Origin of the sequence: Pseudomonas sp. LAIL14HWK12:I7 (genome assembly GCF_000483465.1) — a bacterium.
Taxonomy (GTDB): domain Bacteria; phylum Pseudomonadota; class Gammaproteobacteria; order Pseudomonadales; family Pseudomonadaceae; genus Aquipseudomonas; species Aquipseudomonas kermanshahensis.
In genome coordinates, this window is the sequence record NZ_AXYZ01000012.1 from 115,007 (window position 1) to 172,677 (window position 57,671).

Sequence of the window (57,671 nt, forward strand, 5' to 3'; positions counted from 1 at the left end):
ACGCCCTGATCGATCCAGCGCACCACGTAACCGAGGATGCCTTGGGCGTTGTTGTCCAGCTCGTTGCGGATCTCTTCGTCCGACCAGTTGGTGTCGGCAGCCAGCGGGATGGCCAGGATGTCGTCGACCGACGCCGGGGTGCGCGTAGCCAGCTCGCGCTGACGTGCCTGCACATCGACCTTGTGGTAGTGCAGGGCATGCAGGGTCGCGGCAGTCGGCGAAGGTACCCAGGCGGTGTTGGCGCCGGCCAGCGGGTGAGCGATCTTCTGCTCGAGCATGGCGGCCATCAGGTCGGGCATGGCCCACATGCCTTTGCCGATCTGCGCACGGCCTTGCAGGCCGGTGGCCAGGCCGACGTCAACGTTGTTGTTCTCGTAAGCGCCGATCCACTTCTCGTTCTTCATGGCGCCTTTGCGCACGACAGCGCCGGCTTCCATGGAGGTGTGGATTTCGTCACCGGTGCGGTCGAGGAAGCCGGTGTTGATGAACGCCACGCGCTCGGCGGCTGCCTTGATGCAGGACTTGAGGTTGACCGTGGTGCGGCGCTCCTCGTCCATGATGCCGACCTTGACGGTGTTGCGCGGCATGCCCAGCAGGTCTTCGACCTGGCTGAAGATTTCGGCGGCAAAGGCCACTTCTTCAGGGCCGTGCATCTTCGGCTTGACGATATATACGCTGCCGGTGCGGGTGTTCTTGCGGCTGGTGTTGCCGTTGAGGTTGTGCAGGGCGATCAGGTTGGTGAACAGCCCGTCCTGGATACCTTCCGGGATTTCGTTGCCCTGGGCATCGAGGACCGCCGGGTTGGTCATCAGGTGACCCACGTTGCGCACGAACAACAGCGAACGACCGTGCAGGGTGACGCTGCCACCGTTAGGCGCGGCGTACTCGCGGTCTGGGTTCATGGTACGGGTGAAGGTCTTGCCACCCTTGTTCACGCTTTCGGCCAGGTCGCCTTTCATCAGGCCCAGCCAGTTGCGGTAGACGATGACCTTGTCATCGGCGTCTACAGCCGCAACCGAGTCTTCGCAGTCCATGATGGTGGTCAGTGCCGATTCCATCAGGATGTCTTTGACGCCGGCGGCATCGGTGCTGCCGACCGGGGTGCTGGCATCGACCTGGATTTCGAAGTGCAGGCCGTTGTGCTTGAGCAGCACGGCGGTCGGCGCGGCGGCGTCACCGACGAAGCCGATCAGTTGTGCGTCGTCACGCAGGCCGCTGTTGCTGCCACCCTTGAGGGCGACCACCAGCTTGCCGCCCTGGATGCTGTAGGCGGTGGAGTCGACATGCGAGCCCGCAGCCAGTGGCGCGGCTTCGTCGAGGAAGGCGCGGGCGAAGGCGATGACCTTGTCGCCACGCGCTTTGTTGTAACCCTGGCCTTTCTCGGCGCCGCCTTCATCGCTGATGGCATCGGTGCCATACAGGGCGTCGTAGAGCGAGCCCCAGCGGGCGTTGGCGGCGTTCAGGGCGAAACGGGCGTTCATCACCGGCACGACCAGCTGCGGGCCGGCCATGCGGGCGATTTCTTCGTCCACGTTTTGTGTGGTGGCCTGGAAATCGTCGGCTTGTGGCAGCAGATAGCCGATTTCCTGGAGGAAGCTTTTGTAGGCTACGGCGTCATGGGCCTGGCCTTTGCGTGCCTGGTGCCAGGCGTCGATCTTGGCTTGCAGCTCGTCGCGCTTGGCGAGCAGGGCTTTGTTCTTTGGAGCGAGGTCATTGATGATCTTCTCTGCACCTGCCCAGAACTGCTCGGCGACGATGCCGGTCCCTGGGATGGCTTCGTTGTTCACGAAGTCGTACAGGACCTTGGCGACCTGAAGGCCACCGACTTGAACGTATCCAGTCATTGCTTGCCTCACTCTGCTCAGCTATTTCGCTCTTCTGTATTAAGCCTGTAGCGCTTCTCTAAACACGGCACCAGTGCGTGCCCTGGGTGAATGAACCCTAGGGCGGCTGGGTGCGGCCTGCCAGACCGGCTGGCGGGCAGTGTGCGTATTTTCACAGGCGCCTTGGCAGACATCCAAACGACGTTTTGTAGTCCGCGCCACGGGATACTACATGAAGCAGTAGGCGGGGCAAAATCAGACTAAAAGCGTCGTTGTGCGACCCGTTGGTCGCGTATGGTCACGCTGGGAGTGGGTATGTTCGCAAAAAACAGGTGGATTGTTCCAGATAAATCTTGAAACAGTACACGATTCGTTATGTCGATTGCCCTGCGGCAGGTTGCCGCGCCTTGCCTATACTCAATCGATCCCCCGGTTTATCGCCGCCCAGCGCGGTTCGACGCAGAGGAAGGGCTTGTGGATCATCTTGTACTCACTGTGATTGCCCCTGACAAGGCCGGGCAGGTCGAACGCATTGCCCAATGCATCGCCGACCACAGCGGCAACTGGCTGGAAAGCCGCATGTCACGCATGGCCGGGCAGTTTGCCGGCATCTTGCGGGTGGCGGTGCCGGCAGAAAATTACACAGAGCTGGTGGCGTCGTTGCAGGGCTTGGCGCGGTACGACATTCGCGTGCTGATTGCCGAGAGCGGCATCGAGCCCTCGTGCACCTGGAAGCCGATCGCCATGGAGCTGGTGGGCAATGACCGGCCGGGGATCGTGCGTGATATCACCCGGCTGCTGGCCGAGCTTGGGGTGAACCTGGAGCGCTTTACCACCGAAGTGCGGCCTGCACCGATGAGCAGCGAGCCGCTGTTTCATGCCAATGCGTTGTTGGCGCTGCCGTTGACGTTGTCGCTGGATGAGCTGCGGCAGCGGTTGGAGAGTTTGGCGGATGATTTGATGGTGGAGTTGGAGTTGCGGGCGGAGGATTGATTTGGGATTGCCGGGGTCCGCTTTGCGGCCCATTCGCAGCACAAGGCTGCTCCTACAGGTACCACGCAACCTCTGTAGGAGCAGCCTTGTGCTGCGAATGGGCCGCGAAGCGGACCCCAGGGTTATCCCCCATTTCACAGGTACGGCCCTGTGGATAACCTGGGGGCGCACCTCTCCAGCCCAGGTAACATGCGCCTTGCAAGGTTTTGATCAAAAAACATCCAAATATCAGCGGCTTGTGCACAAAGCACGGGGACGAGGGTGTGGATAACCTCTGGAGATGTCTCTGCAAGCCACGGCTGGCGTACCTTGCAGAGTTTTGATCATTTTTTGATCAGGCGCGTTTGCGCAAATTCAACCAGGCATCGACGCTATAAATCGCCAAACCCGCCCAGATGAACATAAACGCCACCAACGTGCTCGACGACAAATGCTCGTCAAACAACAACACTGCCTGCAGCAATACCAGCGTCGGCGCCAGGTACTGCAGGAAGCCCAAGGTGGTATACGGCAGGTGGCGTGCGGCGGCGTTGAAGCACACCAGCGGTACCAGGGTCACTGGCCCTGCCGCCATCAACCACAACGCTTCGCTGCTGGTGTAGAACGCGCCCTGCGCGCTCAGGGCAGCGGGGTGCAGCAACATCCAGCCAAGGGCCAGCGGCACCAACATCCAGGTTTCCACCACCAGGCCCGGCAGCGCTGCCACCGGCGCCTGTTTGCGGATCAACCCATAAAAGCCGAAGCTCAGCGCCAGCACCAGCGACACCCAGGGCAGGCTGCCCACTTGCCACACCTGCTGGGCCACCCCCACGGTCGCCATGGCCACCGCCAGCCATTGCAGGCGGCGCAGGCGCTCGCCGAGGATGAGCATGCCCAGTAACACGTTGATCAGCGGGTTGATGTAATAGCCGAGGCTGGCTTCGAGCATGCGGCCGTTGTTCACCGACCACACATACGTGAGCCAGTTGCCGGCGATCAGCGCGCCGCTCAGAGCGAGGATAGCCAGCCTGCGCGGGTTGTCGCGCAGTTCACGCCACCAGCCAGGGTGCTTCCAGACCAGTAGCAGCAGCGAACCGAACAACGCCGACCAGAGCACCCGGTGGACGATGATCTCCACGGCGGGGACGCTCTGGATGGCCTTGAAGTAAAGGGGGAACAGGCCCCAGATGATATAGGCGCTGAGGCCCAGGATGTACCCGCGTTGCGGGTTTGCGGCGTGCATGCAGAATCCTTGCTTAGGTAGCTAAATAAAGCGACGCCTATTGTAGACAGAGGTCAGCACACATCTAGAACAATTTCAGCGGTTGTTCATCGAGGGCCGCCATCTGCTCGCGCAGTGCGAGAATCTGGTCGCCCCAGTAGCGCGGTTGGCCAAACCAAGGGAAGCTGCGCGGGAATGCCGGGTCGTCCCAGCGACGGGCCAGCCAGGCGCTGTGGTGCAGCTGGCGCAAGGCTCGCAAGGGCTCGATCAGGGGCAGTTCGCGTGGGTCGAAGTCGTGGAACTCGTTGTAGCCGTCGATCAACTCTGCCAGTTGGCCGAGGCGTTCCTCGCGGCTGCCGGCGAGCATCATCCACAGGTCTTGCACCGCTGGGCCCATGCGGCAGTCGTCGAGGTCGACGACGTGATACACCTCGTCGCGATGCATCAGGTTGCCGGGGTGCAGGTCGCCGTGCAGGCGCATCACCTTGTGCGGGGTGCGCGCGTAGATGTCCTCGACCCGTTTCAGCAGGTCGCGGGCGACGGACTCGAAAGCAGGTAGCAATTCCCGCGGTACGAAGTTGCCCTCGAGCAGGGTTTGCAGTGACGCGTGGCCAAAGTTGTCCACAGCCAATGCTTCGCGGTGCTCGAACGGGCGTGTCGCGGCCACGGCGTGCAGGCGGCCGAGCAACTGGCCGAGGCGATACAGCTGGTCGAGGTTGCCGGGCTCCGGGGCATGGCCGCCGCGGCGGGGGAACAGGGTGAAGCGAAAACCCTGGTGCTCGAACAGCGTGCGGCCGTCATGTTGCAGAGGCGCGACCACCGGCACTTCACAATCGGCAAGCTCAGCGGTGAAGCGGTGCTCTTCGAGGATGGCCTCATCGCTCCAGCGGCCTGGGCGGTAGAACTTGGCGATCAGCGGCTGCGAGTCTTCGATGCCCACCTGATAGACGCGGTTCTCGTAGCTGTTCAGGGCCAGGATCCGGGCGTCGCTGAGAAAGCCGATGCTTTCAACGGCGTCCAGGACCAGGTCGGGGGTGAGGGTGTCGAAGGGGTGGGACATGAAAGCTCCGCAGGGGGAATGGGGCATAGCGCCCGCATTGTAATGACGCTCTGAGCGTCCAGCCTCCCTCAATCGGTTCGCAGGCGCAAGCAATCAAGCGCCGCCCACTTGCCGAGTACCTAGCATTTCTGCCAGTACCCACAAAAAGGATGCTGGTTTACCGTCCTGCTCATCGCTCTCGCATATCGGCAGTTGCGCACGAACGGTTCAGAGATCCCGGATTCGGCTGGTCATATTGGCCACTGGAGCACCGGGGCGGTTGTCACCTGCGCATGTGCGCGGGGTGGCTTCGACAAGGAGACGATTCATGCGCCGTCTTGCTGCGTTCGGTCTTGCTGCACTGCTGATAAGCCTGGTGGGATACTTGATCCTTGTACCTTCGGGGGAGCGCTCGAAAACACGACAGGCAACGCCTGAACAGTGCCAAGCGCCTGCCTATGAAAAGCCCGCCGCTGGAGAAACCCCCTACAGCCAGGACAGTTTGGTGACCAATGTTGGCAGGGCCTTCCAATGCAAAAACGACAGAGAAGGCACTGTCGGTGCCTGGCAGTGGTGTAATCAGCCACCTTACTCCCCGGGTGAAGCATTCAACGGTAGCGAGCTCTGGCGCGATGCGTGGAACGACCTCGGTGCTTGTAATGCTCAGCCCCAGACCAACACACTGGAGCTGTCATTCAGCACAGTGACGGGCAAGGTACCGTTCACGGCATCGACGCAAGGGGTCGGGCCGGCAGGGCGGCGCAACCTTGAGGTCAGTGGCGTGCTGCGCTGCAAAGAAGAGACGATTCCGTTCTCCGGGCGTTCTGATGAAGTGCTGACTTTGCCTGACCTTCCTGCCTGCAAGTACGACCTGATCATGAACGAGGCTCAGGGTTACCTGCCGCTGACCACGCCTACCCAGGTCGAATTCAAACCTGACACGCCAGAGAAGATCAGCTTCGAGGTCAAGTTTCGCCAGCCACTGGACCTGAGCAGGCTAGTGACGCTGCCAGGTGTGAAGGTGGAGCTGTTTGCCAGCGGCCTGTATCAACCGCGGCAGATGGCGATGGGCAACCGGGTGCTTTACGTCGGCTCCAGTGCCATCCCCGTCTACACCTATGAAGCGCGCACGGCAGGGTTCGTCTATGCGATCCCGCTGGACGAGGCCGGTAAGCCAACAGGGGTGTATCTGCTGGCCTCAGGGCTGGAAGAGCCCCATGGCGTGGTGTACCGCGATGGCGACCTGTATTTCTCGACCTCCGGCAAGTTGTATCGGGTGCGCAATGTCGATGAGCACTATCGTGATGCTAAGCCTGAGGTGGTGATGAACTTCCCTGCCGACGAAGCCGATTTCCCGCTGGGGCGGCCTGGTCAGCGTATCTGGCACCAGAAGCATCCTTTGCACTTCAACCCGATCGACCCATCGGACAAGGGCCTCTATAGCGCCGTCGGTATCCCCTGCAATACCTGCATCATTCCGCCAGATGGGCGTTACGGCACAGTGCTGCGCTATGACATCGAAAACGGCACCTCCCGGGTGCTGGCCAAAGGCGTGCGCAATGCGGTCGGCTTTACCTGGCACCCGGACGGCAAAATCTGGTTCACCGATAACAACCGGCAAGGCTACCTGAACTCCGATGAAGTCAACTTGATCAGCCAGGAAGGGCAGCATTTCGGCGTGCCGTATTTCTACGGCCGCGATGTGCCTGGGTTTACCCAGGAGGAATACCAGGAGCCAGGCTCCATCGTGCCGCCATTGGCCGATGGGGCGATCGTTTCGGACAAGCCATTGCACCTGCTCAAACCTGAAGACTATCAGGCGCCCGCCTACGAACTGGGCAGCAACACCGCGCCGCTGGGCATCGAGTTCTGGGAAGGGTTCTACAACGATGGCGATAATCTGCAGCGCCTGCTGGTGGCCGTGCATGGGACGGGGACCAAAGCCAGCCCAGGCATGGAACTGCGGATGCTCACGGTCAAGGACGGACGTGAGGTTATCAACCAGATCCCGCTGGTAACGGGCTGGGGAGGCTCGACAGAGCACTTCAATGTGTATTGCCTGGACGACTCGTGCCTGGGCCGCCCAGCCGACATGTTGCCATTGAGCGACAACTCGCTGCTGGTGTCTGACGACTTGGCCGGGGTGATCTATCGCATCACCTTCGACATGGGACAAGTGGTGGGCAAGAGCCTGCTCAAACTGCAACCCACTGTGGCGCCAAGCCCCGAGGTTCGGCCACTGATGATCAGTGGCACGCTCACGGGCAGCGATGGGCGCAGCCGGCGTTTCGATGTCGCCTGGGGTGAGTCGCCACTGAGCATCAAGGGCCTGGCTGCCGGCACGTATACGGTCACACTGGACAACGTCGGTAAGCTGATACCCAGCCAGCGCCAGCAACAGGTGACGCTGAGTGACTCGCCGGACGCGCAGGTCGTGCAACTCGCCTACATCGAGCGGCCACCGTTCCAACCCGTCAAGGCCACTGTGGTTGCACCGGCCAAGCCTGCATTCAGTGGCGAGGCGCCGGCGCAGTGGGAAGTCACCCTGATCAGCGACGGCGAGGCGCAGGTTATCAAGGTGCCATGGGGCAGCTCCCAGGACGTGCTGCTGCCAGTCGGCGAGCACAAATTCAACTTCCCGTACTACCAGGGCGAACTGCCAGAGCCGACCCAACAGGTCGTGAACATCGATGAAGAAAGCCGGGATGCAGTAAAGGTTGAGATGCGCTACCAGCACGTCGCCGAACTCGGCAAACAGGTCGTGGCGACCGCCTGTGCGAAGTGCCACACCGTGCAGTACTTCCAGGATGCCAACAAGGCCATCAACTGGAGCCTGGCGGGCAAGGAAGCCCTGGTTCAGCAGATTCTTGGCATGAGCGTGAGCGGGCATTGCGATGCGTCTTGCTCGGGGCAGATTGCCGACTACTTCTACGACGAGTTGTGGGCCGGCTATCTGGACCCTGGGCAAGCATTCGGCAAGCGGCAACTGCGCTTGCTGACCCGTGACGAGTATGTGAACAGCGTGCACGACCTGTTTGCCGTGCAAGTGCAGGCCGATACGTTGCCGGCTGACAAGTTTGATAAAGAATTCAAGTACGTCGGGGAGGCAGATCTGGGGATGATCAACGCCGAAGACCTGAAGACGCTGTATGACGTGGCGTGGAATGTGGCAGGCAAGGTCGAACCGCAATGGCTGGCTCAACAGAGCGTCGAAAGCCTAGGCCATCGCGTCTTCCGACGGCCACTGAGCCCGGCTGAGTTGAGCCGGTATGAGGCCGTGAAGGCTGACCATGATGATGCCTCGCTGGTCGCAGCATTGCTGCTGTCACCTCACTTCCTGTATCGCTCTGAATTGGGCGTAACAGATGGCCGGACATCCGGTACCTATCAGTTGACCGCCAACGAACGAGCGACAGCGCTTTCGTACGCAATGCTGGGTACCACGCCGAGTGAAGAGCTCATGCGCATGGCCGAACAAGGTCAGCTCGAGACGCCCGAGCAGATGGGTGCGCTGGCTCAGCAGATGCTGATGAGTGAGCAGGGCATCGCACAGTTCAACCGCTTCATCAGCTACTACATCAAGACCAGCCGCGACATCCAGGAAAAGCCCGGGCTGAAGCCTGAGGTCATCCAGAGCATGCGGCAGGAGCAGGCACGTCTGGTGGGTGAGGTGCTCAAAAGCGGCGGGGCATTCAATGCACTGTTCAACCCTGGGTATACCTTCCTCAATCAAAGGCTGGCAGAACATTACGGCATTGCCGGGGTGACCGGAGGCGACATGCGTAAGGTCACGGTCGATGAGCGACGGGGTGGGCTGTTGCACCTGGGCGCTACCCAGGCGGCCACCTCTGACTACCAGGCTACCTCACTGGTCAAGCGGGGCATCATGATCCGCGAGCAGTTGCTGTGCCGCGAGTTCGGTGCGCCGGTCGATGCCGACCCGCAAGAGCCGCAGTATCCGCCAAGGGCGATCTCGACGCGCGAACGTTGGGACCTGGTCAACGGTGAGCAAGCCTCGGAGGGCCGTTGCTGGCAGTGCCACAAGTACATGAACGACACCGGTTCCAGCATGGAAAACTACGATGCTTCCGGGCGCTACCGCGAAACCGAGCCGGCTTACAACCATGCGCAATTCCCGGAGCAGTTGAAGATTGACGCCTCAGGGCCGTTCATCAGCAACACGGGCCTGGAGAACTGGGCAAGCGTCCACAACGTGCGCGATATCGCTCAGCTGCTGCCCACTAACCTGACGGCGCAAACCTGCATGGCCGACAGCTATTTCCGTTTCATGTTCGGCAACAAGGTTTCTGCAGGGTCGGTCGGCACGTTGAAGTCTGCCGCCGAATCGCTCAAGACCAACGGTTCGTTGATCCAGATGATTCGCGAGCTGGCTACCTCACCTGTGTTCCTCAAGCGCCAAGAGGAGAATTGACATGGACATCCTGAAGAGCCGCCGGCGTTTCCTGATGCAATTGGCTGCGGCGGGTACGCTGTTGCCGCTTAGCAGCAGTGGGTTTGCTCAATTTCTGCTGCAAGGGCAGCGGCAGGCGCCGCGTTTGAAGGTGGTGTTCTTTATCACGCCAGACGGGCTTGCGGTCGATTCGTACAAAGGCGTCTATAGCGACGGGCTGTGGTTTCCGCGTGCCGTAAGTGATGATACCGCAGACTTTGAACTCAACGTAGTCAGCCAGGAGTTGGCAGCCTATCGAGACCAGTCATTGTACTTGCAGGGTATGATCGTAGCCTCTGGTCAAGGCGGTCATGCAGGCTGGAACTACGTATTGCGTGACAGAGAGGGGAAAAGTAGTTCCATAGACAAGATTTTGGGAGATGCGATGCCTGGCACTCAGCCAATCCATCGCAGCCTGTTTGCTGGCCCGCATGCGGGCATCGACGACAATCCTTGGTATGTGTCTTGGGAGGGGGACAAGATCAGGGCGCCTCAGCAGAACCCCGTGCGTCTTTACGAGTCGGTGTTTGGTGCGACCTCCCGCGAGGTGCGCGATCGTCAAACTCGCAATGCCCATGTTTTCGACCCGATCCGCGCCGATATCGCAGAACTCAGAGGGCGCGTGGCAGGCGCCCAGCGAGAAAAGCTGGTGACTCATCTGGATGCGTTAGAGCAGGTCGCCAAGGATCTGGAAGGGGCGATACCCTCAGTTTGTGAACCGTTGTTGTTGGAAGATCACCCGATCAGTTCGGCGCAGTTCCGCAATGAAGTTCAGGCCGGCCATCACAAGGTGGTGGCCGCTGCCTTGGGGTGCGGTGTGACCCGTGTTGCGACGGTGCAGGTTGGGCGTTCTGCCGAGTCGCTGAATATTCTCGATGTCAGCGCCAGCACCAACCCCCATGACTGCGCTCACCGTTATGCTGGCGAGGAAGTTTGGAGAGGCTCCAGGCAGTGGTACACGCGGCAGGTGAAATTGTTCATGGATGAACTGGCCCGTTACAGCGACCCTGATGTACCTGGGGACCGCTTGCTCGATCATACCTTGGTGGTTTTCACCAGTGAGATGGCCGACGGCGCGCCAGAGCACATGATGAACATGCCCATGGTACTCATGGGTGGTGCCAGTGGCCTTCTGCGCAATGGCAGCGGAAATGGCCGCTATTTCAGTATCAAGAGCCAGTGGGATCGGGAATTGTACTCGGATGCAAAACTCAGGTTTGTCGACATGCAACGCATCTGGTCAACGATCGCGCTGGCCGCCGGGACCTCGGTTCCTTATGCCGGCAACGTGTCGCCGGTGACTGGCATCTTCACCAACGTAACCTGACCTAGACCGGTACCCCCAGCAGGACGAAGGACGGGTGAAACTGCACCCTGGCCTCGTCACCCGCCTTCAGGCCCTGCTGGGCCAGCCACGCTGTTTCGGCGAGTGCACACAGCGTCTGGCCATTGCCCAGTGCCATGCGCAATTCACTGCTGCCCCCTTCCTCAGCCAGGACTTCCTCGATACAAGCCGTCAGGCAGTTACTGCCTGGCTCCGGCTGATCATCAGCCCCCAGCAGTTGAACCCATCCGGCCTTGAGCAACGCCACTACCATGCGGCCCAAGCTCAGCTCCAAACGCTCGGTACTGCCGCGGGTGATCAAGGCTTCTATCACCAGCCCACCGCCCAGTGCCAGGCTGACGCGGTCATGGCGCCCCTCCCTGCGCAATGCGCTGACCTGGCCTTGCAGCTGGTTGCGGGCACTGGTGCGCAACATCAAACGCCCGAGCAGGTCGAGGTCGCTGGAGTCTTCGGCAGCTTCCAGGATCTGTGCCTGCAAGGCCTGCAAACGCTGGTACAGCCGCAGCACCCGCTCGCCTTCGGCCGACAGGCGTGCGCCACCGCCGCCACGCCCGCCGGTGCTGCGCTCGACCAGCGGCTGGCTGGCCAGGTTGTTGAGCTCATCGATGGCGTCCCAGGCGGCTTTGTAGCTGATGCCGGCAGCCTTGGCGGCGCGGGTGATCGAGCCTTGCTCGGCGATGTGCTGGAGCAAGGCAATGCGTTGCGGGCGGCGGGCGATGTGCTGGGTGAGGAGAGCGGGCAGGGACATGATGGCGCCTATCTGAGACTGACCCGTCAAGCTTGCCCCGGTTTTGCCGTGCGTGCCAGGCAATACACATCGATACGTCGCGCACCGGCTTCTCGCAGCAGCGTGGCAATGGCCTGTGCGGTGGCCCCGGTGGTCAGCACGTCGTCGACCACGGCCACATGCAGGCCCTTGAATGCGCCCGCTTCAATCAGGGCAAAGGCCCGCTGCAGATTGCGCCGACGCGCCTTGGCATCCAGGCTTTGCTGCGCCGGTGTGTCGCGTGTGCGCTGGAGCAAACGCTCGTTGAAGTTGATTGCCAGGCGCTGCGACAGCCAGCGCGCCAACATGCCGGCCTGGTTGAAACCGCGCTCGCGCTGTCGACGCCTGGCCAGTGGTACGGGTAACAGCAGGTCAGGCCTGGCCAAGCCTTCCGCGTAGCGATGCTGCAGGCCGTGGCTCAACATTTCGGCCATTAAACGCCCCAGCGGCCATTGGCGGTTGTGCTTGAAACGGCTGATCAGCGTATCCGCGGGGAAGCCGTAATGCCAAAGCGCGACGACCTGATCGAAGGCTGGTGCGCGGCGGCTGCACTGGGCGCAGGTGAGCTCGGCCATTGGTAGCGGCAGCGCACAGCGCAGGCAGTATTCACTTAACCACGGCAGCTCCTGCTCGCATGCGACGCATAAAGGGTAGGGCTGTTCGGCAGTTTCATCGCACAGTAAACAGCTATGGTTAATATTTGCACACTTGTAAACCAGTGCTTTTATCCAAGGTTGACAGTTCATAGGCCTTCCATGACTATGCGAGCTATCCGTGATGCGCTGGCGGCTTTCCTGTCCCGGCGCCAGTTACAGCCTAAACAAGGAAACGCCGATGAGCGCCAGCACAACTGCAACAACACGTCACGACTGGACCTTGGCTGAGGTCAAGGCGCTGTTCCAGCAACCGTTCAATGACCTGCTGTTCCAGGCGCAGACCGTGCACCGCGCGCACTTCGACCCGAATCGCGTTCAGGTTTCGACCCTGCTGTCGATCAAGACCGGCGCCTGCCCAGAAGATTGCAAATATTGTCCGCAGTCCGGCCACTACAACACCGGGCTGGAAAAACAGAAGCTGATGGAAGTGCAGAAGGTGCTGGAAGAAGCTGCCCGCGCCAAAGCCATTGGCTCGACCCGCTTCTGCATGGGCGCGGCGTGGAAGCACCCGTCGGCCAAGGACATGCCCTACGTGCTGGAAATGGTCAAAGGGGTGAAGGCCATGGGCCTGGAAACCTGCATGACCCTCGGCAAGCTCGACCAGGACCAGACCCAGGCCCTGGCCCAGGCCGGCCTCGACTACTACAACCACAACCTCGACACCTCGCCGGAGTTCTACGGCAGCATCATCACCACCCGCACCTACAGCGAGCGCCTGCAGACCTTGGCCTATGTGCGCGATGCCGGGATGAAGATCTGCTCTGGTGGCATCCTCGGCATGGGCGAGTCGCTGGACGACCGTGCCGGCCTGCTGATCCAGTTGGCCAACTTGCCGGAGCACCCAGAGTCGGTGCCGATCAACATGCTGGTCAAGGTCGCCGGCACGCCGCTGGCCGAGGAAGAAGATGTCGACCCGTTCGATTTCATCCGCATGCTGGCGGTGGCCCGCCTGCTGATGCCCAAGTCGCATGTGCGCCTGTCGGCCGGCCGTGAGCAGATGAACGAACAGATGCAGGCCCTGGCCTTCATGGCTGGCGCCAACTCGATCTTCTATGGCGAAAAACTGCTGACCACCGCCAACCCGCAGGCTGACAAAGACATGCAGCTGTTCGCCCGCCTCGGCATCAAGCCTGAGGCCCGCGAAGAGCATGCCGATGAAGTGCACCAGGCGGCCATCGAGCAGGCGCTGGTCGAACAGCGCAGCAGCGAGATGTTCTACAACGCAGCATCGGCCTGAGATGGCCTTTGACCTGGCGGCGCGCCTGGCCGAACGGCGCGCCGCAGACCTGTATCGGCAACGGCCCCTGCTGGAGAGCCCGCAAGGGCCTGAGGTGGTGGTCGATGGCCAGCCGCTGTTGGCGTTTTGCAGCAATGATTACCTGGGCCTTGCCAACCACCCCGAGGTGATTGCTGCGTGGCAGGCGGGCGCCGAGCGGTGGGGTGTCGGTGGCGGGGCGTCGCACCTGGTGGTTGGCCACAGCACGCCGCACCACCAGGTCGAGGAGGCCTTGGCAGAACTCACCGGGCGCCCGCGCGCGCTGTTGTTCTCCACCGGCTACATGGCCAACCTGGGTGCAATCACCGCCCTGGTGGGGCAGGGTGACACGGTGTTGCAGGACCGCCTTAACCACGCGTCCTTGCTCGACGGCGGGCTGCTGAGCGGCGCCCGTTTCAACCGCTATCTGCACAACGACCCGGCCAGCCTGGAAAGCCGCTTGGACAAGGCCGTCGGCAATACCCTGGTGGTAACCGACGGGGTGTTCAGCATGGATGGCGACCTTGCCGATTTGCCGGCGTTGGCCAAGGTTGCCCGCGCCCGCGGCGCCTGGCTGATGGTCGATGATGCCCATGGCCTGGGCACGTTGGGTGCGCAAGGTGGCGGTATCGTCGAGCACTTCGGCCTGGGCCTCGATGATGTGCCTGTGCTGATCGGCACGCTGGGCAAGGCCTGCGGTACGGCGGGTGCCTTTGTCGCCGGCAGCGAAGCGTTGATCGAAGCGCTGGTGCAGTTTGCCCGGCCCTATATCTACACCACTAGCCAACCCCCGGCGCTGGCCTGCGCGACACTCAAGAGCCTGGAGCTGCTGCGCCGCGAAACCTGGCGCCGTGAGCACCTGGCTGCGTTGATCCGCCAGTTCCGCCTAGGTGCCGAACAGATCGGCCTGCAGCTGATGGACAGCCCGACGCCGATCCAGCCGATCCTGATTGGCGACAGCGCACAAGCGCTGCGCCTGTCGCAGATGTTGCGTGAACGTGGCCTGCTGGTCACTGCCATCCGCCCGCCCACCGTGCCTGCCGGCAGTGCACGCTTGCGGGTTACCTTGAGCGCCGCGCACAGCGAGGCGCAGGTGCAGCTATTGTTGAATGCATTGGCCGAGTGTTATCCACAGCTGGAGGCCGCCGATGCGTAACCGACTGATCCTTCTCCCCGGATGGGGCCTGGGTACTGCTGCGCTGGAGCCGTTGGCGGCCAGCCTGCGTGCCCAGGATGCACGCCTGCAGGTCGAACTGATGCCCCTGCCGGAGCTGGCCGACGCCGACGTACAGGCGTGGGTCGACCACCTTGACCGCAAGTTGCCCCGTGATACCTGGCTGGGCGGTTGGTCGCTGGGCGGCATGCTCGCCAGCGAACTTGCGCGCAAGCGCGGCGACCACTGTTGCGGATTGCTGACTTTGGCCAGCAACCCCAGTTTCGTGGCGCGGCCAGACTGGCCCCACGGCATGGCCGAAGATACCTTCGGCACCTTCCTCGACGGTTGCCGCAGCCACACCCAGGTAACCCTCAAACGCTTCCGCACCCTGTGCAGCGACGGTGCCCAACAGCCTCGTACCTTGCTGCGCCAGCTGGGCGTCGGTGTGCCGGATACCGACCCGCTGTACCTCGCCACCGGGCTGGAAGTACTGGCCCAGCTGGATACTCGCGAGGCACTGCAGGCTTATGGCGGTCCGCAACTGCACTTGTTCGCCGGCAGCGATGCACTGGTCCCGGCAGAGGCGGCCAAAGGGCTGAGCGAGTTGTTGCCCGACGTGGAGGTCGGGCTGGTTGAAGACAGTTCCCACGCGTTCCTGCTGGAATATCCACAGGAGCTGGCGGCGGGTATCAAGAGTTTTCTGCATGAGAGTGGCGATGACTGACCTTTCCCGTCCGACCCTGCCCGGCGCGTTGCCGGACAAGCGCCAGGTGGCGGCCTCGTTTTCCCGCGCGGCGGCCAGCTACGACAGCGTCGCGGCGTTGCAGCGCGACGTCGGCCTGAACCTGCTGGGCCAGTTGCCAGAGGGCTTGGCACCGTCGCGCTGGCTGGACCTGGGCAGCGGCACCGGCCACTTCAGCCGGGTGCTGGCCGAGCGCTTCGCGCAGGCCAGTGGCGTGGCGGTGGATATCGCCGAAGGCATGCTGCGCCATGCCCGCAACGAACAGCGCGGCGCGCAGTACCACGTGGCCGGCGATGCCGAGCGCTTGCCGCTGCGCGATGCCAGCGTCGATTTGGTGTTCTCCAGCCTGGCGGTGCAGTGGTGCGGGCAGTTCGCCAGTGTGCTGGACGAGGCGCGCCGGGTGTTACGCCCAGGCGGGATGCTGGCATTCAGCAGCCTGTGCGTCGGCACGCTCGATGAGCTGCGTGCCAGCTGGCAGGCTGTGGATGGCCTGGTGCATGTCAACCGCTTCCGCCGCTTTGACGATTATCAGCGCCTGTGCGCGGGCAGTGGCTTCGAGCAGGTAGCGCTGCAGCAGCGCGCGCACGTGCTGCACTACCCCGATGTACGCAGCCTGACCCACGAGCTGAAGGCGCTTGGCGCGCACAATATCAATCCGGGCCGCCCTTCGGGCCTCACCGGCCGTGCTCGCATGCAGGGCTTGTTGCAGGCGTACGAGGCATTTCGCCAGCCTCAGGGGCTGCCCGCCACTTACCAAGTGGTCTATGGTGTGTTGCGCAAGCCACAGGCGTAAGGGGAGTCAGATGAGCCAGGCCTATTTCATTGCCGGTACCGATACCGATGTCGGCAAGACCACGATTGCTGCCGGCCTGCTGCATGCAGCGCGGTTGCAGGGCATGAGCACATTGGGCGCCAAGCCGGTGGCGTCGGGTTGCACGGTAACCGCAAAGGGGCTGCGCAACAGCGACGCACAGGCGCTGATCGATGAAAGCACGATCAAATTGCCGTACGAACAGGTCAACCCATTCGCCTTCGAGCCTGCGATCGCACCCCATGTCGCCGCACGCGAGGCCGGCGTCACGCTGGGTGTGCCCGAGCTGCTGGCGGCGATGCGTAACGTGCTGCAGCAAAACGCCGACTTCACGTTGATCGAAGGCGCCGGTGGCTGGCGTGTGCCGCTGTCGGGCCAGGCCAACCTGTCTGACCTGGCCATTGCCCTGCAACTGCCGGTGATCCTGGTGGTTGGGGTGCGCCTGGGCTGTATCAGCCATGCCTTGCTCAGCGCCGAAGCGATTGCCCGCGATGGGCTGCAACTGGCGGGCTGGGTGGCGAATATCATCGAACCGCGCACATCGCGCCTGGAAGAAAACCTGGCCAGCCTCGCCGAGCGCTTGCCGGCGCCTTGCCTGGGGCGGGTACCGAAGTTGAAGCTGGCGAGTGCCGATATGGTGGCAGAGCATTTGCAACTGGATTTGCTGGATTAACGGCCGCTGCCTATCGACTGGCACTGGGCCATTAACGATTTAAACGGGCCTTTTCTGCCATCTGCTGCTTTAATGAGGCCTGTTCGTCATCCAGCGTCAATGGAGTCCTGACATGGAAATCACCGGCAGCTCCGCCTATTACGCGGGCCTCAGCGCAATCCAAAGCGGCCAGAACCGCGTCGATCAAGCCGCCAGCCAGATCGCCAACAGTACCGCCGAACGCACCGCCACCAGCCAGTCGAGCGACTTCCAGGCTGAGCGTCTGCGCGCTGTTGATCGCAGCCAGCAGATGGATTTGGCCACCAGTACCGTGCAACTGGCACTGGGCAAACATGAAGTGGAGCTTGGCGCGAAAGTCGTCAAGGCATCCGACGAAATGCTCGGCCGGATCATCGACACCTACGCCTGATCCCTCGCGGCACTCAACTTAGCGACTCTTCCTTTGTGGGCGCGGGCTTCCCTTGCGCCTCATTGCGCCCCTGCGCGCCCTCTGTAGGAGCAGCCTTGTGCTGCGAAGAGGCCGCTAAACACCCAGGGATGTTCGTTTTTATCGCTGGCCTCTTCGCAGCACAAGGCTGCTCCTACAAGGGGTTGTGTACATTTCATGTGTGGGGTGGCGTAAACGCCATTTTTCGTGGCGCAAATGGCACTATCGTCCCTCCTTGACATCCGCTCGCGCTAAACGTAAGTTTCAAACAACTGTTTGATCGACGGCCGCCAAGCCTTGCCGGCAGTTCCGATCACCCCCGAACTCATCACAGAGGTTCATCGCAATGCCTGACTACAAAGCCCCCTTGCGTGATATCCGTTTCGTTCGCGACGAACTGCTCGGCTACGAAGCGCATTATCAGAGCCTGCCGGGTTGCCAGGACGCCACGCCCGACATGGTCGACGCGATCCTCGAAGAAGGCGCGAAGTTCTGTGAGCAGGTACTGGCCCCGCTGAACCGCGTTGGCGATCAGGAAGGCTGCACCTGGAGCGAGTCGGGCGTGAAGACGCCGACCGGTTTCAAAGCGGCCTACGAGCAATTCGTCGAAGGTGGCTGGCCGAGCCTTGCCCACGACGTGGCCCACGGCGGCCAAGGCCTGCCAGAGTCGCTGGGCCTGGCCCTGAGCGAGATGGTCGGTGAGTCGAACTGGTCGTGGGGCATGTACCCAGGCCTGTCCCATGGCGCGATGAACACCATTTCCGAGCACGGCACCGAAGAGCAACAGCACACCTACCTGACCAAGCTGGTCAGCGGCGAGTGGACCGGCACCATGTGCCTGACCGAGCCGCACTGCGGTACCGACCTGGGCATGCTGCGCACCAAGGCCGAGCCACAGGCCGACGGGTCGTACAAAGTGTCCGGCACCAAGATCTTCATCTCCGCCGGTGAGCACGACATGGCCGATAACATCGTCCATATCGTCCTGGCCCGCCTGCCCGATGCACCGGCCGGCACCAAAGGCATCTCGCTGTTCATCGTGCCCAAGTTCCTGCCCAACGCCGAAGGCGCTATCGGTGAGCGCAACGCGGTGACCTGTGGCTCGATCGAGCACAAAATGGGGATCCACGGTAACGCCACCTGCGTGATGAACTTCGACGGCGCTACCGGCTACCTGATCGGCCCGGCCAACAAAGGCCTGAACTGCATGTTCACCTTCATGAACACTGCTCGCCTGGGCACCGCGCTGCAAGGCCTGGCCCACGCCGAAGTGGCGTTCCAGGGTGGCCTGAAATACGCCCGTGAGCGCCTGCAGATGCGTTCGCTGACCGGCCCTAAAGCCCCTGAAAAGGCGGCTGACCCGATCATCGTCCACCCGGACGTACGCCGCATGCTGCTGACCATGAAGGCCTTCGCCGAAGGCAACCGCGCCATGGTCTACTTCACCGCCAAGCAGGTGGATATCGTCAAGTACAGCCAGGACGAGGAAGAGCGCAAAAAAGCCGACGCCCTGCTGGCCTTCATGACCCCGATCGCCAAGGCCTTCATGACCGAAGTCGGTTTCGAGGCTGCCAACCACGGCGTGCAGATCTACGGTGGCCATGGCTTCATCGCCGAGTGGGGCATGGAGCAGAACGTGCGCGACAGCCGTATCTCCATGCTGTACGAAGGCACCACCGGTATCCAGGCGCTGGACCTGCTCGGCCGTAAAGTGCTGATGACCCAAGGCGAAGCGCTGAAGGGCTTTACCAAGATCGTGCACAAGTTCTGCCAGGCGCAGGAAGGCAACGAGGCGGTCAAAGAGTTCGTTGAGCCGTTGGCGGCCATCAACAAGGAATGGGGCGAGCTGACCATGAAAGTGGGTATGGCGGCCATGAAGGATCGCGAAGAAGTGGGTGCCGCTTCGGTCGACTATCTGATGTATTCCGGTTACGCCTGCCTGGCTTACTTCTGGGCCGACATTGCTCGCCTGGCTGCCGAGAAGCTGGCTGCCGGTACTGAAGAAGTGGCGTTCTACACCGCCAAGCTGCAGACCGCGCGCTTCTACTTCCAGCGCATCCTGCCGCGCACCCGTACCCATGTGGCGACCATGCTGTCGGGTGCTGGGAACCTGATGGCGATGGACGAAGAGCACTTCGGCCTCTCTTACTGATCCACCGCGTGCACAAAAACCCGCCTGCCCTCACCGGCAGGCGGGTTTTTTTTTCTGCAGCCAGATGCCTGTGTAGGAGCAGCCTTGTGCTGCGAAGAGGCCATAACGGCCACAGAAAATCGTTTGTCATACCGGCCTCTTCGCAGCACAAGGCTGCTCCTACAGAGGGCGGCATCAGATCTGTATTCAACTGTTCACGCGCGCTGCCGATGAAATAAGGGCACAATGCCACTATTGATCTGCCGGGTTGGAGATTACCCTTGTTTCGTCTTGATGCTGTACGCGTAACTCACTTCCTGCCTTCGCTGTTTCTCTTGCTGGCAGGCCTTGCGGCGGCTTACGTAAGAGACCTCAGTGTCTTTTTCACATCGCTGTTCAATGTCTTGCCCACCTTGGTCCTGCTATTGGGCGGTGCTTACTGTGCTGTTTACCGACGCCAGCGTGAGCTGTTTCTGATGGTCACGGTGTACATCGCCTACTTCCTGCTCGACACCCAGACCGACTTCTACCGCGACAACGGCCACGTGCGTGCGGACGCTGCGGTCATCTTCCACTTGGTGTGCCTGCTGCTGCCGGCCCTGTTCGGGCTGTATGGCGCCTGGCAGGAGCGCACCCACCTGCTGCAGGACCTGGTCGCCCGCTTCGCCGTGTTGTTCGCCGTTGCCAGCGTTGCGGTGGCACTGGAGCAAAGCTACCCCGACGCGCTGCTGGCCTGGCTGGCAGAGATTCGCTGGCCGGCCTTGCATGGCCAGTGGATGAGCCTGATCCAGATGGTCTACCCGCTGTTCCTCGGCGTGTTCATCCTGCTGGTGGTGCAGTACCTGCGTGCGCCCAGGCCGTTGCATGCGGCGCAGGTCATTGGCCTGATCGGCCTGTTCTGGATGCTGCCGCAGACGTTCATCCTGCCGTTTACCCTGAACATCATGTGCAGCCAGGTGATGTTGATGATTGCCGCGGCCGTGGCGCACGAGGCCTATCAGATGGCCTTCCGCGACGAGCTGACTGGCCTGCCGGGGCGCCGTGCTTTGAACGAGCGTATGCAGCGGCTGGGGCGCAACTATGTGATCGCCATGACCGACGTCGACCACTTCAAGAAATTCAACGATACCCACGGCCACGATGTCGGCGACCAGGTGTTGCGCCTGGTTGCCAGCCGGTTGTCCAAGGTCACCGGTGGCGGCCGCGCCTACCGTTATGGTGGCGAGGAATTTGCCCTGGTCTTTGCGGGCAAGACGGCTGAAGAATGCGTGCCGCATGTGGAAGCTGTGCGCGGGGTGATTGCTAACTATGCGATGCAGCTGCGCGACCAGAACAGCCGACCGCAGGATGATTCGACAGGGCGTCAGCGCCGTGCTGGCAGCGGCGCGGGTACGGTGTCGGTGACCATCAGTATCGGTGTGGCCGAGCGCCAGGCCGATCATCGCAACCCGGAGGCGGTGCTCAAGTCGGCCGACCAGGCGCTGTACAGCGCCAAAGAGGCCGGGCGCAATTGTGTCATGGTGCATGGGCAACAATCGCAACGTGGGGCGGTCCGCATGGCGTGACCAAACAAGACTATGCGGTCAGCTGATGACCCTATGTCTCGTAAAAGTTGTTCGGTTACACTGCCTGCAACCCAGTGTCGCGGTTCCCCGAGACCGCCCCGACCCTACTAGTGAGAGGTTGTCATGGCCGACTATAAAGCGCCCCTGCGCGACATGCGCTTCGTTTTGAATGAAGTCTTCAACGTGACCGAGCAATGGGCGCAGTTGCCCGCGCTGGCCGAAGTGGTGGATGCCGAGACCGCCCTCGCTGTGCTGGAAGAGGCCGGCAAGGTGACGGCCAGGACCATCGCCCCACTCAGCCGCGCCGCCGACGAAGAGGGCTGCCACTGGGACAACGGCGCGGTCAGCACGCCGGCCGGCTTCATCGAGGCCTACAACACCTACGCTGAAGGTGGCTGGGTGGGCGTTGGTGGCGATCCCTTGTTCGGCGGCATGGGCATGCCCAAGGTTATCTCGGCCCAGGTCGAGGAAATGGTCAACGCGTCGAGCCTGGCCTTCGGCCTGTACCCGATGCTGACTGCCGGTGCCTGCCTGTCGATCAATGCCCACGCCAGTGAAGCGCTCAAGCAACAGTACCTGCCCAACATGTACGCCGGCGTCTGGGCTGGCTCCATGTGCCTGACCGAGCCCCATGCCGGCACCGACCTGGGCATCATCCGCACCAAGGCCGAACCCCAGGCCGACGGCAGCTACAAGGTCAGTGGCACCAAGATCTTCATCACCGGTGGTGAGCACGACCTGACCGAGAACATCATCCACTTGGTGTTGGCCAAGCTGCCGGACGCGCCCGCCGGGCCGAAAGGCATTTCGTTGTTCCTGGTGCCCAAGTTCCTGGTCAACCCAGACGGCAGCCTGGGCGCGCGCAACCCGGCCACTTGCGGCTCGATCGAACACAAGATGGGTATTCAAGCCTCCGCCACTTGTGTGATGAACTTCGACGAAGCGGTCGGTTACCTGGTCGGTGAGCCCAACAAGGGCTTGGCGGCCATGTTCACCATGATGAACTACGAGCGCCTGGGTGTCGGCATTCAGGGCCTGGCATCGGCTGAACGTTCCTACCAAAATGCCGTGGAATACGCCCGTGACCGGCTGCAGAGCCGTGCCCCGACCGGCCCGCACGCCAAGGATAAGGTTGCCGACCCGATCATCGTCCACCCTGATGTGCGGCGCATGTTGCTGACCATGAAAGCCTTGATCGAAGGCGGGCGCGCCTTCTCGAGCTACGTGGCGCTGCAACTCGACAGTGCCAAATACAGCGAAGACGCCACCACACGCAAGCGCAGTGAAGAGCTGGTAGCCCTGTTGACGCCGGTGGCCAAGGCCTTCCTCACCGACCTGGGCCTGGAGTGCGCGGTGCACGGCCAGCAGGTGTTCGGTGGGCATGGCTACATTCGTGAGTGGGGCCAGGAGCAACTGGTGCGTGATGTGCGGATTACGCAGATCTACGAAGGCACCAACGGCATCCAGGCCCTCGACCTGATGGGGCGCAAGGTGGTTGCCAGTGGCGGCGCGTACTACAAGCTCTTCTCGGACGAGATCCGCCGCTTCATCGCCGGTGCTGACAGCGCGCTGGACGAGTTCGCCAAGCCGCTCGGCGCTTACCTCGACCAGCTGGACGGGCTGACCGAGTGGGTGCTGGAGCAGGCCAAGGGCAACCCCAATGAAATTGGCGCGGCCTCGGTAGAGTACCTGCATGCCTTTGGTTATGTGGCCTATGGCTACATGTGGGCGCTGATGGCGCGTGCGGCGCAGGCGGGTGAGGGGGATGAAGCGTTCTACTCGGGCAAGCTGGGTACGGCGCGGTTCTACTTTGCACGGTTGCTGCCACGGGTGGATTCGCTGGTGGCGTCGGTGAAGGCGGGGAGTGAGTCGCTGTACCTGCTGGACGCTGAGCAGTTTTGATAGCTTGTGGGGCCGCTTTGCGGCCCCCAGTATTGGCATGTCTGGGAATGAATCCCCTTTGTAAGCTTTTTCCTACACAACGTGGTGACTTTTCACCACTGTTCTCAGATTGGATCCACAGGTAATCTTTACCACATGGACGTTGCGCAGGAAGCGCAAAGGACAGATCAAGGAAGACGACGAAGGACCACCTGCCAGGATGGCGGGGCGATACGGATGTCACAGGGAAACAGTCTGGAAAACCCCGCTTCGGCGGGGTTTTCTTTGTGCACGTTTTTTTGTCAGCCCAGCACATCCAAAGGCGAGCCTCCCAGCTGGCGCGCGTCTGTCTCTTCTTCCAGTAAGGTACGCAGCAGCTCCACCGAGGCTTGCTGGCGCTGCGCATCGCGGAACACCAGCCCGACCTTGAGCGGCACCCGCGGCTCGCTCAATGGCTTCCACAGCAGCCCCTGGTCATCCTCGGCCGCGTCCTTGGCCCGCCCCGGCAAGATGGTAGCCAGCGCCGTATGGGCCAGGCTGTCGAGAATCCCCGCCATGTTGTTCATCTCTGCCTGCACCTGCGGCCGACGGCCCTGGCTGGCCAGTTGCGCCTGCCAGATCTGGCGAATCTGAAACTCTTCGCCCAACATCAGCATGGGCAGTTCAGCGGCCTGGCGGATCGACACCTTCTTGAAGTCCTTCAAGGGATGGGTGTCGGGGATGACCAACTGCAGTTCATCTTCGTACAGCAACAGGCCATGCAGCCCGGGTTGGCGCGGTGGCAGGTAACTGATGCCGATGTCCAGGCTGCCATTGAGCAGGCGCCGTTCGATTTCCAGCCCCGACAGCTCGTAGATTTGCACCACAAGGTGCGGCTGGGCCTTGCGCAAGCGTTCGAGCAACTGCGGCACCAGGCTGGGCCGCACGGTCTGCAGCACGCCGATGGCCAGGGTACGCAAAGACTGGCCCTTGAAGTTGCGCATGGCCTCATGGGCCCGTTGCAGGCCATCGAGCAGCGGCAGGGCATGGTTGTACAGCGTGTGGGCGGCCAAGGTCGGCAGCAGGCGCTTGTTGCTGCGCTCGAACAGGCTCAGGTCGAGGCTGTGCTCCAATTGGCGGATTTGCTGGGAAAGCGCGGGTTGGGACAAAGACAGGCGCTCGGCGGCACGGCCGACATGGCCTTCTTCGTACACCGCGACGAAATAACGCAGTTGGCGGAAATCCATAAGTAACACTTATCGAAAATGCTGGAAAAACGAAATGGTCGAAACCCGTCGTGGCGCCTAGTCTATCGCCGTATTCCAGTGGGTTACAGCGGTCATCGGGCCGGATTGTTACCCCGGATGAAAAACACTTTTGATAGGCAAGGCTGAATATCAAGTGCCGGCATCAAGACCGCACATTGGCCGCCCTTTACCGTGATTGGTTGGAGCCCTGATGAACCTGTTCAACCTGCGTCGCTCGGCTGCCGCCGCCGTCGCCGAGCCCGAGCGTGCGCCGGTGACCGTGGCGGATGCGCCGCAGTTGTCCCGTGAGCGCCTGATGCCGAGTACCGAACGTGCCCCGCAGGTTTTCGTGCGCGGCCAGGGCTCGTGGTTGTGGGACAGCGAAGGGCATGCCTTCTTGGACTTCACCCAGGGCGGCGCGGTGAACAGCCTCGGCCACAGCCCCAGCGTACTGGTCAAGGCGCTGGGCAATCAGGCCCAGGCGCTGATCAACCCGGGTTCGGGGTTTCACAGCCGCGGCCGGCTGGCGCTGGTCAACCGCCTGTGCCAGAGCACCGGCAGCGACCAGGCCTACCTGCTGAACAGCGGCGCCGAAGCGTGCGAAGGGTCGATCAAGCTGGCGCGCAAATGGGGCCAGCTGCACCGCAATGGCGCCTATCACATCATCACCGCCAGCCAGGCTTGCCACGGCCGCAGCCTGGGCGCGCTGTCAGCCTCTGACCCGCTGCCGTGCAATCGCTGCGAGCCTGGGCTGCCGGGCTTCAGCAAGGTGCCTTTCAATGATCTGGCGGCACTGCATGCGGAAGTGAACTCGCGCACCGTGGCGATCATGCTTGAGCCGATCCAGGGCGAGGCGGGCGTTATTCCCGCCACACAGGCGTACCTCAAAGGCGTCGAAACGCTGTGCCGCGAGCTGGGCATCCTGCTGATTCTGGATGAAGTCCAGACCGGTATCGGCCGGTGTGGTGCGCTGCTCGCCGAGCAGATTTACGGGGTACGTGCCGACATCATCACCCTGGGCAAGGGCTTGGGCGGTGGGGTACCGCTGGCCGCCTTGCTGGCACGCGGCACCGCTTGCTGCGCCGAACCGGGTGAGCTGGAAGGCAGCCACCATGGCAACGCGCTGATGAGCGCGGCAGGCCTGGCAGTGCTGGACACCGTGCTGGAGCCTGGTTTTTTCGAGCATGTGCAGGACAGCGGCCGCCACCTGCGCGAAGGCCTGAGCCGCCTGGCTGGCCGTTATGGCCAGGGCGAGGTGCGTGGCCTGGGGCTGCTGTGGGCCCTGCAACTGCACGAAGGCGTCGCCCAGAACCTGGTAACGGCCGCCCTGCATGAAGGCCTGCTGCTCAATGCACCGCAGGCGGATGTGGTGCGTTTCTCGCCGGCGCTGACCGTGAGCAAGGGCAACATCGACGAAATGCTCCTGCGCCTGGCCCGCGCCTTTGCCCGCCTGCATGCACAGCAGCAAGCCCGCCGCGAAATGCCGGCGTAACCGAATTCAACGAACCGTCTGGCGTTCCTGCGCATCGCCCCTGGCCTGTTTCATTTGGCCCGGGGCGTTTTTTTTGGGGTGCTTGTCGCTGGATCTTCTGCGCCTGGAAGATCGAGCGCCGCCCGCGCGGCGCTCGATTTGCGCACCACCTCAAAAACCAAGACAAGCACTTGGCAGCCTTCACCCTATCTTTACCTTTTTACCTGGCGCCCAACGTGGAACCTCTACGACGCGCGGCTAGTCTCTGTTGTAACCCTTCAGGAGAGACTTGCATGGACTTCATTCGCATCATCATCGCCATCTTGCTGCCGCCGCTTGGGGTGTTTCTGCAGGTGGGTTTTGCCGGGGCGTTCTGGCTGAATATTCTGCTGACGCTGTGTGGGTACATTCCGGGGATCGTGCACGCGGTGTATATCATCGCCAAGCGCTAAGAAACGCGGGGCCGCAGTGCGGCCCCCTTGGCTTTACTGGCCCAACACCCGGCAATAAAACGCCCATTCCTCTTCCAACGCATGCGCCAGGTTCTGTGCATTACGGAACCCGTGCCGTTCTCCCGCATAGAAGTGCCCCTCGGCTGCAATGCCATTTGCCTTCAGGGCGTCCAGCATCAGGCGCGTCTGCTCTGGCACCACCACCGCATCCAGCTCACCCTGGAAGAAAATCACTGGCACCTTGATCTGAGCTGCATGCAGCAGAGGCGTGCGTGCGCGATAACGTTCGGCGTCCTGCAGCGGGTCGCCGATCAACCAGTCCAGGTAATCCCCTTCGAACTTGTGCGTGGCGCGGCCCAGTGCGACAGGGTCACTGACGCCATACAGGCTGGCGCCGGCCCGGAACACATCATGGAAGGCCAAAGCACATAGCGTGGTGTAGCCGCCCGCGCTGCCGCCGCGAATGAAGGCGTTGCTCGGGTCGATCAGCCCCAGACTCGCTAGGTGCGCAACCGCCGCGCAGGCATCCTCGACATCGCTCTCGCCCCAGCGCAGGTGCAGCGCCTGGCGATAGGCCCGGCCATAACCCGTGCTGCCGCGGTAATTGAGGTCGGCGACGGCGAAGCCGCGCTGGGTCCAATACTGGATGCGTGGGTCGAGCGCTGGGTAGCACGCCGAGGTCGGCCCGCCATGGATAAACACCACCAAGGGCGCGGGCGCTTTGGCGTTCATGGCCGGGTAGAAGAAACCATGGGCGATACCGTTGCCGCTGGCGTAGCGCATGGCCTGCGGCTTGCTGATGCATTCGGCGGGCAGCACCTCGGCACCACCGGCCAGTACCCGCACCTCATGATTGCTCAGGTCGATGGCAATGACGGCGGGTGGGCTGACGGGCGAGGCGGCGATGGCATAGAGCTGCCCGGCATCCATCGCCAGGCTGCGAAAGCGGGTGTAGGCGCTGGCAAAACGCTCCACTTGCTGGTTCGCGGTTATCAGCCCTAACTGCGCAAAGCCATCCTCGAACCAACTGGCTACATAGCGTTGCGGCCCCAGGGCGAGCCAGGTGCTGGTACCCAGTTGCCAGGGCGCGCCGGCATGGTCGGCGGGTTCGGCAGGCAGGGCCTGCCAGTGCCCGGCGATCTCCCCCCAGGGCTGCCAGAAGCCATTGCGGTCCGACAGGCAATACAAGCGGCCTTGCGCATCGAAACGCGGTTGTTGCAGGGATTCGTCCAAGCCCGCCACGCAGCGCGCAGGCCCCCAGGCGCCGCTGCTATCACGCTCGCGCAGCAGCAAGCGCGTCTGTGTCCAAGGTTGCGCCGGGCGGTCCCATTCGACCCAGGCCAAGCGCTGCCCGTCGCTGCTCAAGGTGGGTGACGCGTAGAAGTCGGCACCTTCAGCCAGCACCTCGCGGGCGCCTTCGCGCAGGGCAACCAGGCGATGCTCCACGGTTGGCCCATGGTGCTCCTCGACTGCCAGCACCTGGCCGTCATGCCAGTGCACATCGCCGTAGCGGCAGTCGTCAGCCTGGGTCAGCGGGCGCGGCACTTCGCCGTCCAGCCCTTGGGTATACACCTGTTGATCCGTTTCGTTGACGAAGACCAGCCCGTCACCGCCGACGCAGAAACTGCCGCCGCCGTATTCGTACACCCGGCTGCGCACACTGAAGCCACCCGGTGTCAGGCACTGGGCTTGGTACTGGTGCCAGTGCCAGATTCGGCAGGCACCATCGGCCGGGCGAAATTCGTTCCAGAACAGCCCGGCTGGGCTGACCTTGAGCTCGGCGAAGTCGGTGCCTGCAGCAACGGCCTGGGCTGCGCTGAATTCAGCCGCGAGCGATGACACGGGAGTTTCGTTCATTGCGGAAGGTCATCTCTTCAATCGCGAGTTGGGCGGTTTCTGCCTCCTCGCGGGCCTTGAGGATGATGCCGTGGTCAGCCGATTTTGCGCACACCGGGTCGGCGTTACTGGCATCGCCGGTGAGCATGAAGGCCTGGCAACGGCAACCGCCGAAGTCCTTTTCCTTCTCATCGCACGAGCGGCAGGGCTCAGGCATCCATTGGTAACCGCGGAAACGGTTGAAGCCGAACGAGTCGTACCAGATATGCCGCAGGTCGTGGTCACGCACGTTGGGGAACTGCACCGGCAGTTGGCGGGCGCCGTGGCAGGGCAGGGCGGTGCCGTCCGGGGTGATGGTCAGGAACAGGCTGCCCCAGCCATTCATGCAGGCCTTGGGGCGCTCTTCGTAATAGTCCGGGGTGACGAAGATCAGCTTGCAGGGGTTGCCCTCGGCCTTGAGCTTGTCACGGTATTGGTTGGTGATGCGCTCGGCGCGCTCCAATTGCGCGCGGGTCGGCAGCAGGCCCAGGCGGTTGAGGTGCGCCCAGCCATAGAACTGGCAGGTGGCGAGCTCGACGAAGTCGGCTTCGAGGGCGATGCACAGCTCGATGATGCGGTCGATCTTGTCGATGTTGTGCCGATGGGTAACGAAGTTGAGCACCATCGGGTAGCCGTGGGCCTTCACGGCACGGGCCATCTCCAGCTTCTGCGCGAAGGCCTTTTTCGAGCCGGCCAGCAGGTTGTTCACCTGCTCGTCGCTGGCCTGGAAGCTGATCTGGATATGGTCCAGGCCGGCTTTTTTGAATTCGGCGATGCGGGCTTCGGTCAGGCCGATGCCGGAGGTGATCAGGTTGGTGTAGTAGCCCAGCCGACGGGCCTCACCGATCAGCTCGGCGAGGTCCTGGCGCACCAGCGGTTCGCCGCCGGAGAAACCAATCTGCGCGGCGCCCATTTCTCGCGCTTCGGCCATCACCTTGAACCACTGCGCGGTGCTCAGTTCCTGGCCTTGGGCGGCGAAGTCCAGCGGGTTGGAGCAGTACGGGCATTGCAGCGGGCAACGGTAGGTGAGCTCGGCCAGCAGCCACAGCGGCAAGCCGACCTCGGGCGTGGCCGGCAACTCAGGCGAGGACGATCCAGTGTTCGCCACGGGCCACCTCCATGAACTGCTCGATGTCGTCGGCAACTTCCGGCACATCGGGGAACTGCCGCGCAAGTTCGGCAATGATTGCCGCGACGTCGCGCTGGCCATCGATCAGGCCACCGATCAGCGCAGCGCTTTCGTTGAGCTTGATCATGCCCTCGGGGTACAGCAACACATGGCCTTTCTGTGCCGGCTCGTACTGGAAGCGGTAGCCAGGGCGCCAGTTGGGCACTTGCTTGCGATCGAAACTCATAGGGCGATCCCCTTGTGCCAGACCCGTTCCTGGGTGACCGAATGATAAGGCGGGCGGTTCAGCTCGTAGGCCATGCTCATGGCATCGAGCATGCTCCAAAGAATATCCAGCTTGAACTGCAGGATCTCCAGCATACGCTCCTGGCCCGCACGGGTGGTGTAGTGCTGCAAGGTGATTGCCAGGCCGTGCTCGACATCACGCCGCGCCTGGCCCAGGCGCGTGCGGAAGTATTCGTAACCGGCGGGGTCGATCCAGGGGTAGTGCTGTGGCCAGCTGTCCAGGCGCGACTGGTGGATCTGCGGGGCGAACAGCTCGGTCAGCGAGCTGCTGGCCGCCTCTTGCCAACTGGCGCGGCGGGCGAAGTTGACGTAGGCGTCGACGGCAAAGCGCACACCGGGCAGTACCAGCTCCTGGGAGCGCAGTTGATCAGGGTCCAGGCCCACGGCCTGGCCAAGGCGCAGCCAGGCCTCAATACCGCCGTCTTCGCCAGGCGCGCCGTCATGGTCGAGCAGGCGCTGGATCCACTCACGGCGTACTTCGCGGTCCGGGCAGTTGGCCAGGATCGCGGCATCCTTCATCGGGATGTTGACCTGGTAGTAGAAGCGGTTGGCTACCCAGCCCTGGATCTGCTCGCGGCTGGCGCGGCCCTGGTACATCGCCACGTGATACGGGTGATGAATATGGTAGTAGGCACCTTTGGCGCGCAGGGCCTGCTCGAATTCGGCAGGGGACATCGGCAACGGGTCGCTCATCAGGCCTCCTTAAAGCTCGATGCTCATGCCATCGAAGGCGACTTCAACGCCTCGACGTTGGACCTCGGCCCGTTCTGGCGAATCTTCATCGAGAATTGGGTTGGTGTTGTTGATGTGGATAAGTACCTTGCGCTGGCGCGGGAAACCATCGAGCACCTCGAGCATACCGCCGGGGCCGTTTTGCGCCAGGTGGCCCATCTCGCGCCCGGTGCGGGTGCCGACACCACGGCGCTGCATTTCATCGTCTTCCCACAGGGTGCCGTCGACCAGCAGGCAGTCGGCGCCGTGCATCATCGCCAGCAGCTTGTCGTCGACCTGGCCCAGGCCCGGGGCGTAGAACAGCTTGCCACCGGTGCGGGTGTCTTCGACCAGCAAGCCCAGGTTGTCACCCGGGTGCGGGTCGAAGCGGTGCGGCGAATAGGGCGGCGCGGCGCTGCGCAGGGGGAAGGGCGTGAACCTGAGGTTGGGGCAGGCGTCGATAACGAAGCTGCCTTCGAGCTCAATGCGGTTCCATTGCAGGCCGCCGTTCCAGTGGCTGAGCATGTTGAACAGCGGAAAGCCGGTGGTCAGGTCTTGGTGGACCATGTCTGTGCACCACACCGGGTGCGGGCAGCCTTCGCGCAGGCTGAGCAGGCCGGTGGTGTGGTCGATCTGGCTGTCGAGCAGGACGATGGCATTGATGCCGGTATCGCGCAGGGCGCGGGCCGGCTGCATCGGCGCGAAGGCCTGCAGTTGGGCGCGGATGTCGGGCGAGGCATTGCACAAGACCCAGTGCTCGCCATCGTCGGACAGCGCGATGGACGATTGCGTGCGCGCCGTGGCCCGCAGGCTGCCGTCGCGGTAGCCCTTGCAGTTGACGCAGTTGCAGTTCCACTGGGGGAAGCCGCCGCCGGCGGCAGAACCGAGAATCTGGATGTACATGGCCACTCTCTACCGGGAAACCGTATCCAAAAAACACAAACGCCCCGGCGGGCCGAGGCGTCGAACCGTAAGCAGGGCTTAGCGGTTGGCGAAGTACATGGTGACTTCGAAGCCGATACGCAGATCAGTGTATGCAGGTTTGGTCCACATGGGATGACTCCTTCCGAACGGGGTTGAGTTGGTCAGCTACTTATTGGGTACCGCCGTACGCCGGAGGTTCCCTTGACTGAGATTGCGCTATCTTACAAGAAAAATTTGTACCGAAAGGTTAATTCTTCGAAAAGCGCCCTTGCAGTTAACGTAACAATCCTCGTTTTTGCTAGTGCCAGGATGGGTCTGGCGCTGCGCTGTTGGCCAGGCAGAGCCAAGGGGCATGTGGGGCCAGAAGGCTGTCGAGCAGCGCATCAAGGTCCGCTTGCCGAGCCCTGAGGATAGACCACTGTAGGTCATTCAGCCTGTCGGGTCGTGTCGCCAGGTGTGTCTGCCACGCCCATTCGGCCACCTCGGCATTGGCCATGGCAGGCTCGGCGAACTGCTCGGCCAATGCCTGCTGCGCTGCGCTGTCGAGCACCACGCCTTTGCTTAGGACCGGTTGCAGGTGAGCGAGAATTTGAGCAGGGGTGGCATGGGGCGATTGCACGCCAAACAGCAGGCCAGCGCAGCCTTCAATCTGACGGAAGGCGCTGAACACCGCGTAGCCCAGTTGCAGCTCTACCCGTAGGCGTTGATACACCGGCCCCTGCAACAGCTGCGCGAGCAGGCGGCCGATGGCTTGCTGGTCAGCGGGCACTGGGCAGAACAGCAACACCGCGTTTTCGCTGCCGGCCAGTGCAGCGTCTACCCATCGACGGGCCTGCCACTGGGGCGGCGCAGTGGCAGTGGCGCCTTGCCCGGGGCAGTGGGTCAGCACGGTGCCGAGAGGGCCCGTGTCTTCAAAGCCCAGTGCCAGGCCATGCCAGCGGGCCTGTTCCCACGCCTGCGCCAGCTGCCTCGGTTCGAGCGAGCCCGCGGGTAGCGGTCCGGCCTTGTGGGTATGCATGGCATCAGGCAGTCGCTTGAGCAGGCCTCTGATCGGGATCAGGGCGGGCGCGGGCGGCGGCGGGGTCTGCCAATCGGCAGGTGAGGGCGCGTTCAGCAGCGCGAGGGCTTCGGTGACGGCGTTCATCACTGCCGACGGTTGGCCGGCGAACTGTAGCTGCCAATATTCGCCAGCTTCGCTGAACTGTAGGTGCAGCCCGGCGCGTTCGGCGCGCTCCTGCAAGGGGCGCAGCGCCTGGCAAAGGATTGGGAACACGCCATGGCGCAGGCTTGAGGGCAGGTGCCAGCGTAGATAAAGGGCGGCGTATTGGCGTGATGCCGGGAGCATGTCGCTGACGGCCAGTGCGTTGGGTAACGGCGCGGTCGCGGGGGGCGGTGAGGCGGTGAGCAGAGCGTCTGCGGCGGGTATCTGCCATTGGCCACGCTCGCCGCTGGGAAGGCTGGCAAGCAGTGTCTTCAGCGCACTCAGGCCTTGTTCGTCGAGTGCGGCGAAGGGCTGGCCTGAGCTGTCCCGTCGTGCCAGCTCCAGCGGGCTGGCGGCCCACTCACGGCTGCGCTGCAATTGACTGAACGCGGCGTTCAGCCGCTGCGGATCGGCCTGACGGATAAAACCGAACCAGCTGTGCAGCAATGCGATCGCCTCATCCTTGCAGGCATCAGCCCCGAGCTGCAGGTCGATGTGCCAAAGCAACTGCCCGGCGAACGCATACAGCGTTTCGGCTTTGAAGCCTTGCAGCCAACCGCGCTGGCGAAGCGCACTCAGCCATCCGCCTGGTCGGCTGTCGTCGAGCAGGTCGATCAGCAACCCCAGTGCGCGCTCGGCACCTTCTGGCAGGCTTTCGTGGGCGAACGTCAGTGGCTGCCCGGCCCTGCGCAGTGGCGGCGGCGATGCCTGCGTGGCACGGCTACCGGCCGGGAGCAGGCTGCCAAATTCCCGGCCCAGGCGTTCCAGTGCTTCCAGCGATTGTGGGCCGCACAGGCTCAGTGTGATCTGCCCACCTTGGTAGAAGCGTTGGTGAAACAGGCCAAGGGCGCGTTGAAACGCAGGATCTTGCAGGGCGAGGGTGTAACGATTGCCCGCCTGAAAACTGCTCAGCGGATGCTGGGGCGAAACCGACTGCAGCAGGGCGAATTGCTGCTGAGCCTGCGGGTTACGCGACCAGGCGATGAACTCGGCATGAATGACCTCACGCTCCCGGCGCTGGCGCTCGATGCCAAGGTCGGGTTCGGCCAGCATCTGGCACAGGCGCTCCAGCCCGCCGGCCAAAGCCGCGGGGGGGACTTCGAAGAAAAAGTCGGTGGTGCGCTCACGGGTGCTGGCGTTGACCTGGCCACCGAGGGCCTGCACATACCGCATCAGGCCGTCTTCCAACGGGAAGCGCGCTGTGCCCAGGAAGAACAGGTGTTCGAGAAAGTGCGCCATACCCGGCCATTTTGCCGGGGCATCGTGGCTGCCTGCCTGCACCCGCAACGCGGCCGCCGCACGCTTGAGGCGCGGGGCATGGCGCAGGGTCAGCTGCAAGCCGTTGGCGAGGGTGAGGTGCTGCGTGGCGTCAGGCATGAGGGCTCCAGGTACGCGTTCATGCTAACGCATTTGTGCTGCCTGGCCTGGCCCAATCGCCGGCAAGCCGGCGCCTACTGGGCCAACTTCAAAAAAATCCTCAAAGACAGTTGCTCTCACAGGTGCGGCGCTAGCCTTTGAGGCTACACAGTTCGGGTGGGAGCCGGCTTGCCGGCGATTGGGCCGCAACGCGGCCCCTGTCAGCCCTCGCGCACATGCAGCTCCTGGCGCAAATCGGTCAGGTAAGGAAACGCCTTGCGCCCTTCTACCACCTGCTCACGCGCAAGCTCGGCCAGCAACTGGCATTCGTCCCGCCCGGCCATGGCCAGCAGGCTGCCATCCGGTCCGATGATGCTGCTCTGCCCGCAATACTGGATGTCGCCCTCGGCCCCACAATAGTTGGCATACACCAGGTAACACTGGTTCTCCTGCGCCCGCGCTCGCACCGTCACCTGGCAGATGAAATCGTAAGGCGCCATGTTCGCCGTCGGTACCAGGATCAGTTCGGCGCCGTCCAGCGCCAGGCGCCGGGCGTTCTCCGGAAACTCGATGTCGTAGCAGATCAGCATGCCGACCTTCCAGCCTTCCAGTTCCACAACCGGGAAATGGTCGGGGCCTGCGCTGAACATCGAGCGGTCCAGCTCACCGAACAGGTGCGTCTTACGGTAGTTGCACAGGCTGCGACCGTGGGCATCGATCAACTGCACGCTGTTGTAGAACGCGCCATCATCGCCGCGCTCCGGGTAGCCATAGACGATGGCGATGCGATGCGCCTGGGCGATCTCCACCACGTCCATGGCCGCGGGGCCATCACTGGCCTCGGCCAGGCGCTCGACCTGGGCCAGGCCAATGTTGTAGCCGGTCAGGAACATCTCCGGGCACACCAGCAGCTGGGCGCCGCGTTCAGCCGCCCGTTGCGCCTGGTGCTGCAGCCGTTGCAGATTGCCGGGCACGTCCAGTGGGTTGGGCGCGCCCTGGAACAGAGCGATACGCATGGCGCCTCCTTGTCTCAGTCGGCCAGGGCGATCGGGCCGATTTCATCGAACACATCGCCTGGGCCTGGGTTGTCCGGGTGGGTCTGGCCACCGAAGTGATTCATGATACCCCACACGGCATTGAGCGACGTCTGCACCGCGCCTTCCACCCACGCCGGCGTCCACGACACGTCGTCGCCGGCGATGAACATGCCGCGCTGTTCGGCGGGCATGTCCTGCTGCATGAAGTGCGCGTACATGCGCTGGTTGTAGCGGTAATGGCCCGGCAGCGCGCCCTTGAAGGCACCGAGAAAGTGCGGGTCGGCCTCCCACGAGATGGTGATCGGGTCGCCGATGATGTGCCCGGCGATATCGGTCTTCGGGTAGATTTTCTTCAGTGCGTCGAGGGCCAGCTGCACGCGTTTTTCCACCGGGTGCGGGAGCATCTTCAGGGCATCGCTCATCCACGCGTAGGACAGGCAGATCACCCCCGGCTTGTCGTCACCGTTGTCGAACAGGTAGGTCCCGCGGGTGAGGCGGTCGGTGAGCGTCATGCTCATCAGGTCACGGCCGGTTTGCGGGTCTTTGTCCTTCCAGAACGGGCGGTCGACCATCACGAAGGTTTTCGACGATTGCATGTAGCGGGTACGGTCCAGGGCCATCCACATCTTCTGCGAGAACAGCGACTCTTCGCAGTCGATCTGCGTGGTCAGCAGCCAGGTCTGGCACGTTGCAAGCACGGCGGCGTAATGGCGGGTATCGCCCCAGTTGTCGGTCACCGCCAACTGGCCATCGGCGGCGCGGGCAATACGTTTGACCCCGGTGCGCGGCGCACCGCCGTGCAGCGAGCTGAGGCTGGTGCCTTGCGGCCAATGGGCGCAGCGCTCCGGCACATGGCGCCAGATGCCTTGCGGCACCTGCTCGACGCCGCCCACGACCAAGTGTTGATGGTCGTCGCAATTGGTCATCACCACGCGGAAGATTTCCAGCATCGAGTTGGGGAAATCCGAGTCCCAGCCTCCGGTGCCGAAGCCGACCTGGCCGAACACCTCTCGGTGCTGGAAGCTCAGCTTGGCGAACGAGCGCGAGGTGGCGACGAAGTCGTAGAACGTGCGGTCGTCCCACAGGGGCACCAGCGTGTTCCACAGCGCTTTCAGGCGCGGTACATCACGGTCCCGGATCGCCTGCTGGATATCGGCAAATTGAGCGCCGCTTTCCAGGGCGTCGGCCCAGGCGTCGGCCACCTCGTGGAAAAGGTCGGGCAGGTCCGCGGCCTTTTCGGCGTAGTAGGTCTGGCCTTCCAGGTCGATCACCGTGCTGCCCGAGGCGGGGGTCAGCGGGTTGGGGAATGGCTTGGTCTCCAGGCCCAACTTGTCCACATAGTGGTAGAAGGCCGTCGAAGAGACCGGAAAGCGCATGCCACCCAACTCGGCGATGATCCCGTCGGTGCCGTTGAAGGCTTGCGAACGCAGCCGGCCACCCAGTTTCGACGCTTCATAGACGACAGGCTTGAGGCCCAGCTTCATCAACTCGTAAGCCGCTACCAGGCCAGCGATCCCGGCCCCGACAATCGCCACTTCCTCACCCTGGCGCTCGGCCGGGATGCTGCCCAGGCCGGCCGGGTGTTCCAGCCAGTCATCGAAGGCGAAGGGGAAGTCAGGGCCGAAGATGGTGATGGGCTTTTTGCCGTCGGCGGGGTGGCGGTTCTTGTTGTTCATGAAGTGACCTTGCCAGAGGGGCTGCGCAGAGAGCGGAGCCTGAGTATAGGAGATGCCTGGGGGTCATTTTAGGGCGTGGGGGGTTCGTAATTAAGATGCAGAGTGTTGGCTGAATGTAATTAGATTCGTCGTATTCGAGCTGCTTTAAGTCATTTCGACGAATTAGGTCAACGAAGCCAGATGATCCACGGTCTCCGGAAACCTCTGTACCAGGCGAATCAATGTGACTGCCTGTGCATTCGGCTTGGAACGGCCTTGTTCCCAACTCTCAAGCGTTCGGGCATTGGTCCTGAGGTAGTTCGCAAAAACTGCCCTCGACATGTTCAGCCGCTGCCGCAGCTCTAGTAATTCGTTAGGGGCAAGCGGGGGGAGCTGGGAGAAGCTGACCTTGTGCGAGCGCAGTGTCTTTTTGCCTTGGCGTTCCTCGGCTAACGCGTGCAGGCCTTCGGTGAGCTCAGTGAAGAGGTTGCGGGGCATGGTTTGTCCTCGACAGGCACTCGCGTTCGAGCAGAGTTTTTAGCGCCTTACGCTGAAGATCAGTCAGATCATCCTGAATGTCTTTTCCGTAAATGGTGAATAGCCAGAACTGTGCGCCAGAGAGCCAATAGTAGTAAATGATCCGGGTGCCGCTTCGCTTGCCTTTGTGGCGCTGCGTATCAGAAAACCGGAGTTTCCTGAGGCCGCCTGTTCCTTTGATGACATCACCTGCAAGTGGATGCCTCAACAGAAATTGCTGCAAGGCGTGAAAATCCTTGTCGCTCAGGTAGTCGGTTCGATGACGTTCGAACGGCGGTAGCTCAACAAAAATGGCATCCATTTTGTGTACGTTATCTGCGTATAGTTTGGGGTGGGCGAGCAGGCCCGTCAATAGGGCCGCCTTTCAGGCTATACACATTGGCGCCGTGCTGGGATGCCAGTGAATTGCAGCATGTGACACGGTTTAGAGATTCCTGAGTTGCTGCGCCTCAACGGCATACTCGAAGGCCAAGGTATGATCGACGGCCTCTCTTTCAAAGCAATTGCCCCCGGTCCACCTTGCTGCTCAAAATGATCGACGTGGTGGTCTTCTCGACCCCGTCGACACTGCCGATCTGGTCAAGCAACTGGTCCAGTTGCTCCGGCGAGTCGGTCCGCAGCCAAGCCACATAATCGAACTCGCCACTCACCGCGCACAGTTGCTGCACCTGCCCCATGGCACTTAGACGCCGCACCACCTCCTTGCCGGAACGGGGCTGCACCTTGATCCCGACATACGCCTGCAAGCCACCGCCCATCACGTGTTGGCCCAGGCGCACACCATAGCCTGAGATCACCTTGTTCTTCTCCAGCCGCTCCAGGCGTGAGTTGACCGTGGTGCGCGCGATACCCAGCAGGCGGGCGAGGGTGGCAACGCTTTCGCGGGCATTGATTTGCAGCAGGGCGATCAGCTGGCGGTCGATTTCATCCAGCGTAATGGGGCGGGCATCCGACATGGCAAGTCTCTACGGTGGGCCCGCTAGCCTAGCCAGCCAATGGCAACCAGGGCAAGGCTGCGTCACTGGCTTTCTTTCGGCATCATGGCAGGCCGACCGTACTGGACCCGCGCCGTGAACTTCGCAAATCTGCTCGAATGCTGGCGACTGGAAGTCTCCAACAAGAAAAAGCCCGGCCGCTGCATCAGCCTGCTGTTCAACGTGCTGCGCCGCGTCCGCAAGGACAACAAGCTGCGCTTTCTCTTTGCCTTCCGCCTGGCCCAGTACCTCGACGCACGAGGCGGCCTGGCCCAGCGTCATGCCGCGCGCATGCAGCAACGGCTCAATCTGAAGTACGCCGTGGACATCGACATCGGCGCCCAGATCGCCCCCGGGCTGCGCATCGCCCACCTGCCTGGCGTGGTGATTACCCGCCACGTGAGCATCGGGCGTAACTTTTTCATCCGGCAGAATTGCTCGATCGGCATCAAGACCCTAGGGCTGGAGGCGTATGCGTTGCGCATTGGCGATAACGTCAGCGTGGGCGCCAACAGCTGCATCGTGGCGGACCGGATCAGCATTGGCGACGACGTGGTGATTGGTGCCATGTCGCTGGTGATGCGGGACATTCCGGCGGGGACCACGTTTTACAATGCGCGGCAGGTAGAGATGCAGCCTCGGGTGATCACAAAATCTAACGGTTAACTGTTGTCATGATCGCCATTGCTGAGCGGACAATGAGGTTTTTGAGGCAGCGACATCCAAGGGGTATTGCTGCCGCTCGGATGGATTGAATCCATGACCAACAAACACTTCCGGCTGACAGAGCTCGCTGTCACTGCCCCCAACGAGTTACTGCTGACCTTCGCCGATGGAAAGCAATATCCAGTGAGGCTGGACGCTATCATCGCGAAACACCCAACGTTGCGACGGCTATCTGACCCCGAGGTTTTTGCGACCGCTGCAATTGGCGAGTGGAGCGATACCGTCATCTGGGCCGATGACGACGAATTGGAGCTTGCTGCCGACAACCTCCGCGCCAGAGCAGTGGAGCAAAGCGGTGAGTGTTCGCATGAGCTGGTTTGGAATTGGATGACCAAAAACGGGCTTACGTTGGACCGTGCCGCGCAGGAATTGGGCCTTAGCAGGCGTATGCTGGCTTACTATCGCAGTGGCGAAAAACCTGTACCGAGGACGGTCGCTTTAGCGATGAAGGGCTGGGATGCGCTTTGTACTAGGCAAGAGGAAGCTCTAGAGGCTTCTAGGCGCCGGAAGGTGTCACTCAACAAGGGCGCCAACGGGTTTGCGAATGCAGGCCAGGCATCCAAGAAACGGGCCTAAGCGGCATGTCCTTAATCAGGACGGGACAACAGGTACAGAAAAGCCGCGCGATTGCGCGGCTTTGTCGTATTTGGTGGGCCCACACGGACTCGAACCGTGGACCAAAGGATTATGAGTCCTCTGCTCTAACCAACTGAGCTATAGGCCCTCAGTAAGTGGCCGGATTATAACGAGGGTTTTGAAAGGGTGCCATCCGAAAGATCGGATAGTGCTATACGAAGAAACGTCGCGGCGAACTCCTCCGGGGGTAAGGGCAGGCTGACGATGTAGCCTTGGATCTGTTCACAGCCCTCGGCTGCCAGGAAGCGCTGCTGGGCCTGGTTCTCCACACCTTCGGCAATGATCGTGAACTGCATGCTGCGGCCCAGGGCGATGATCGCCCTGGCGATGGCGGCGTCGTGGGGGTCGTCAGGCAGGCCGCGGATGAACGACTTGTCGATCTTGAGGATGTCCAACGGCAGGCGTTTAAGGTAGCTGAGGGACGAATAACCCGTGCCGAAGTCGTCGATGGCCAGCTGCACGCCCAGTTTTTTCAACTGGTGCAGCACGGCCAGGGCTTCTTCTGCCTGGCTCATGATGAAGTTCTCGGTGATCTCCAACTGCAGGTCGCCGGCCTTGAGCTGGTAGGTCTTGAGCAGCTGTTCGATGCGCCGTGCCAGGTGGGGGTGGCGCAGTTGGGCGCCGGCCAGGTTGATCGACAGTGGGCCAAAGTCTTCGTAGTGCATCTTCCAGATGTGCATCTGCTGGCACGCCTTTTCAAGCACCCAGTCACCGAGCTGCAGAATGGTGCCGTTCTCTTCCGCCAGGTGAATGAAGTGCTCTGGCGGCACTTCGCCAAAGGTCGGGTGGCTCCAGCGGATCAGCGCTTCGGCGCCGACCAGGCTCTGGGTCTTGAGGCTGAGCTTGGGCTGGAAGCACAGGCTCATTTCGTTGCGTTCGACGGCGCGGCGCAGCTCATGTTCGAGGGCGATGCGCTCGCTGGCCTGGGCGGTGAGGTCGCGGGTGTAGGCTTCTACGCGGTTGCGGCCTTTGGCTTTGGAGCGGTACATGGCGGCGTCGGCATTGCGGATCAGTGTGGAGACGTCGCTGCCGTCCTGTGGATAAAGGCTGATACCGATGCTGGCGCTGGTGAAAAACTCGTGCTCGCCGGCCTGGAAGGGCGCGCTGAAGCAAGCCAGCAGTTTGCCGGCGATGCTGTTGGCGTCGCTGGGCCTGTGCAGGCCGGGCAACAGGATGATGAACTCGTCACCGCCCAGGCGCGCCACGGTGTCGACGTCGCGCACCTGTTCTTTAAGGCGCTGGGCGATGCCTTTGAGCAACAGGTCGCCGACCGGGTGGCCCAGGCTGTCGTTGATGTGCTTGAAGCGGTCGAGGTCGAGGAACAACACCGCGCCCTGGCGGTTCGAGACTTGGGCGCAGGTGAGCACGGCCTGCAGGCGGTTCTCGAACAGGGCACGGTTGGGCAGGCCGGTGAGCGGGTCGTGGTGAGCCTGGTAATCCAGCTTCGCCTGGGCGTGCTTGAGGCTGGAAATGTCGGCGAACACGGCGACGAAATGGGTAATCTCGTATTCGCTGTTGCGCACCGCGCTGATGGTCAGCCAACTGGGGTACAGCTCGCCATTCTTGCGTTTGTTGTAGATCTCGCCCTGCCAGTGCCCCTCGTCGGTCAGCTGATGCCACATGGCGGCATAGAAGGCGCTGTCGTGCTGGCCGGAGGCAAGCAGGCGCGGGGTTTGGCCGAGCGCCTCGATCTCGCCGTAGCCGGTAATTTCGCTGAAGGCGCGGTTGACCGCGCTGATGCGCTGGTCGATGTCGGTGATCAGAACGCCCTCGGCGGTGTTTTCGAACACGGTGGCGGCCAGCTGCAGTTTTTCCTGCATGAGGTGGCGCTCGGTGATGTCGCGGGCAATGGTCAGCATGCAGTCGACACCGCCAATCGGCAGGGGCCGGGCGGACAGTTCGCACAGGCGGATCTGCCCATCGCTGCGGCGGATGTGGCAGCTGAAGTCACGTACGAAGCCATCACGCTTGAGCTGGTCGACCAGCCGCTTGCGCTCGTTGAGGTCTACCCAGATGCCCAGGTCAAGGGAGGTCTGGTCGATGGTCGGGTTCAGGTCGTAGCCGGTGAGGCGGCAGAAGCCTTCGTTGACCTCAATCAGCAGCCCGTCGCTCTGGCGCGACAGCAGCAGGCCGTCGGGCGATGCGTGGAATGCCTTGGCGAACTTCTCTTCCGAGGTTTGCAGTTGCTCCTGGGTTTCTTTGAGCTGGCTGATGTCGCGCACGGCCACGACCAGCGCCGGCGTGCCATCGAGCTCGAATGTTTCTGCCGAGGTCAGGCCTGTGAACAACTGGCCATTGCTGCGGCGGAAGCTCATTTCCAGGTTGCGGATGCCGCCTTGGTGCAGGCGTTCGAGCAGCCGCGGCCCGGTGCCGGCGACGGCCCACAGGTTCAGCTCGGTGGCGGTGCGGCCGATCACTTGACCTGGGGTGAGGCCGATCTGTTCTTCGAAGGCTTCGTTGACCTCCAGCAGGCAGCCGTCGCTATGGCGGGCGATCAGCAGGATGTCCGGGCACTGCTGGAACACCGAGGCGAACTTCTGCTCCGACAGGCGCAGGGCGTCTTCGGTGCGTTTGGTCTCGCTGATGTCGATCATCAGCCCGCGCATCACCGGCCGGTGGCCATGCTCGATCATGCTGACGATGTTGCGAATCCACAGGGGCTGGCCGTCGGCGCGGATGACCCGGTAGTCGAGGCTGTGATCGCGGCCGGCTGCGGTTTCACTGTCGCAATAAGCCTGGGCCCAGAGCGCGTCCTCCGGGTGCAGGATGCTGCGCCAGAAGCCGGGCTTGAGCCAGTCATGCAACGGGTAGCCAAGCAGGTCTTCGGCATGGGGCGAGACATAGTTGTAGGTGAAATCGTTGGCGTCGGCTTCCCAGGCGATGGCCGACAGGCTCTCGACCAGGCCGCGGTAGTGATACTCGCTGCTGCGCAGCTCTTGTTCGAGGGCGATGCGCCGGGAAATTTCCGAGCTGAGCCTGCGGTTGATGCGGATCACCACGGCAAGAACCGCCACCAGCAACAGCACCGCAGGCAGGCCATACACCAGCATGTCGGACCAGAACAGGCGCTGGTCCACCACGTTACCGACCCAGCGCTGTTGAATACGGTTGATCTCGGCGCTGCTCATGTCGGCCATGACTTTGTCGAGAATGCCCACCAGGACTTTGTTGTCCCGTGGTGCGGCCATGGCCAGTTGGTAGCGGTAGGGCGTTTCGCCACTGACATAGAGGCCGTCGAGCTTGAGCTGGCGAAGGCTCCAAATACTCGAAGCGAGGTCGCCGACCACGGCGTCGACTTCGTCTGTGGCCAGTGCCTGCAGGGCCGAGCTGACATTGGGCATGGCCACCAGGTTGAGGTCGGGGTGGTGGGTGCGCAGCAGTTCGTGCGGGGCGTAGTTTTCGACCACGGCGATCTTCAGGCCGTACAGGTCCTTCAATGAGCGGGGTTGCGCCCCGCCTTTGTGGGCCAGGATGACAATCGGGAAGTCGAGGTAGGGGCGCGTAAAGGCCAGGTAACCCTGGCGCTCGGGAGTCGACATGATGCCGGGTAGCAGGTCGAGCTGGTTATTGCGCGCCTGCGCCAATACCTCGGTCCAGCTCTTGGGCTCGACCGGTTTTAGCGTCACGCCCAGGCGTTCCTGGATCGTGTCGATGTAGTCGGCGGCCAATCCCTGGTACCGGCCCTCCTGGTCGCGAAACTCGAACGGTGGCCAAGAGGCGTCTACGCCCAGGCTTAACTGCGGGTGGGCAGCCAGCCAGGCTTTTTCCTCGTCTGTCAGGGTCAGGGCGCCGGCCGTTGTGGTCCACAGGATAAGGAGCAGCAACAGAATGGCCGGCATTAGGGGCATAGCGGCCTCGCTATCAGAGTGTCTGACGTCGAGTGTAGACGGGCATTCAGGGGGATGTGGGGCAGAAATCAGGCATTGTGTCGCCGCTTTGCCCACAAAAGAAAAACCCCGGCCTGGGCCGGGGTTTGTCATCACTCGTCGAGGAAGGAACGCAGATGCTCGCTGCGCGTCGGGTGGCGCAATTTGCGCAACGCCTTCGCTTCGATCTGACGGATCCGTTCACGGGTCACGTCAAACTGCTTACCTACCTCTTCGAGGGTGTGGTCGGTGTTCATGTCGATGCCGAAGCGCATACGCAGCACTTTGGCTTCGCGGGCGGTCAGGCCCGAGAGCACGTCACGGGTGGCTTCCTTGAGGCTTTCGACCGTGGCTACATCGATCGGGGACTGCATGGTCGAGTCCTCGATGAAGTCGCCCAGGTGCGAATCTTCGTCGTCACCAATCGGGGTTTCCATGGAGATCGGCTCTTTGGCGATCTTCAGTACCTTGCGGATCTTGTCCTCAGGCATTTCCATGCGCTCGCCCAGCTCTTCCGGGGTCGGTTCACGGCCCATTTCCTGCAGCATCTGGCGGGAAATACGGTTGAGCTTGTTGATCGTCTCGATCATGTGCACCGGAATACGGATGGTGCGGGCCTGGTCGGCGATCGAACGGGTGATCGCCTGGCGAATCCACCAGGTGGCATAGGTCGAGAACTTGTAGCCGCGACGGTATTCGAACTTGTCCACCGCTTTCATCAAGCCGATGTTGCCTTCCTGGATCAGGTCGAGGAACTGCAGGCCACGGTTGGTGTACTTCTTGGCGATGGAGATCACCAGACGCAGGTTCGCTTCGACCATTTCTTTCTTGGCGCGGCGGGCCTTGGCTTCACCGATCGACATGCGACGGTTGATTTCCTTGATCTCCGCGACGGTCAGGCCAGTCTCGGTCTCAAGGTCGATCAGCTTCTGTTGGCAGGCGACGATGGCAGCGTCTTTTTCACCCAGGGCAGCAGCCCACTTGGTGTTACGCTTGGCCAGGTCACCGCTCCAGGTCTGGTCGGTTTCGTTGCTTGGGAACAGGCGCAGGAAGTCGGCACGCGGCATGCGAGCGTCACGGACGCACAGTTGCATGATGGCGCGTTCTTGCTGACGCAGGCGGCTCAGTGCATCACGCACGCGCTCGACCAGTACCTCGAACTGCTTGGGTACCAGCTTGATCGGCATGAACAGATCGGCCAGCGCCTGCATGGCGCCGATGCTCTCGGCATGGCTGCGGCCATGCTTTTTCAGCACCTTGAGGGTGACGGCGAGCTGATCGGAAACCGCACCGAAACGCTGAGCGGCAACGACTGGGTCCGGGCCACTTTCGGCCTCTTCCTCATCGTCGCTCTCTTCGCTTTCTTCTTCGTCGTCCGTTTCTTCCTTGGCAGCCGCAACCTTGGCACCTGGAACAGGCACTTCTTCGGTCGGGGCAGCGATGTTGTCATCAGGGTCGATATAACCGCTGAGCACATCGGACAAACGGCCACCTTCGGTGGTGACGCGGTCGTATTCGCTGAGAATGTAGTCGACAGTACCCGGGAAGTGAGCGATGGCGCCCATGACTTCACGGATGCCTTCCTCGATACGCTTGGCGATTTCGATCTCGCCTTCGCGGGTCAGCAGCTCGACAGTACCCATTTCACGCATGTACATGCGCACTGGGTCGGTCGTGCGGCCGATATCGGTTTCAACTGCCGCCAACGCAGCAGCGGCTTCTTCGGCCGCGGCTTCGTCGGTGTCGGCTTCCGCCAACAGAAGGGCATCCGCATCCGGAGCACTCTCGAATACGTTGATCCCCATGTCGTTGATCATGCGGATGATGTCTTCCACCTGTTCAGGATCTGAAATATCCTCAGGCAGGTGGTCGTTGACCTCCGCGTAAGTCAGGTAGCCCTGCTCACGACCGCGGGTGATCAACTCTTTGATACGAGACTGCTGTTGCGCTTTTCCGGACATAACACCCTATCCACTGAAGGTCTTGGCGGGCAAAAAACAAGCCGAGGATTATACCCGAGCATGGGCCTCACGCGCCAGATGAGGTCGGCGTTTGTGCGGGAACATTCCTGCTAAGCAGGGCGAGAAGCTGCGATTTTTCCTCACTGCTCAACTCGCTTTGACGTGCTTTCCTGAGCAGATGTTCCAGGCTGCGCTCGCGTTGGCGGGCGGACAAGCTAGTTATAGTGTCGAAAAACTGTTGTTCAAGGTTGTCGGCTACGATCAGCCATTCCTTCTCGGCCAGCGCCCGCAGCAAACGGCCCTGTTCGGTGCCGTGCCAACGTGCGATCAACTGCATTGAGCTTAGCCCAGGATTCTTCTGAGCGGCTTCGATCAATGCCACCAGCAACTGGCTGTACAGGTGCTCTTCGTCGGCGAAGTGGCTGGCATCTTCCACCTTGCCGGCCAGTAATGGGTGGTGCAGCAACGTGCGCAAGGCCGCCAGGGTCGGGGGCTCCACGGGGGCCGGGGTGCGCGGTGGGGCCTCGTCGCGTTGCTGCCAGGGCTTGCCGCCTTTGCGGTTTTTGTCCCAGGGCTTGTCGCTCCACGGCTTCTTGCCGCCCGCCTTGTTCGGCTTCCATTGTTGCTCTTGCTGCGCCGGCGCGTAGTCGTGCTGCGGCATGTCGCCGTAGTCAGGCGTGTAACTGGCCATGGCGTCGTAGTCATAGCCCGGATCGTAGTCCGGGACGCTGCTACTGGCTGCCGGTTGTTGGGCCAGTTGCTCGACTTGCTGAGGGTCGAGGCCGGTGATTTCCTTCAGGCGGTTACGCATCAACTGACGCAAGTTGGCGCCAGGGATTTTTTCGATCAACGGTGCAGCCAGGGTCGCCAAATGCGCCTTGCCTTCTAGCGAGCGCGGGTCAGCTTCGGCGCTCAGTTGCTCGAAAAAGTAATCTGCCAGGGGTTGGGCATGCTGGTTGATGCGTGCCATGAAGGCATCGGTGCCTTCGGCGCGCACCAGGCTGTCCGGGTCTTCGCCTTCGGGCAGGAACAGAAAGCGTGCGCGGCGGCCGTCCTGCTGGGCCGACAGGGTCGACTCCAGCGCGCGCCAGGCCGCCTTGCGCCCGGCCTGGTCGCCGTCGAAACAGAACAGCACGCTGGGCACCACGCGGAACAGGCGCTTGAGGTGCTCTTCGCTGGTGGCGGTGCCGAGGGTGGCGACAGCGTTGCGCAGGCCCTGCTGGGCCAGTGCGATGACGTCCATGTAGCCTTCGACGACGATGATTTCGTCGAGGTTGCGGTTGTGCTTGCGCGCCTCGTAAAGCCCGTAGAGTTCCTGGCCTTTATGAAAAACCGGGGTTTCCGGTGAGTTGAGGTACTTGGGTTTGTCGTCACCCAGTACGCGGCCGCCGAAGGCGATCACGCGGCCACGGCTGTCGCGGATCGGGAACATCACGCGGTCGCGGAAGCGGTCATAGCGTTTGCCGGTTTCGGCGTTCTCGATCAGCAGGCCGGCATCGATCATGACCTTTTGCTGCAGGGTGTCGGCACCCAGGTGCTTGAGCAGGTTGTCCCAGCCGGGTGGCGCGAAGCCCAGGCCGAAGTCCCGGGCAATCTCCCCAGACAGGCCGCGGCCTTTGAGGTAGTCCACCGCCGCTTTGCGGGTGGGGTGGTTGCGCAGGGCCTGGCGGTAGAATTCGGTGGCGGCATCCAGTAGCGGATACAGCGGTGAATCGGTTGGCTGGCGCGGCTTTTGTGCGCGACGGCCTTCCTCGCGGGGTACTTCCATGCCAGCGGCGCGGGCCAGTTCCTCGACGGCCTGGGGGAAGTCCAGGTTGTCGTGGTCCATGACAAAGCCGAGGGCGTTGCCACCGGCGCCGCAACCGAAGCAGTAATAGAACTGCTTGTCGGGGCTGACCGTGAAGGACGGGGTCTTTTCCTTGTGGAACGGGCAGCAGGCCGAGTAGTTTTTGCCGGTTTTTTTCAGCTGGACGCGCGAACTCACCACGTCGACAATGTCGAGGCGGTTGATAAGGTCGTCAATGAAACTCTGGGGAATCAGCCCGGCCATGGCAGTCTCGTCATCTGGCAACTGGCAAGTCTAATCGCTCACGCGCCGGTTGGGGCGAATGCTGCAAGGGGAAGTGCGAGGGAAGTATGTGCTCGTCGCCAGCCAATTAAGGCTCGTCAGACAGGACGTGCACGATCTGGTCAATGACCAGCTCTGACGTTTCAGGCAGGTTGCCCCCATGCAGTTCGCATGACGCGAGTGCATAAAAGGCCTTGAGCTAGCTGCCCAAGTTTGAAGCAGTTGTGAAGCAACCGCTGCCATCGGCCCGGCGGTGAGCCGGGCAGGGCAGAAGCTTTGCGTAGAACGTCTGTATTAGTACAGACGAACGGCGCGGCGCTGTTCGCGCTGAACTTTCTTGGCGTGGCGCTTAACAGCAGCAGCTGCTTTACGCTTACGCTCGGCGGTCGGCTTCTCGTAAAACTCGCGGCTACGAACTTCAGCCAGTACACCGGCTTTTTCGCAGGAGCGCTTGAAACGACGCAGAGCTACGTCGAAGGGTTCGTTCTCTTTAACTTTGACGGCTGGCATCCAGGGCTACCTTAATTCATTACCGGGGTAGACGTGCTCCTGGCAAAACAAAGGTGTGCTGGAGAACGTCGGTTTTCAAGGGTTGCGGATGTTAACCCTTAGCTGGCCGGAATGCAAAGCCTCTGATCGAAAACCGCTGGTCGGCACCCGACACGGCGACTATCATGCGCGGCTTCGAATTCAGCCCCCACAAGGGACGAGCCCATGCTAGTACTGGGATTGGAAACATCCTGCGACGAAACTGGCGTCGCATTATATGACAGCGAACGCGGTTTGTTGGCCGACGCGCTGTTCAGCCAGATCGACCTGCACCGCGTGTTCGGCGGTGTTGTGCCGGAGCTTGCCTCACGCGATCACGTCAAGCGCATGCTGCCGTTGATTCGCCAGGTATTGGACGAGGCTGGCTGCGTCGCCACCGAGATCGATGCCATCGCCTACACCGCGGGTCCTGGGCTGGTCGGCGCACTGCTGGTCGGCGCGTCCTGCGCCCAGGCCCTGGCGTTTGCCTGGGACATCCCGGCCATTGGTGTGCACCACATGGAAGGCCATCTTCTGGCGCCCATGCTGGAAGAAAACCCGCCCGAGTTTCCGTTCGTCGCTTTGTTGGTGTCGGGTGGCCATACCCAGTTGGTCAGGGTGGATGGCATCGGCCAGTACGAGCTGTTGGGCGAAAGCCTGGACGACGCAGCCGGTGAGGCGTTCGACAAGACCGCCAAGCTGATCGGCCTGAACTACCCCGGCGGCCCGGAAATCGCCCGGCTGGCCGAGCAGGGCGTGCCAGGGCGGTTTGTTTTCCCACGGCCGATGACCGATCGCCCCGGGCTGGAATTCAGCTTCAGTGGCCTCAAGACGTTCGCCCTGAATACCTGGCAGCAGTGCCGTGATGCTGGCGACGACGGTGAGCAAACCCGTTGCGACGTGTCGCTGGCATTCCAGCAGGCGGTGGTGGAGACTTTGACCATCAAGTGCAAGCGGGCCCTGAAGCAGACGGGCCTGAAGCGGCTGGTGATTGCCGGTGGTGTCAGCGCCAACAAGGCCTTGCGTGCCTCCCTCGAAGAAATGCTGGGGGGCATGAAGGGCAACGTGTACTACGCGCGCCCGCAGTTCTGCACCGACAACGGCGCGATGATCGCCTATGCCGGCTGCCAGCGCCTGTTGGCCGGGCAGCAGCAGGACCTGGCGATCAGCGTGCAGGCCCGCTGGCCGATGGAGCAGTTGCCGCCGGTCTGAAAGTTGTCAGAAGTGGCGTTCACGCCCGGCGAACAGGTCGCGTAGGTTGTTGCGGTGGCCCCAGACGATCATCAGCGTGAGCACGCTGATTGGCAGCAATGCCTCGGGTTCGCGCCAGGCGAGCAGGGGCAAGGTCAGCGGCGTGGCAATAAGCGCCGCCAGTGAGCTGGTACGTGTGAGGTAGAAGGTCAGCAACCAAGCAGCGATGGCCAGCAATGCCGCCGGGAAGTACAGGCCCATGAGCATGCCGGCCGCCGTTGCCACGCCCTTGCCGCCCTGGAAGCGAAAGTACAGCGGGAACAGGTGGCCCAGCACCGCGCACACGCCAACCCAGGCCTGCTCCTGCAGGTCGAGGCCGGCAGCGCGGGCAAGCAATACGGGCAACAAGCCCTTGCACAGGTCGCCAAGCAGGGTCAGGATCGCCAGCTTGCGGCCTGCCAGGCGAAGCATGTTGGTGGCCCCGGCATTGCCTGAACCGCTGGCACGGGGGTCCGGGCTGCCGAAAAGGCGGCTCAGGACAATGGCGAAGGACAGCGAGCCGAGCAGGTAGGCGAGCAGCGCCAATAACCAAAACATGCTAACTATTCCGGGCGAGGACGCCCTGATTCTAACGGCGCCAGTCGCCCTTGTCGTGCTGTGGAGAGAAGTGCTTGGACAGAGTGTTCATCGAAGGCCTGGAAGTCGATACCGTCATCGGTGCCTATGACTGGGAGCGGGATATTCGCCAGTGCTTGCGCCTGGACCTGATTTTTGCCTGGGACAACCGCCCGGCGGCGGCCGGCGACGATCTCAGCCTGGCGCTGGACTACGCCAGTGTTTCGGCGCGTATCCAGGCATTTTCCGAACAGGCACGCTTCGAGTTGGTAGAAACCTTCGCCGAGCGCCTGGTCGCGGTGCTGATGGAAGAATTCCAGATTCCGTGGGTGCGGTTGAAGCTGACCAAGCCAGGCGCGGTTCCGGCTGCCCGTGGCGGTGTTGGCGTGGAGATCGAGCGCGGATGTCTCTGAACACGGTTTACCTGGGCTTGGGCAGTAATATCGACCGGCATGCGCACTTGTGTGCCGGGCTCGATGCCTTGGCGGGCATTCTTACCGACATGCGCTGTTCGCCAGCGTTCGAAAGCCAGGCGGTCGGGATCAAGAGTGGGCCGTTCATCAACTTCGTGGTGACCGGCAAGACCGATTTGCCGTTGATGGAGCTGGACCGCCGCCTCAAGTTCATCGAAGCCGACAACGGCCGTTACGCGCCAGAGCGTAAAGGGCTGCCGCTGGATATCGACGTGCTGCTGTATGACGACCTGCATGGCACGTTCGATGGGTTGGTGCTGCCGCGGGCCGAGATTCTGAAAAACGCGTTTGTGCTGTGGCCATTGTCGCTGCTGGCGCCAGAGCTGGTGCACCCGGGGGTGGGCAAGCCGATGGCGCAGGTGTGGCAGGAGGCGCGGATCGATCAGGTGTTGGCGCCGGTTGCCTTTGAGTGGCGCGGGTTGCAACTGACGCCTGCCTGATCCGAACTCTTTTGTTGCCTGAGCGGGCCTCTTCGCGGGTAAACCCGCTCCCACAGGGACCGCACAGGTCTAGAGACCAGTGATATTCCTGTGGGAGCGGGTTTACCCGCGAAAGGGCCGGCTCAGGCAATCGATAAATCAGCCTTCTGCACCACCTTTGTAGGCAACAAGCGCCTTCAGCCGCTCACCTTTCAGCGCCTCCCCAAGCGCCTGCCCGGTCAGCCCAGCCTGCACCAGCGGCTTCACATCCACAGCCCTCGCCGCCACCGCTGCGCCCCTTAGGTAATCAGCTTGTGGATAAGCCCGCTCGCCCTGACGCGCACGCGCATCCATCTGGCAGGCGCTGAGGAAATCGTCAAAACGCTGTGGCCGGCGGTACACATCGAACTTCTGCAACAGCCCCAGCAATGCCTCAGGGTCCAGCTCAAAGGCCTGGTTGCAGTGTGTCAGGCACTCACCCACCAGCATGGCCAGCTCCTGGCACTCGCGCGGTGCCTTGAAGCGCTGGCTGACCGCCTTGATCACGGCCGGCTGTAGCTCGCGCAGCAGGCAGGCCCAGCGCACGTGCAGCGGTTGACCGTGCAAGGCGGCCTGCTCCAGGCCTGCCAGGGCGTGGGGGCTGTCGTTGAGCTCAGGCAGCAACTCCTGCAAGGCGTCGCACGCGTGCAAGACCTCGAAGAACACCTGGGGTTGCGGCTCCATCAGCGCGCGCTCGATCTCTTTCCAGCTGCGCTCAGCGGTGAGCGCTTGCAGCTCGCCGGAGGCGCTGATCTGGCGCATCAGCGCCAGCGTCTCGTCAGCGACCTTGAAACCGAGGGGGGCGTAGCGTGCGGCAAAGCGGGCAACTCGCAGTACCCGCAGCGGGTCTTCAGCGAATGCCGGGGATACGTGGCGTAACAGGCGCCTGTCGAGATCTTCTTTACCGTGGTAGGGGTCGTACAGCGTGCCCGCATCATCCTCCGCCATCGCATTGATGGTCAGGTCGCGGCGGATCAGGTCTTCTTCGAGGGTGACGTCGGGGCTTGCATGGAAGGTAAACCCGCCGTACCCCCGCCCGCTCTTGCGCTCGGTGCGCGCCAGCGCATATTCCTCACCGCTTTTGGGGTGGATGAAAACCGGAAAATCAGCGCCCACTGGGCGATAGCCCAGGGCTTGCATCTGTTCGACGGTCGCGCCAACCACCAGCCAATCGATATCGCTGACGGGGCGCCCGAGCAAGCGGTCGCGCACGGCGCCGCCGACTTTGTAGATGTGCATGTACAGCCTCCATAACTGCCCACAGGATAACCTGTTGGCAGTCATGCAGGGGCAGCGGTGCTAGAGGTGGTGGATGACGGCCAGGTCCATGCGGCCATAGTCGGCGCTTTCGCTGTGCTCGCCGCGGGGTGGCATGTGGTGGGTCTTCATGACCTGGTCGCCCTGAACGGTCTCCAGGTGGATGTCGAAGCCCCACAGGCGATGCAGGTGCTTGAGCACTTCCTCGGTCGAGTCGCCCAGTGGTTTGCGGTTGTGCTGTTGGTGGCGCAGGGTCAGTGAGCGGTCGCCGCGCCGGTCGATGCTCCAGATCTGCACGTTCGGTTCGCGGTTGCCCAGGTTGTATTGCGCCGCCAGTTGCTCGCGGATGACCCGATAACCGGTCTCATCATGGATGGCGGGCACCAGCAGGTCATCGCGCTGGTCGTCGTCCAGAATGCTGAACAGCTTGAGGTCGCGGATCACCTTGGGCGACAGGTACTGCAGGATGAAGCTCTCGTCCTTGAAGCTGCTCATGGCGAACTTGATGGTCGATAGCCAGTCACTGCCGGCAATGTCGGGGAACCAGTGGCGATCCTCCTCGGTAGGGTTTTCGCAGATCCGGCGGATGTCGGTGTACATCGCGAAGCCCAGCGCATAGGGGTTGATGCCGTTGTAATACGGGCTGTCAAAGCCTGGCTGGAACACCACGCTGGTGTGCGATTGCAGGAACTCCATGATGAAGCCGTCGGTGACCAGGCCTTCGTCGTACAGGTCGTTCATCAGGGTGTAGTGCCAGAAGGTGGCCCACCCTTCGTTCATGACCTGGGTCTGGCGCTGCGGGTAGAAATACTGGGCGATCTTGCGCACGATGCGCACCACTTCACGCTGCCAGGGCTCGAGCAGCGGGGCGTGTTTTTCGATGAAATAGAGGATGTTTTCCTGAGGTTCGGCGGGGAAGCGCGCATCATCGCGGTCGCCGCCTTTTTCTGCGCCTTTGGGAATGGTGCGCCACAGGTCGTTGATCTGCCGCTGCAGGTGCTCTTCACGCTCTTTTTGCCGGCGCCGTTCCTCTTCGGCGGAAATGGGGTAGGGGCGCTTGTAACGGTCGACGCCGTAGTTCATCAGGGCGTGGCAGGAGTCGATGAGGTCTTCGACCGCATCGATGCCGTGGCGCTCTTCACATTGGGCGATGTACTGCTTGGCGAACACCAGGTAGTCGATGATCGAACTGGCATCGGTCCAGGTGCGGAACAGGTAATTGCCTTTGAAGAAGCTGTTATGGCCGTAGCAGGCGTGAGCAATCACCAGCGCCTGCATGCACATGGTGTTTTCTTCCATCAGGTAGGCGATGCACGGATCGGAGTTGATCACGATCTCGTAGGCCAAGCCCATCTGGCCCCGACTGTAGGATTTTTCGGTGCTGAGGAACTGTTTGCCATAGGACCAGTGGTGGTAACCCAGCGGCATGCCGACCGAGGCGTAGGCATCCATCATCTGCTCGGCGGTGATCACTTCGATCTGATTGGGGTAGGTGTCCAGGGCATAACGCTCGGCCAGACGGCTGATTTCCCGGTCGTAAGTCTGGATCAGGTCGAACGTCCACTCGGACCCGGTGGAAATGGGTTGGCGTTTCTGAGCTCTGGCGGTCATGTGGCTAACCTGCGCTGGAAGAGTTCACGGAAGACCGGGTAGATGTCGCCGGCCGATACCAACTGCTGCTGGGCGAACGTGTCGGGGAAGCCCTCGCCGATTCGCTCGTACTCGTACCACAGCGCCTGATGTTCACGGGGGGTGATCTCAACGTAAGTGTAGTACTGCACGTGCGGCATGATCTGCTTGGAGAGGATCTCGCGGCAGATCGGCGAGTCGTCGTTCCAGTTGTCACCGTCAGAGGCTTGCGCGGCGTAAATGTTCCAATCGCTGGCCGGGTAGCGCTCGGCCATGATTTCCTGCATCAGCTTGAGTGCGCTGGAGACGATGGTGCCGCCGGTTTCCCGCGAGTAGAAGAACTCCTCTTCGTCCACTTCCCGCGCACTGGTGTGGTGGCGGATGAAGACCACTTCGATACGGTCGTAATTGCGCTTGAGGAACAGGTACAACAGGATGAAAAAGCGCTTGGCGATGTCTTTGGTAGCCTGGGTCATGGAGCCGGACACGTCCATCAGGCAGAACATCACCGCTTTTGAACTGGGGTTGGGCTGCTTGACCAGCAGGTTGTACTTCAAGTCGAAGGTATCGAGGAAGGGCAGGCGGTTGATGCGCGCCTTGAGGCGTTCGATCTCTTGCTCGACTTCCTGGATGTCCGTGAAATTGTCGGGTTCCTCGACCTTCAGGCGGTCGAGTTCTTTCTGCGCTTCACGCAACAAGGCGCGGCTGCTGCCGGTCAGGGCGATACGCCGGGCATGGGCCGAACGCAAGGTGCGCACGATGTTGATGCGCGACGGGTTGCCTTCGTTGGCGATACCGGCGCGTACGGTCTTGAAGGTGTCGGCACCGGTTAGGTGACGTTTGACCAGGTTGGGCAGTTCGAGGTCTTCGAACATGAACTCGAGAAACTCTTCCTGGGTGATCTGGAAGACGAATTCGTCCATGCCCTCGCCGGAGTTGCCGGCTTTGCCGCGGCCACCGCCACCACCGCCCCCCTGAGGCCTGGGGATGTGTTCGCCGGCAGTGAATTCCTTGTTGCCAGGGTGCACGATAGTCTGCTTGCCGCCACGACCGTGGTGCAACACCGGTTCATCGATATCCCGTCCCGGAATGCTGATTTGCTCGCCATGCTCCATGTCCATGATGGAGCGGCGGCTCACGGCCTCTTCGACGGCCTTCTTGATGTGGTCACGGTAGCGCCGCAGAAAACGCTGGCGGTTGACCGTGCTTTTGTTCTTGCCGTTCAGGCGTCGGTCGATTACGTAGCTCATGGTCCCTCCGGTAGCTGGGAACAGCTGCACGCTTCAAGCTACGAGCTGCACGTAAAAGCAGCTGCCGCCGCCCGAGGCTGGCACTGCAGCCTTGGGCGTGCGGTGTGTAGCTTGCCGCTTTATTGCGATTTCCTGACCCGCAGGTACCATTCCGACAGCAGACGAACCTGCTTGTCGGTGTAGCCACGCTCCACCATCCGGGTGACGAAGTCGTTGTGTTTCTTCTGGTCTTCCTTGCTGGCCTTGGCATTGAAGCTGATGACCGGCAGCAAGTCTTCGGTGTTGGAGAACATTTTCTTCTCGATCACCACCCGCAGCTTTTCATAGCTGAGCCAGCTCGGGTTCTTGCCATTGTTGTTGGCGCGTGCGCGCAGTACGAAGTTGACGATCTCGTTGCGGAAGTCTTTCGGGTTGCTGATGCCAGCGGGCTTCTCGATCTTTTCCAGCTCTTCGTTGAGGGCAATGCGGTTGAGGATCTCGCCGGTTTCCGGGTCGCGGTATTCCTGGTCCTGAATCCAGAAGTCGGCGTACAGCACATAGCGGTCGAAGATGTTCTGGCCGTATTCGCTGTAGGACTCCAGGTAAGCGGTCTGGATTTCTTTGCCGATGAACTCGATGTAGCGCGGCGCCAGGTATTCCTTCAGGTAGCGCAGGTAGCGTTCGCGCACTTCGGCCGGGAACTGTTCCTGTTCGATTTGCTGTTCGAGCACGTACAACAGGTGAACCGGGTTGGCTGCGATTTCGTGTGGGTCGAAGTTGAAGACTTTGGAGAGAATCTTGAACGCGAAGCGGGTCGATAGGCCGTTCATCCCTTCGTCGACACCTGCCGAGTCGCGGTACTCCTGGATCGACTTGGCCTTCGGATCGGTGTCCTTGAGGTTTTCGCCATCGTAGACGCGCATCTTCGAATAGATGTTGGAGTTCTCTGGCTCTTTGAGGCGTGAGAGCACGGTGAACTGGGCCAGCATCTTGAGGGTGTCGGGCGCGCAGTGGGCCTTGGCCAGCGAGCTGTTGACCAGCAGTTTGTCGTAGATCTTGATCTCGTCACTGACACGCAGGCAGTAGGGCACCTTGACGATGTAGATCCGGTCGATGAAGGCTTCGTTGTTCTTGTTGTTACGGAACGTGTGCCACTCCGATTCGTTGGAGTGGGCCAGCAGGATACCGGTGTAGGGAATCGCCCCCAGCCCTTCGGTACTGTTGTAGTTACCTTCCTGGGTCGCCGTAAGCAGTGGGTGCAGGACCTTGATCGGCGCCTTGAACATCTCGACGAATTCCATCAGGCCCTGGTTGGCCCGGCACAGTGCACCCGAATAGCTGTAGGCGTCGGCGTCGTTCTGTGGGTATTCCTCGAGCTTGCGGATGTCCACCTTGCCGACGAGGGCAGAGATGTCCTGGTTGTTCTCATCGCCAGGTTCGGTCTTGGCAATGGCGATCTGGTTGAGGATCGACGGATAGAGCTTGACTACTTTGAACTTGGAGATGTCGCCGCCGAACTCCTGCAGGCGCTTGGTGGCCCAGGGCGACATGATGGTGTTCAGGTAGCGCCGTGGGATCCCAAACTCTTCCTCGAGAATGGCCCCATCTTCGGTGGCGTTGAACAAGCCCAGTGGCGATTCGAATACAGGTGAGCCCTTGATGGCGTAGAAGGGCACCTTTTCCATCAGTTGTTTGAGCTTTTCGGCCAGCGACGACTTACCGCCACCTACCGGGCCCAGCAGGTAAAGGATCTGTTTCTTCTCTTCCAGGCCCTGCGCCGCATGGCGGAAGTACGACACGATCTGGTCGATGCATTCTTCCATGCCATGGAAGTCTTCAAAGGCCGGATAGCGCCTGATCACCTTGTTGGAGAAGATCCGCGATAGCCTGGAATTGTTAGAGGTGTCGACAAGCTCCGGTTCGCCGATGGCCAGCAACAGCCGTTCTGCCGCCGATGCGTAGGCGCTGCGATCCTGCTTGCACAGCTCGAGGTACTCCTGCAGCGAAAGTTCTTCCTGGCGGGTGGACTCGAAACGTTGTTGGAAGTGGCTAAAAATGCTCATGACGTCACCTCGCTCGATACGTGGAGACGACGCCGGATCAGTCAGCTGATGCTGGCATGCAACCGGGTTCGCCGATTGCTGTATACCCCCCAGAACACCCTTGAAACGCTACCGATGACCCGCACGCCGGTGTACCGGCTCTCCCCTTTTTTGGATGGCCTGGGCTTAAGGATAGTTGGTAATACGCAAGGTCAAGGGCGTGAGGCCGAGAAGTTGCTCGCGACCGTTCGTCAGGTGAGCCGCGAGCCCGCATGGGGCGCGGGCTGCAGTAAAAATGAAAAAATTATTCGGCAGCGCCTTGGGCGGTCTCGGCCGGGTAGGTGGCGCGCCACAGCTCAAAGCCGCCATCGACGCTGTACACCTCTGAAAAGCCCTGGCCCGCCAGGTAGGCGGCAGCGCTCTGGCTGGAATTGCCGTGGTAGCAGACCACCAGAGTCGGTGCATCGAGGTCGGCGTTGCGGATGAAATCGGCGACCGAATGGTTGTCCAGGTGGGTGGCGCCGCTGATGTGGCCGGCGGCAAAGGCTTGTGGGTCGCGAATGTCGACCACTACCGCACCTTGCGCGCGCAGGGCCAGAGCCTGCTCGGGAGGGATGCGTTTGAATTCGCTCATGGCTACGGTTTCCTTCAGGGCTGATCGTTGATTCTAGTGGGTTGTGCCGGCGGGCGTACGGTGCCGTCGTCGGAACAGTCGCAGCGATGGTATTCACCGCTGTCGACGTTGTAGAGGGTCATGGCACCGCCCCACACGCAACCGGTGTCCAGGGCGATGATGCCGGGCTCGTCGACGCGCCCTTCAAGGGCGGCCCAATGGCCGAAGATAATCTTCACGTGGCGTGAACGGCGGTCCTTGTGCGCATACCAGGGCTTGTAGCCTTTGGGGGCGGTGCCCAGGCCTTCCTTGCTCTTGAGGTCGAGCTTGCCCTCGGGCGTGCAGAAGCGCATGCGCGTGAGGTAGTTGGTGATCACCCGCAGGCGCTCGATGCCGGTGAGGTTCTTGCTCCACTTGTTAGGCTCGTTGCCGTACATGCCGTCGAGGTAAAGCTTGAGCCGGCCGTCGTCGCGCAGTGCTTCCTCGACTTCGGCGGCGAGCTCCAGGGCTCTGCCTAGGGTCCATTGTGGCGGTATACCGGCATGCACCATGGCAATGCCGCGGGGCTCGTCGTAGTGCAGCAGTTTTTGCCGGCGCAGCCAGTCGAACAGCAGGTCGGCATCCGGCGCTTC

At 62.0% G+C, this 57,671-nt stretch carries 48 protein-coding genes and 1 tRNA gene (2 of these 49 running past the window's edge); 19 read left to right on the top strand and 30 right to left on the bottom strand.

Annotation, left to right across the window (positions count from 1 at the left end; translation table 11 throughout):
* Positions 1–1,844: the 5' portion of a malate synthase G gene (locus tag D886_RS0112970; RefSeq protein ID WP_027594341.1), read on the bottom strand. The gene continues 334 nt to the left of window position 1, outside the view; only the first 1,844 of its 2,178 coding nucleotides appear in the window; the start codon lies at positions 1,842–1,844; the stop codon falls past the left edge of the window.
* A gap of 453 nt (positions 1,845–2,297) precedes the next feature.
* Here D886_RS0112970 and D886_RS0112975 point away from each other — a divergent pair, with 453 nt between their 5' ends.
* Positions 2,298–2,816: a glycine cleavage system protein R gene (locus tag D886_RS0112975; protein ID WP_027594342.1), complete on the top strand. Its 519-nt coding sequence runs from the start codon at positions 2,298–2,300 to the stop codon at positions 2,814–2,816.
* Positions 2,817–3,150: 334 nt separating this feature from the next.
* On the opposite strand, the gene rarD is transcribed toward D886_RS0112975, so the two are convergent.
* Together rarD and D886_RS0112985 are read right to left on the bottom strand one after the other, a co-directional pair.
* On the bottom strand, positions 3,151–4,038 hold the full coding sequence (rarD, locus tag D886_RS0112980; RefSeq protein WP_027594343.1) for an EamA family transporter RarD: 888 nt from the start codon (positions 4,036–4,038) through the stop codon (positions 3,151–3,153).
* A 64-nt stretch (positions 4,039–4,102) separates the two neighbouring features.
* Complete coding sequence (locus D886_RS0112985; protein WP_027594344.1) at positions 4,103–5,077, bottom strand: serine/threonine protein kinase; 975 nt, start codon at positions 5,075–5,077, stop codon at positions 4,103–4,105.
* Between the two features lie 484 nt (positions 5,078–5,561).
* Between D886_RS0112985 and D886_RS26955 the strand changes: the two genes are divergently transcribed.
* Both D886_RS26955 and D886_RS0112995 read left to right on the top strand, forming a co-directional pair.
* A complete protein-coding gene (locus tag D886_RS26955) occupies positions 5,562–9,488 on the top strand; it encodes a DUF1592 domain-containing protein (protein ID WP_050580751.1) in 3,927 nt (1,308 codons plus the stop codon).
* 1 nt (position 9,489) lies between these two features.
* On the top strand, positions 9,490–10,833 hold the full coding sequence (locus tag D886_RS0112995; RefSeq protein ID WP_027594345.1) for a DUF1552 domain-containing protein: 1,344 nt from the start codon (positions 9,490–9,492) through the stop codon (positions 10,831–10,833).
* Between the two features lies 1 nt (position 10,834).
* Here D886_RS0112995 and D886_RS0113000 read toward each other — a convergent pair whose 3' ends face one another.
* Positions 10,835–11,599, bottom strand: a complete 765-nt coding sequence (locus tag D886_RS0113000; RefSeq protein ID WP_027594346.1) for a TOBE domain-containing protein — start codon at positions 11,597–11,599, stop codon at positions 10,835–10,837.
* Positions 11,600–11,625: 26 nt separating this feature from the next.
* Entirely contained in the window at positions 11,626–12,363 is a 738-nt protein-coding gene (locus D886_RS0113005; protein ID WP_027594347.1) for a ComF family protein, read from the bottom strand.
* 88 nt (positions 12,364–12,451) lie between these two features.
* Between D886_RS0113005 and bioB the strand changes: the two genes are divergently transcribed.
* From bioB to D886_RS0113050, 9 genes are all read left to right on the top strand, one after another.
* Positions 12,452–13,510, top strand: coding sequence for a biotin synthase BioB (gene bioB, locus D886_RS0113010; protein ID WP_027594348.1), 1,059 nt, complete (start codon positions 12,452–12,454; stop codon positions 13,508–13,510).
* 1 nt (position 13,511) lies between these two features.
* Positions 13,512–14,684: an 8-amino-7-oxononanoate synthase gene (gene bioF / locus D886_RS0113015; RefSeq protein WP_027594349.1), complete on the top strand. Its 1,173-nt coding sequence runs from the start codon at positions 13,512–13,514 to the stop codon at positions 14,682–14,684.
* A complete protein-coding gene (locus D886_RS0113020) occupies positions 14,677–15,408 on the top strand; it encodes an alpha/beta fold hydrolase (RefSeq protein WP_027594350.1) in 732 nt (243 codons plus the stop codon). The genes bioF and D886_RS0113020 overlap by 8 nt, the downstream gene beginning before the upstream one ends.
* Complete coding sequence (gene bioC, locus D886_RS0113025; protein ID WP_027594351.1) at positions 15,401–16,219, top strand: malonyl-ACP O-methyltransferase BioC; 819 nt, start codon at positions 15,401–15,403, stop codon at positions 16,217–16,219. Before D886_RS0113020 ends, bioC begins: the two co-directional genes overlap by 8 nt.
* A gap of 10 nt (positions 16,220–16,229) precedes the next feature.
* Positions 16,230–16,910, top strand: coding sequence for a dethiobiotin synthase (bioD, locus tag D886_RS0113030; RefSeq protein WP_027594352.1), 681 nt, complete (start codon positions 16,230–16,232; stop codon positions 16,908–16,910).
* Between the two features lie 112 nt (positions 16,911–17,022).
* Entirely contained in the window at positions 17,023–17,319 is a 297-nt protein-coding gene (locus D886_RS0113035; protein ID WP_027594353.1) for a hypothetical protein, read from the top strand.
* Positions 17,320–17,683: 364 nt separating this feature from the next.
* Complete coding sequence (locus tag D886_RS0113040; RefSeq protein ID WP_027594354.1) at positions 17,684–19,489, top strand: phenylacyl-CoA dehydrogenase; 1,806 nt, start codon at positions 17,684–17,686, stop codon at positions 19,487–19,489.
* Positions 19,490–19,749: 260 nt separating this feature from the next.
* Positions 19,750–21,033 carry a diguanylate cyclase gene (locus D886_RS0113045; protein ID WP_027594355.1) on the top strand — a complete coding sequence of 428 codons (1,284 nt, stop codon included), beginning with the start codon at positions 19,750–19,752 and terminating at the stop codon, positions 21,031–21,033.
* Positions 21,034–21,156: 123 nt separating this feature from the next.
* The gene (locus D886_RS0113050; RefSeq protein WP_027594356.1) at positions 21,157–22,935 is read left to right on the top strand and encodes an acyl-CoA dehydrogenase C-terminal domain-containing protein; all 1,779 of its coding nucleotides are present in this window, start codon (positions 21,157–21,159) and stop codon (positions 22,933–22,935) included.
* A 281-nt stretch (positions 22,936–23,216) separates the two neighbouring features.
* Here D886_RS0113050 and D886_RS0113055 read toward each other — a convergent pair whose 3' ends face one another.
* Positions 23,217–24,140, bottom strand: a complete 924-nt coding sequence (locus D886_RS0113055; RefSeq protein WP_027594357.1) for a LysR family transcriptional regulator — start codon at positions 24,138–24,140, stop codon at positions 23,217–23,219.
* A 211-nt stretch (positions 24,141–24,351) separates the two neighbouring features.
* On the opposite strand from D886_RS0113055, the gene D886_RS0113060 reads away from it, so the two are divergent.
* Both D886_RS0113060 and D886_RS27820 read left to right on the top strand, forming a co-directional pair.
* Entirely contained in the window at positions 24,352–25,632 is a 1,281-nt protein-coding gene (locus tag D886_RS0113060; protein WP_027594358.1) for an aspartate aminotransferase family protein, read from the top strand.
* 272 nt (positions 25,633–25,904) lie between these two features.
* Positions 25,905–26,063: a YqaE/Pmp3 family membrane protein gene (locus D886_RS27820; RefSeq protein WP_007904205.1), complete on the top strand. Its 159-nt coding sequence runs from the start codon at positions 25,905–25,907 to the stop codon at positions 26,061–26,063.
* Between the two features lie 33 nt (positions 26,064–26,096).
* Here the strand turns inward: D886_RS27820 and D886_RS0113070 are convergent, their stop codons facing one another.
* The 12 genes from D886_RS0113070 to D886_RS0113120 form a co-directional block, all read right to left on the bottom strand.
* On the bottom strand, positions 26,097–27,920 hold the full coding sequence (locus tag D886_RS0113070; RefSeq protein WP_033694192.1) for a S9 family peptidase: 1,824 nt from the start codon (positions 27,918–27,920) through the stop codon (positions 26,097–26,099).
* Positions 27,886–29,046 (bottom strand): pyrroloquinoline quinone biosynthesis protein PqqE, encoded by a 1,161-nt coding sequence (gene pqqE, locus D886_RS0113075; RefSeq protein ID WP_027594360.1) that lies wholly within the window; start codon positions 29,044–29,046, stop codon positions 27,886–27,888. Before pqqE ends, D886_RS0113070 begins: the two co-directional genes overlap by 35 nt.
* Positions 29,018–29,293, bottom strand: coding sequence for a pyrroloquinoline quinone biosynthesis peptide chaperone PqqD (pqqD, locus tag D886_RS0113080; RefSeq protein ID WP_027594361.1), 276 nt, complete (start codon positions 29,291–29,293; stop codon positions 29,018–29,020). Before pqqD ends, pqqE begins: the two co-directional genes overlap by 29 nt.
* Positions 29,290–30,045 carry a pyrroloquinoline-quinone synthase PqqC gene (gene pqqC, locus D886_RS0113085; RefSeq protein ID WP_027594362.1) on the bottom strand — a complete coding sequence of 252 codons (756 nt, stop codon included), beginning with the start codon at positions 30,043–30,045 and terminating at the stop codon, positions 29,290–29,292. The genes pqqD and pqqC overlap by 4 nt, the downstream gene beginning before the upstream one ends.
* Before the next feature lie 9 nt (positions 30,046–30,054).
* A complete protein-coding gene (gene pqqB / locus D886_RS0113090; protein ID WP_027594363.1) occupies positions 30,055–30,966 on the bottom strand; it encodes a pyrroloquinoline quinone biosynthesis protein PqqB in 912 nt (303 codons plus the stop codon).
* A gap of 78 nt (positions 30,967–31,044) precedes the next feature.
* Entirely contained in the window at positions 31,045–31,116 is a 72-nt protein-coding gene (pqqA, locus tag D886_RS27825) for a pyrroloquinoline quinone precursor peptide PqqA (RefSeq protein ID WP_003243383.1), read from the bottom strand.
* Between the two features lie 169 nt (positions 31,117–31,285).
* The gene (gene pqqF / locus D886_RS0113095) at positions 31,286–33,565 is read right to left on the bottom strand and encodes a pyrroloquinoline quinone biosynthesis protein PqqF (protein WP_027594364.1); all 2,280 of its coding nucleotides are present in this window, start codon (positions 33,563–33,565) and stop codon (positions 31,286–31,288) included.
* 200 nt (positions 33,566–33,765) lie between these two features.
* Positions 33,766–34,560 carry a carbon-nitrogen hydrolase family protein gene (locus D886_RS0113100; RefSeq protein ID WP_027594365.1) on the bottom strand — a complete coding sequence of 265 codons (795 nt, stop codon included), beginning with the start codon at positions 34,558–34,560 and terminating at the stop codon, positions 33,766–33,768.
* Between the two features lie 14 nt (positions 34,561–34,574).
* On the bottom strand, positions 34,575–36,257 hold the full coding sequence (locus D886_RS0113105) for an NAD(P)/FAD-dependent oxidoreductase (RefSeq protein ID WP_027594366.1): 1,683 nt from the start codon (positions 36,255–36,257) through the stop codon (positions 34,575–34,577).
* Between the two features lie 162 nt (positions 36,258–36,419).
* Entirely contained in the window at positions 36,420–36,734 is a 315-nt protein-coding gene (locus D886_RS0113110; RefSeq protein ID WP_027594367.1) for a DNA-binding transcriptional regulator, read from the bottom strand.
* Positions 36,712–37,074 (bottom strand): hypothetical protein, encoded by a 363-nt coding sequence (locus tag D886_RS0113115; RefSeq protein WP_027594368.1) that lies wholly within the window; start codon positions 37,072–37,074, stop codon positions 36,712–36,714. Before D886_RS0113115 ends, D886_RS0113110 begins: the two co-directional genes overlap by 23 nt.
* A gap of 193 nt (positions 37,075–37,267) precedes the next feature.
* Positions 37,268–37,729 (bottom strand): Lrp/AsnC family transcriptional regulator, encoded by a 462-nt coding sequence (locus D886_RS0113120; RefSeq protein ID WP_027594369.1) that lies wholly within the window; start codon positions 37,727–37,729, stop codon positions 37,268–37,270.
* Between the two features lie 114 nt (positions 37,730–37,843).
* On the opposite strand from D886_RS0113120, the gene D886_RS0113125 reads away from it, so the two are divergent.
* Positions 37,844–38,413: a serine acetyltransferase gene (locus D886_RS0113125; RefSeq protein ID WP_027594370.1), complete on the top strand. Its 570-nt coding sequence runs from the start codon at positions 37,844–37,846 to the stop codon at positions 38,411–38,413.
* 93 nt (positions 38,414–38,506) lie between these two features.
* The gene (locus D886_RS0113130) at positions 38,507–39,049 is read left to right on the top strand and encodes a DUF2442 domain-containing protein (protein ID WP_027594371.1); all 543 of its coding nucleotides are present in this window, start codon (positions 38,507–38,509) and stop codon (positions 39,047–39,049) included.
* Between the two features lie 71 nt (positions 39,050–39,120).
* Here the strand turns inward: D886_RS0113130 and D886_RS0113135 are convergent.
* The 5 genes from D886_RS0113135 to rpsU all read right to left on the bottom strand — a co-directional run bounded on the left by D886_RS0113135 (position 39,121) and on the right by rpsU (position 47,514).
* Positions 39,121–39,197: transfer RNA gene (locus D886_RS0113135), tRNA-Ile, on the bottom strand.
* 16 nt (positions 39,198–39,213) lie between these two features.
* On the bottom strand, positions 39,214–42,957 hold the full coding sequence (locus tag D886_RS0113140) for a bifunctional diguanylate cyclase/phosphodiesterase (protein WP_027594372.1): 3,744 nt from the start codon (positions 42,955–42,957) through the stop codon (positions 39,214–39,216).
* A 131-nt stretch (positions 42,958–43,088) separates the two neighbouring features.
* Entirely contained in the window at positions 43,089–44,936 is a 1,848-nt protein-coding gene (gene rpoD, locus D886_RS0113145) for an RNA polymerase sigma factor RpoD (RefSeq protein ID WP_027594373.1), read from the bottom strand.
* A gap of 67 nt (positions 44,937–45,003) precedes the next feature.
* Positions 45,004–46,986 carry a DNA primase gene (gene dnaG, locus D886_RS0113150; protein ID WP_027594374.1) on the bottom strand — a complete coding sequence of 661 codons (1,983 nt, stop codon included), beginning with the start codon at positions 46,984–46,986 and terminating at the stop codon, positions 45,004–45,006.
* 312 nt (positions 46,987–47,298) lie between these two features.
* The gene (gene rpsU, locus D886_RS0113160) at positions 47,299–47,514 is read right to left on the bottom strand and encodes a 30S ribosomal protein S21 (RefSeq protein WP_003255575.1); all 216 of its coding nucleotides are present in this window, start codon (positions 47,512–47,514) and stop codon (positions 47,299–47,301) included.
* Between the two features lie 204 nt (positions 47,515–47,718).
* Here rpsU and tsaD point away from each other — a divergent pair, with 204 nt between their 5' ends.
* Positions 47,719–48,744 carry a tRNA (adenosine(37)-N6)-threonylcarbamoyltransferase complex transferase subunit TsaD gene (gene tsaD, locus D886_RS0113165; RefSeq protein ID WP_027594375.1) on the top strand — a complete coding sequence of 342 codons (1,026 nt, stop codon included), beginning with the start codon at positions 47,719–47,721 and terminating at the stop codon, positions 48,742–48,744.
* Positions 48,745–48,750: 6 nt separating this feature from the next.
* Here tsaD and plsY read toward each other — a convergent pair whose 3' ends face one another.
* Positions 48,751–49,320, bottom strand: coding sequence for a glycerol-3-phosphate 1-O-acyltransferase PlsY (gene plsY, locus D886_RS0113170; RefSeq protein ID WP_027594376.1), 570 nt, complete (start codon positions 49,318–49,320; stop codon positions 48,751–48,753).
* Positions 49,321–49,394: 74 nt separating this feature from the next.
* Between plsY and folB the strand changes: the two genes are divergently transcribed.
* Positions 49,395–49,751: a dihydroneopterin aldolase gene (folB, locus tag D886_RS0113175; RefSeq protein ID WP_027594377.1), complete on the top strand. Its 357-nt coding sequence runs from the start codon at positions 49,395–49,397 to the stop codon at positions 49,749–49,751.
* On the top strand, positions 49,742–50,251 hold the full coding sequence (gene folK / locus D886_RS0113180; RefSeq protein WP_027594378.1) for a 2-amino-4-hydroxy-6-hydroxymethyldihydropteridine diphosphokinase: 510 nt from the start codon (positions 49,742–49,744) through the stop codon (positions 50,249–50,251). Before folB ends, folK begins: the two co-directional genes overlap by 10 nt.
* Before the next feature lie 138 nt (positions 50,252–50,389).
* Here folK and D886_RS0113185 read toward each other — a convergent pair whose 3' ends face one another.
* The 6 genes from D886_RS0113185 to D886_RS0113210 form a co-directional block, all read right to left on the bottom strand.
* The gene (locus tag D886_RS0113185) at positions 50,390–51,508 is read right to left on the bottom strand and encodes a multifunctional CCA addition/repair protein (protein ID WP_027594379.1); all 1,119 of its coding nucleotides are present in this window, start codon (positions 51,506–51,508) and stop codon (positions 50,390–50,392) included.
* Positions 51,509–51,568: 60 nt separating this feature from the next.
* The gene (locus tag D886_RS0113190) at positions 51,569–53,137 is read right to left on the bottom strand and encodes a SpoVR family protein (protein WP_027594380.1); all 1,569 of its coding nucleotides are present in this window, start codon (positions 53,135–53,137) and stop codon (positions 51,569–51,571) included.
* Positions 53,134–54,405 carry a YeaH/YhbH family protein gene (locus tag D886_RS0113195; RefSeq protein WP_027594381.1) on the bottom strand — a complete coding sequence of 424 codons (1,272 nt, stop codon included), beginning with the start codon at positions 54,403–54,405 and terminating at the stop codon, positions 53,134–53,136. Before D886_RS0113195 ends, D886_RS0113190 begins: the two co-directional genes overlap by 4 nt.
* A 119-nt stretch (positions 54,406–54,524) precedes the next feature.
* A complete protein-coding gene (locus D886_RS0113200) occupies positions 54,525–56,447 on the bottom strand; it encodes a PrkA family serine protein kinase (RefSeq protein WP_027594382.1) in 1,923 nt (640 codons plus the stop codon).
* 283 nt (positions 56,448–56,730) lie between these two features.
* On the bottom strand, positions 56,731–57,060 hold the full coding sequence (glpE, locus tag D886_RS0113205; protein ID WP_027594383.1) for a thiosulfate sulfurtransferase GlpE: 330 nt from the start codon (positions 57,058–57,060) through the stop codon (positions 56,731–56,733).
* Positions 57,061–57,074: 14 nt separating this feature from the next.
* A protein-coding gene (locus D886_RS0113210) for a symmetrical bis(5'-nucleosyl)-tetraphosphatase (RefSeq protein WP_027594384.1) crosses the window boundary here: on the bottom strand, positions 57,075–57,671 show its 3' portion. Its footprint extends 270 nt past the window's final position; 597 of the gene's 867 nt are visible here — the last part of the coding sequence; the start codon falls outside the window, past its right edge — the gene reads right to left on this strand; it ends in the stop codon at positions 57,075–57,077.

Bases quoted from the DNA above. Each gene is read 5' to 3' on its own strand.
- bioD (WP_027594352.1), top strand. From the start codon at position 16,230: ATGAGCCAGGCCTATTTCATTGCCGGTACCGATACCGATGTCGGCAAG.
- D886_RS0113110 (WP_027594367.1), bottom strand. From the start codon at position 36,734: ATGCCCCGCAACCTCTTCACTGAGCTCACCGAAGGCCTGCACGCGTTA.
- pqqF (WP_027594364.1), bottom strand. From the start codon at position 33,565: ATGCCTGACGCCACGCAGCACCTCACCCTCGCCAACGGCTTGCAGCTG.
- D886_RS0113020 (WP_027594350.1), top strand. From the start codon at position 14,677: ATGCGTAACCGACTGATCCTTCTCCCCGGATGGGGCCTGGGTACTGCT.
- folK (WP_027594378.1), top strand. From the start codon at position 49,742: ATGTCTCTGAACACGGTTTACCTGGGCTTGGGCAGTAATATCGACCGG.
- D886_RS0113050 (WP_027594356.1), top strand. From the start codon at position 21,157: ATGGCCGACTATAAAGCGCCCCTGCGCGACATGCGCTTCGTTTTGAAT.
- D886_RS0112985 (WP_027594344.1), bottom strand. From the start codon at position 5,077: ATGTCCCACCCCTTCGACACCCTCACCCCCGACCTGGTCCTGGACGCC.
- D886_RS0113100 (WP_027594365.1), bottom strand. From the start codon at position 34,560: ATGCGTATCGCTCTGTTCCAGGGCGCGCCCAACCCACTGGACGTGCCC.
- D886_RS0113105 (WP_027594366.1), bottom strand. From the start codon at position 36,257: ATGAACAACAAGAACCGCCACCCCGCCGACGGCAAAAAGCCCATCACC.
- pqqC (WP_027594362.1), bottom strand. From the start codon at position 30,045: ATGAGCGACCCGTTGCCGATGTCCCCTGCCGAATTCGAGCAGGCCCTG.
- D886_RS0113000 (WP_027594346.1), bottom strand. From the start codon at position 11,599: ATGTCCCTGCCCGCTCTCCTCACCCAGCACATCGCCCGCCGCCCGCAA.
- D886_RS0113140 (WP_027594372.1), bottom strand. From the start codon at position 42,957: ATGCCCCTAATGCCGGCCATTCTGTTGCTGCTCCTTATCCTGTGGACC.
- D886_RS0113070 (WP_033694192.1), bottom strand. From the start codon at position 27,920: ATGAACGAAACTCCCGTGTCATCGCTCGCGGCTGAATTCAGCGCAGCC.
- D886_RS0113035 (WP_027594353.1), top strand. From the start codon at position 17,023: ATGGAAATCACCGGCAGCTCCGCCTATTACGCGGGCCTCAGCGCAATC.
- D886_RS0113120 (WP_027594369.1), bottom strand. From the start codon at position 37,729: ATGTCGGATGCCCGCCCCATTACGCTGGATGAAATCGACCGCCAGCTG.
- plsY (WP_027594376.1), bottom strand. From the start codon at position 49,320: ATGTTTTGGTTATTGGCGCTGCTCGCCTACCTGCTCGGCTCGCTGTCC.
- D886_RS0113060 (WP_027594358.1), top strand. From the start codon at position 24,352: ATGAACCTGTTCAACCTGCGTCGCTCGGCTGCCGCCGCCGTCGCCGAG.
- D886_RS0112995 (WP_027594345.1), top strand. From the start codon at position 9,490: ATGGACATCCTGAAGAGCCGCCGGCGTTTCCTGATGCAATTGGCTGCG.
- D886_RS0113200 (WP_027594382.1), bottom strand. From the start codon at position 56,447: ATGAGCATTTTTAGCCACTTCCAACAACGTTTCGAGTCCACCCGCCAG.
- bioB (WP_027594348.1), top strand. From the start codon at position 12,452: ATGAGCGCCAGCACAACTGCAACAACACGTCACGACTGGACCTTGGCT.
- D886_RS0113040 (WP_027594354.1), top strand. From the start codon at position 17,684: ATGCCTGACTACAAAGCCCCCTTGCGTGATATCCGTTTCGTTCGCGAC.
- rpsU (WP_003255575.1), bottom strand. From the start codon at position 47,514: ATGCCAGCCGTCAAAGTTAAAGAGAACGAACCCTTCGACGTAGCTCTG.
- rpoD (WP_027594373.1), bottom strand. From the start codon at position 44,936: ATGTCCGGAAAAGCGCAACAGCAGTCTCGTATCAAAGAGTTGATCACC.
- D886_RS0113115 (WP_027594368.1), bottom strand. From the start codon at position 37,074: ATGGATGCCATTTTTGTTGAGCTACCGCCGTTCGAACGTCATCGAACC.
- D886_RS0113195 (WP_027594381.1), bottom strand. From the start codon at position 54,405: ATGAGCTACGTAATCGACCGACGCCTGAACGGCAAGAACAAAAGCACG.
- D886_RS0113005 (WP_027594347.1), bottom strand. From the start codon at position 12,363: ATGAACTGTCAACCTTGGATAAAAGCACTGGTTTACAAGTGTGCAAAT.
- D886_RS0113185 (WP_027594379.1), bottom strand. From the start codon at position 51,508: ATGCACATCTACAAAGTCGGCGGCGCCGTGCGCGACCGCTTGCTCGGG.
- rarD (WP_027594343.1), bottom strand. From the start codon at position 4,038: ATGCACGCCGCAAACCCGCAACGCGGGTACATCCTGGGCCTCAGCGCC.
- tsaD (WP_027594375.1), top strand. From the start codon at position 47,719: ATGCTAGTACTGGGATTGGAAACATCCTGCGACGAAACTGGCGTCGCA.
- D886_RS0113190 (WP_027594380.1), bottom strand. From the start codon at position 53,137: ATGACCGCCAGAGCTCAGAAACGCCAACCCATTTCCACCGGGTCCGAG.
- D886_RS0113055 (WP_027594357.1), bottom strand. From the start codon at position 24,140: ATGGATTTCCGCCAACTGCGTTATTTCGTCGCGGTGTACGAAGAAGGC.
- bioF (WP_027594349.1), top strand. From the start codon at position 13,512: ATGGCCTTTGACCTGGCGGCGCGCCTGGCCGAACGGCGCGCCGCAGAC.
- pqqB (WP_027594363.1), bottom strand. From the start codon at position 30,966: ATGTACATCCAGATTCTCGGTTCTGCCGCCGGCGGCGGCTTCCCCCAG.
- D886_RS0113130 (WP_027594371.1), top strand. From the start codon at position 38,507: ATGACCAACAAACACTTCCGGCTGACAGAGCTCGCTGTCACTGCCCCC.
- glpE (WP_027594383.1), bottom strand. From the start codon at position 57,060: ATGAGCGAATTCAAACGCATCCCTCCCGAGCAGGCTCTGGCCCTGCGC.
- pqqD (WP_027594361.1), bottom strand. From the start codon at position 29,293: ATGAGTTTCGATCGCAAGCAAGTGCCCAACTGGCGCCCTGGCTACCGC.
- dnaG (WP_027594374.1), bottom strand. From the start codon at position 46,986: ATGGCCGGGCTGATTCCCCAGAGTTTCATTGACGACCTTATCAACCGC.
- bioC (WP_027594351.1), top strand. From the start codon at position 15,401: ATGACTGACCTTTCCCGTCCGACCCTGCCCGGCGCGTTGCCGGACAAG.
- D886_RS27820 (WP_007904205.1), top strand. From the start codon at position 25,905: ATGGACTTCATTCGCATCATCATCGCCATCTTGCTGCCGCCGCTTGGG.